Below are 56,848 nucleotides of genomic sequence, written 5' to 3'. Positions count from 1 at the left end.
CAGCCGCCACAACCGCAACCCGGCGATGCTGATCCACCTGCGCGAGGACGACCAATTCCTGCGCCACTGGCAGGCCGGCCGCCAGGAAACCAAGGTCAGCCTGCACTTCAGCGACGACTGGCTGGCCCAGCAGCTCGACGCCGTCGCCACGCCGGGCATCGCCCGCCTGCGCCGCAGCCACGCCCGCAACCAGCGTTGGCAGCCCTCGGCAGCGCTGCTGCAGCGAGCGGCGGGCTTGTTTGAAACCGATTCCTCCAGCCCAGCGTTGCTGCGCCGTTTGCAGCAGGAAAGCTTTGCCCTGGAACTGGCGGCAGGCGTAGTGCAGGGCCTGGCAGCAGAGCAGGGCGAGCGCGCGCTTGGCGCGCACCTGCAGCGCTGCGTGAAACGCCTGCAGCAATGGCTGCACAGCGGCGCGGCCGACAGCCTCAGCATCAACCAGATGGCGCGGCAGCTGGGCACCAATGCGGTGGACCTGCAGCGCGGCTTCCAGCAGCAACACGGCAGCAGCATCGCCGCCTACCTGCGCACGCTGCGATTGGAGCGTGCGCGACAAGCACTGCTAAAACAGCGTGTGCCGGTGGAAGTAGCCGCTGATATCGCCGGCTACGCCCATACCAGCAGCTTCAGCGCCGCGTTCAAGCGCCAATACGGCACATCACCCTCGCAGTTGAAATAGCGCCTCTGCTCGCAGGAGCGGCGTAAGCCGCGAAGCAAGCGACCTCAATCGAAACGACATCGCGGCGGATCAATCGACTGTCCGGTCAACAAAGTCCCGCGTATACGGCAGCACTTCCAGGCTGCGCCGATCCACCTGCGCCAATACCTCGCCAAAGCCGAACGCAGGCTCCCAACCCAAGGCCTGCCGGATAGCGGCGTTGTCGTAAACCCGGTCAATGACAGAAGGCAGCGGCCAACCACGTCGCTCATGTTCGGCAACCAGCGCAGGGCAGCGCTGCCGCAGGACTTCGGCCGCATCGCGCCCCAACTGCTCAAGATCCTCGCGCTGGAACGGCGTAGAGCCGCTGACGACGAATCGATTGAAGGAACCCGCTGGCAGCGCCAACGCGGCCACATGCGCATCAGCAACATCGCGGACATCAATACCGCGATGCAGGCGCAGCACCGACATCTGATCCGCAGGCTGCGGGAAGCAACGCGACATACGGATGACGCTGCGTGTCAGCCCTGCACCGGACCAGTCCGCCAGAATCTGCTCGGCTTCCAGCTTGGTGCGGTGGTACACCGTCTTGGGCTGCGGCGTCACGGATTCGTCGATCCAGGTGCAACCCTGCCCGGCGACAGCATCGCCATACAGTGCGGTGGTACTGGTATAGACCACCTGCTTCACCCCCGCCTGCTGCGCAGCCTCCAGCAACTGCTGCACACCCGCCACATTGACCCGCTCGAACTCGCGATCAGATACAAGACCGACGTGCGGCGCGTGGTATGAAGCGGTGTGGAAGACCACATCGACGCCCTGCAATGCTTGATGCAGCAGCCGGGCATCGGTGAAGTCACCAATGAGCGACGAGCAGGAGAAAGGGGAGCGATCGAGGCCAATGACCTCATGGTTTGCGGCAATCGCGTTGTAGATTGCGCGGCCAATCCGGCCTGAACTACCGGTGATAAGAGCTTTCACGGAAAGGTGCGTCTGGCGCCCGTGAGCTGCCGGGATGGAGATATGGTAAATCGCAGCTGCATCTGCTAGATGGTGGAAAGCACACCTATACGCCGCTGGCCGATAGCGGGCAGCCGGAGGCTTATCGTACCCTGAACCCGGTTTCCGACTCCTGTTTCTTTCGCTTCTCTCACAGAGCGCGATAGGGTACTCATGTCAGCGGATGGTGCAGTTTTTCACTTCAAAGTTCTTTCAAGCCGGACCGCTGTGCGAGTTGGCCAGTTCCAGAGGTTGGTGTCATGAGGAAACTCGTACTGCTCATTTTGATCCTGCTATCCCCGACAGTATACGCATCTAGGCCGATCACGGAGGATGAAGTGCTAGCCTGCGTAAACGGAGGGATGCCCGCCAAGGCGGCGCCCCGGCACGCTTGTGCCAACGACAATTCTCAAATCGTCGGGGACATACAGTCCAACATTAAGGGTGAGTGGTTTGACCATCCAGAAGATCGACTTCAGCTTCAATGATTACCCTGATGCGAACGCCTGCTTCAGCTAAGTCAACTCTAAGGAATACTGGCCAATCAGCAGGATCGCTAGAACATATATTACGCTTACTCGCTCAAGCGCCGTGGCAATTGAAAATGTCGGTGTTCCGTTGCCGCTGCGTCCCGGCCTGATTGGCGGCAGCAGAAAGACGCTTCTGGTTGAGAATAAACCTTTAGCAGCGCAGGGGGGGAGGTCTTTACTGGGGCTAGGGGTCGGTTCCGATCCAAAGCAGACAACCGCATGTCGGCCGATTGAAGTATAGCGAGGTCTCCAATCTTATCTCTTAGTTCGGTGAGACGCCGACTTGTTAGCTGGACATAGCCCCCCTAAGATCGAGCTGTATAAAAAGTAGAGCCTGCCTACTGTGCTCAGCGGGTAAGTTATTTTGCCGGGCCTAGGGGCTGTCAAATAAGCAGTCAAGTACTTACAGGAGAGAATTGTGGCAGCAAAAAAAGCAAAGAAATCTTCCGCCAGAACCACCGAGCCTGCCAAGGCTACCAAAGCTACCAAAGCTACCAAAGCTACCAAAGCTACCAAGGCTACCAAGGCCACTAAAGCCACTAAAGCCACTAAAGCTTCCACTCTCAAACGGGCCTATCTCTCCCCATCTGACGTACCAGGCTGCACCCTTGAAGACGCGCTGCGCGTGCCGCAAGCAATCGCAGAAAACTACGCTGCGAAACCAACCAGCCCTCTCAATACTGCGGCCGCCCTCGATATGCAGCCCAACGCAGGCCGCTTCCGCTTGCTTTGCGGAGCGGCACTTGCATATGGCCTTACGTCCGGGGGGCCTCAAGCCCCCGAGATCGCAATCACACCGCTAGGAATGCGTGTTGTCCGCCCGACAGAAGAAGGGGATGATGTTGTCGCGATGCGCGAAGCACTGCTTCGCCCGCGTGTGATCGGGGAGTTTCTTCAGAAGTACAACAGTGCTCCGCTGCCTCGCTCCGACATTGCAATCAACGTGCTTCTCGAAATGGGTGTTCCTACTGAACGTACCCAAGAGGTCTTGGATTTCATTCTTCAGGGGGCTACCGGAGCGGGACTGCTTCGAGATATTAAGGGCAAGAAATACGTCGACCTCGCGGGTGTTAGTCCTCCGGATAAGACGGCCGAACAACATTTGTTAGACGATGGAACGGATCCTGCAGAGGATCTAGCCGATGGTCGTGCTGAAGAGGATGAAGGGCAAGAGCTTGCGTTGAACCGACAGGCATCCCTTCAGCGCCAGCCACAATCTCAAGCCCAGAATCGGCGTGTATTCATCACCCACGGCAAGAACAAGAGCCTTATTGAGCCGATCAAAAAGCTACTCGGCTTTGGAGAGCTAGAGCCGGTGGTTTCTGTTGAGAAAACGTCTATCTCGCAGCCCGTCCCCGATAAGGTAATGAATGACATGCGCTCTTGCAGTTCCGCGATCATACATGTGGACGCAGAACAAACATTGATTGACCGAGAGGCCAAGGAACAGGTGATTGTCAATCCGAACGTGCTAATAGAGATTGGCGCAGCGATGGCCTTGTACGGTCGTCGCTTTATCCTACTGGTTAGGGATGGGGTTAGGCTCCCATCCAATCTACAGGGACTATTCGAGGTTCGTTACGTTGGGGAGAGCCTTGATGGCGATGCTACGATCAAGCTTCTCGAAGCTATCAACGACATCAAAAATCACCCAATGCCAGAGCGTTACTAGGATGGCGAACAATTCATTTAATCGGGCCCCACTTCGCTTCTAGGCGTGTTCTCGGTGGTACTGGTGCACGTTTATAATGTCAAGCGCCATATGGAGCGCCACATTTAAATCGCACAGCCAGCCCCCGGGGCCTCGTTATTAGGTAATCAGGCGTTTATTGTGGAGAGAAAAATGCAGATATCGTTCAGCGGCAAATATGCACTAGATCCAGCAACGTTCGGAATTAACTTTGAGGCGATTGTGGACGGTTCCATTGTCGTCTGTAAAGTCTCCACTGAAGCCCTGCAAGACATTAATCCAAGTGATGCACTAGGTACTGCGCAGGATCAGTTCACATCAAATCGGTCCGCATTCGAACGAATTGCAGAAGAGAAGATTCGTAACGGGAAACAAGCTCCGATTTTGATAACTAGGGCTGATGTTCTTGCTTGGCAAATTTTTCAGGCCGACGCCGCTCCGCGGCCGGCTGAGTTCAGGCGTTGAACGGTCGGCTTCTAGCTGTTAGCGAGCATTGAGCAGAATCCGTGCGGTTTCGGAATCAGCTCCCAAGTGGTTCAGCTGATCCCAAACCATCGGAAGGTTGGAATACATGCTCAAGATCATAGTCTTCGCAGTGACGCTTCTAGCTGCAAACAGCGCTCTAGCCCGCGACCGTCCCATCCGCTCCTGCGAAAAAGCCCCGCTCCTGGCCGAAATCCAGAAGCTGCTTCCCGATCACGTGATTGGAAAAACCGCGGATGTGGAACCGAAGCCGGTAGAGAAGCTGCCCCAGTTCCCGCGCGGCATCTGGATGCGCTCCGGCAGCAGCCTGACCTGCGTCGTGGTTGTCCTGGACGAAACCGGCAAGCCGCAGGACGCCATGGTTTCCTATCCGTCGCGAATGGGGCTGACCGAACAGGAGAAGCAGGTGATTCTTTCCGTTCAATGGACGCCGGCACAGGTAGGCGGGCAAGCTCGGCCTTCCCTGGTGTCCATGAATTTCGAGATCCACTGACGCCGCTTCAGTCGGTAACGGGCTGAGCTTCAACGTTGGCGCTGAAGCTCAGCCCGCGCAATGCAACCAAAGAGTTGCATTGCGCATAAGCAACCTATCCGTTGCCTGCTCAGCCCGTCTGCACGATATGCAGCGCTTTCGGGTTGCGCCAAGTTGCCAGCAGCGTCGCCTCGCGCGCCTTGGCTTCGTGCAGGTGTGCTTCCTTGACGTGGCCGTAGCCGCGGATGTGCTCTGGGATGCTGGCGATATCCACCGCCAGTGCCAGCCGGCGTGCATCCAGCCCACTGATCAGTTCCTGCAGGGTCTTTTCGTAGTCACTGATCAGCTGGCGCTCGCTGCGGCGTTCCTCGGTGTAGCCGAACACGTCGAAGCGGCCGCCGCGCAGGCCCTTGAGCTTGGCCAGCAGGCCGAAGGCCTTGAACATCCATGGGCCGTATTCCTTCTTCTGCAGCTGGCCCTGCTCGTCGCGCTTGGCGAACAGCGGCGGGGCCAGGTGGAAACGTACCTGGTAGTCGCCCTCGAACTGCTCGCTCACGCGCTTGATGAAGTCGCCGCTGGTGTACAGGCGGGCCACTTCGTATTCGTCCTTGTAGGCCATCAGCTTGAAGAAGTAGCGGGCGGTGGCTTCGCTCAACGCGGTGCTGCCCGGGATGGCCTGCTGCTCGGCGCTGCGCACTGCATCCACTAGGGCGCGGTAGCGCTTGGCGTAGGCGGCGTCCTGGTAGTCGGTGAGGAAGCTGCTGCGGCGGGCGATCAGCTCGTCCAGCGAACGTGACAGGTGGGCGTCATCCAGCGAGGCGTAGGTGGCTTCGCCGCTGGTCTGGCTGGCGGCGGGCAGGCCACGCACGTCCGGTTCGTTGTCCGGGTTGCGCGGTGCCGACGGTGCGCCGGCTTCGCTGCCTTCCCATTCACCTGGCGGCAGTTCGCGCAGCGCGGCCGGCTTGCGCTCGGCATCGGTGGGCGCGTTGTGGATGAGGCCTGCGGCCTGCTGCACGGCCTGCGGATCGATCGCGGCCAGGCGACCCCAAGCGAACGCGGTCTGGTTCATGGCCACGGCGGCGCCGTTGAGCTCCACTGCGCGCATCAGCGATTCCAGCGACAGCGGCACCAGGCCCTGCTGCCAGGCGAAGCCGAGGATGAACAGGTTGGAGGCAATGGCGTCGCCGAGCAGGGCGGTGGCCAGCTGGGTGGCGTCGAGCAGGATCGGGTCGCGTCCGCCCAGTGCCAGCTTCACCCCGGCAATGATGTCGGCGGCCGGGAACTGCATGTCCGGGTGGGTGGTGAAGGTGCCGGGCATCGCTTCGTAGGTGTTCAACACCACCTGCGAGCGCTCGCCGCGCACCTTGGACAGCGCCCAGTAGTCGTTGACCACCACCATGTCGCAGCCCAGCACCAGGTCGGCTTCACCGGCGGCGATGCGCACGGCGTGGATGTCGGCCGGGCTGTTGGCCAGGCGGATATGGGTGGTGACTGCGCCGCCCTTCTGCGCCAGACCGGTCTGGTCGAGCACGCTGGCACCCTTGCCTTCGAGGTGGCCGGCCATGCCGAGCAGTGCGCCGATGGTCACCACGCCGGTGCCGCCGACGCCGGTGATCAGGATGTTCCAGGGCTGCGAGAAGTCAGTGCGGAAGGTCGGCGCCGGCAGGTTGTCGAGCAGGCTGGCGGCCTTGCTCTTGCTGCCCTTGCGCAGCTGGCCGCCGTGCACGGTGACGAAGCTGGGGCAGAAGCCGGTGGTGCAGGAGAAATCCTTGTTGCAGTTGGACTGGTCGATGTCGCGCTTGCGCCCGAACTCGGTTTCCTTCGGCAGCACCGACACGCAGAAGCTCTTCTCGCCGCAGTCACCGCAGCCTTCGCAGACCAGCGAGTTGATCATGGTGCGCTTGGCCGGGTCGACGATCTTGCCGCGCTTGCGGCGGCGGCGCTTCTCGGTGGCGCAGGTCTGTTCGTAGATCAGGATGCTGGTGCCCTTCACCGTGCGCAGCTGATGCTGCACGGCGTCGAGCTCGGCGCGGTCGTGGAACTCCACATCGCTGGGGAACTCGTGGCGGCGCGACTTCCACTTCTGGATGTCGTCGGACAGCAGCACGATGGTGTGCACGCCTTCCGAGCGCATCTGGTGGGCGATCTGCGGCACGGTCAGGGTGCCGTCCACCGGCTGGCCGCCGGTCATCGCCACCGCGTCGTTGTAGAGGATCTTGTAGGTGATGTTGACGCCAGCGGCGATGGCCTGGCGGATCGCCAGCGAGCCGCTGTGGAAGTAGGTGCCGTCGCCGAGGTTCTGGAACACGTGCTCGGTGTCGGTGAACGCGGCTTGCCCAGCCCAGGTGACGCCTTCGCCGCCCATGTGGGTGAAGGTGTCGGTGGCGCGGTCCATCCACGTCACCATGTAATGGCAGCCGATGCCGGCCAGCGCACGCGAGCCTTCCGGCACCTTGGTGGAGGTGTTGTGCGGGCAGCCGGAGCAGTAGTGCGGCACGCGCGGGAACTGTGCGCGCGGCAAGGCCATTTCGGCTTCCTTGACGTCCATCCAGCGCAGGCGTTCTTCGATGGATTCGGTATTGAAGAAACGCTGGATGCGGCGGCCGATCACGCCGGCAATGGTGGCCGGGGTCAGCTCGCCGGTGGACGGCAGGATCCACTCGCCCTGCTCGTCGTACTTGCCGACGATGGACGGGCGCGCGCCCCAGTTGGCCGGCCAGTTGTAGAAGTATTCCTTCATCTGCCGCTCGATGAAGGCCTTCTTTTCCTCCACCACGACGATGTCTTGCAGGCCGCGGGCGAAGGCACCGATGCCCTGCGGCTCCAGCGGCCAGGTCATGCCCACCTTGTAGACGCGGATGCCGATGTCGGCGCAGGCCTTCTCGTCCAGGCCCAGGTATTCCAGCGCCTGCAGTACGTCCAGGTAGCTCTTGCCGGTGGTGACGATGCCCAGCCGCGCCTGCGGCGAATCCATCACCACCTTGTCGATGCCGTTGGCGCGGGCAAACGCCTGCGCCGCCTTCACCGCATAACGGTGCAGGCGCATTTCCTGCTCCAGCGGCGGGTCCGGCCAGCGGATGTTGAGGCCGGCGGCCGGCATGTCGAAATCTTCCGGCAGGATGATCTGGCGGGCGAACGGGTTGACGTCCACCGAGGCCGAGGACTCCACCGTCTCGGCAATGGTCTTGAAGCCGATCCAGCGGCCGGTGTAGCGGCTCATCGCCCAGCCAACCAGGCCCATGTCGAGGATGTCCTGCACGCCGGCCGGGTTCAGCACCGGCATCATCGCGCTGACAAACTCTTCTTCGCTGCCATGGGGCAGGGTGGAGCTGCGGCAGGCATGGTCGTCGGCGGCCAGCGCCAGTACGCCACCATGCTTGGAGGCGCCGGCGGCATTGGCGTGCTTGAACACGTCACCGCAGCGGTCCACGCCCGGGCCCTTGCCGTACCACATGCCGAACACGCCATCGACGTTGGCACCGGGGAACAGGTTGGTCTGCTGCGTACCCCACACCATGGTGGCGCCCAGGTCCTCGTTGAGGCCGGGCACGAACTTCACCTTGGCCGCTTCCAGGTGCTTGCGCGCGCGCCACAGCTCCAGGTCGAAGCCGCCCAGCGGCGAGCCGCGGTAGCCACTGACGAAGCCGCCGGTGTTCAAGCCTGCGGCCAGGTCGCGCTGCTGCTGCATCAGCGGCAGGCGTACCAGGGCCTGCACGCCGCTCAGGTAGATGCGGCCATCGGTGCGCGTGTACTTGTGCTCGAGCGTGTAATCGGTGTCGCGCACGCCGATCAGCGGATCGTTGGCGGAAGCAGGCGAGGTAAGTTCGGCGGTACTGGTCATGGCTGGCCCATTGCGGAAACGGCTGGCGGCAGGTAACCACCAGCAGGGCCGGTGGCAGCCGGCGATTGTAGCAGTGGCCGTTTCATCACCCTGTCATGCAGTCGCGCGTAGGGCCCGGAGCGGTTAGCATCGGGGCCAGGTGGGGGCTAACTGTTTTATGGGGATTGCAGTCATGGGGGTTACAAGGCGCATTGTTGCCAGCGCTGTGGTGCTGGCGGGCCTGATGTTTTCCAACGCGCAGGCGCAAAGCCTGCCGGGCATCAACGAGTTCTATTTTGACGACGACGTGGCGGCCAAGCCGATCCATGCGGTAGCGCCGCAACAGGCCGATGCCGTGGACCAGCTGATGAAGCTGCGCGAGCGCGGCCGCAAGGGCACCGAGGCCACCGCACAGCTGGCCAGCATCGCCTATGCCGATGGCCGTGCTGAATTGGCTGCCAAGCTGTACCAGGAGGCGCTGGCCAGCGTTTCGGAAAACTCGGTGCAGGCGCGCAGCCTGCGCTGGAACCAGGCCTGGGATCTGTACCGCCAGGGCGACGCTGAGGCTGCCCTGGGCCTGTGGCTGAAGGCGGCCGAAGGTACCCGCGGCAATCCGTCGTGGCTGCCGCAGACCCTGGCATTGGCACTGTGGAAGCTTGGCCGCAAGGGCGAGGCCTTGGCCTGGTACGCCGCAGCGGTGCGCACCGAGCCGCAACAATGGAACGATGCGGCCAACTTTGCGCAGTTGTTGCCCGCATGGAACGATGGTGAGCGCGCACAGTTGGCCGAGATCCAGCAGGCCTGGGCTGCCAACCCACCGGCGTGGCCCTGATAAACAAAACTAATGAGGCCCGCCGGGCAAGCCGGGGGGTGTTCGGGACGTTGCGTGGTTTGCAGCCATCGCCATGCAGGGCATGCTGGGCACATGGCCTTTGATGCATTTGCACTGATTCTGGCCATGCTCGCCCTGGGCATGGTGTTCGCGCGCCTGCGGGTATTTCCCGACAACGCCGCCGACGTTCTCAACAGGGTGGTGTTGTACGTCTGCCTGCCGGCAGCGGTGCTGACCTATGTGCCTCGCCTGCAGTTGGACCTGTCGCTGCTGGGCATCATGCTGACACCCTGGCTGCTGATGCTGCTTTCCCTGGCATTGGTCAGCCTGGCCACGCGGCTGTTCAAGTTCGAGCGCCAGGTGCATGCGGTGTTGCTGCTATGCGTGGCGCTGTGCAATTCCAGCTTCATCGGCTACCCGATGGTGCGTGCATTGCTGGGTGACCATGCCTTGCCTTATGCGGTGGTCTACGACCAGTTCGGCACCTTTGTATTGCTGTCCACCTTTGGCCTGTACGTGTTGGCCAGGTACAGCGGTGATACGCCACCCAGCGCCGGCCAGATACTGCGCCGCATCGCGATGTTTCCGCCGTTATGGGCGCTGGTGTTCGCCCTGCTGGTGATGCCCGCCGAGCCACCACGCTGGATTGCATCGGCACTGAAGAACCTGGCCGATGCGATGCTGCCGTTGGTGATGCTGGCCGTCGGCCTTACCATCCAGCTGCGGTTGTCGCGCGCGGAACTGGCGCCGTTGGGGGTGGGGCTGCTGCTCAAATTGCTGGTGTTGCCGGCCGCCGCCCTGCCGCTGTCCTGGGCATTTGGCCTGCAAGGGGAAATGCTGCGGGTCAACGTGCTGGAAACTGCGATGCCGACTATGATCACCGCGGCGGCACTGGCGATTTCACATCGCTTGGCCCCACGGCTTGCGGCAGCGATGGTGGGCTATGGCATCGTGCTGTCATTGGTGACATTGCCCGCCTGGGTATGGGTGCTGGATAGGATGGGGTGAGGACCGGGTGTCGGTCCCCGCGGAAAATCAGGAGGCAGGATGCACAGGTCTTGGATACTGGCAGCAGGTCTGGCGCTGTTGGCGGCAACCGATGCCACGGCAGCACAACAGGTCGCGAAGGATGTCGCGGCGGGGCAACCATCGAACGCGCAATATGAAGCCTGGGCACAGGAAAGGACGCAATTGGGGCGCGCCATCGCTGCCAGCGGTCGTCCCCGCAGCTTGTATGCGGCATGGTTGTTGGCGCCACTGAGCGTGAACCTTGGCTCGGGCAAGTCTGATTATTCGCCCGAAGCAGAGGCCTGGTTTGCGCGCGCGGTGCGGACCGGAGCAGGGGATCCATTGATTGCACAGGCCGCGATCAGTCGTTGTGTGCAGGATGATTACTGTGACGTGGAGCAGGCACGTGCCACGCTGGAAACCACGGATGTGGATGACATCGGCAGCCAACTGCTGTTGATGCAGTTGGCAAACAAGCGCCAGGATCCGCGTGCGGCCGAGCTGGCGTGGCAACGCGCGGCCCGTGCCACGCAGTACCGGGATCCTTTGATGGCGCTGGTCGGGCTGCTTGATGACGCCACCGCCGATCAACCGATGGCTGCCCTGGCCGCCGCAAGCCAGGAGCAGGGGGCCGCAGGCGCCAAGCCGGTCGACGTGCAGCGCTATCGTGTTGAGCAACAGTTTTCCGCTGCGGCAGCCCACGTACCGTTTCCGTTGCGCGAGATCTTGAAGCGCTGCGACGCGCCTGCCGGGGAAACGATGGCGCAATGTCGCCATGTACTGGAGGCCATGGCCAACAGTGGCTCGTTGTTGCTGGCGTCCATCGGCGTCGCGCGATTGGAGCGGTTGGAGACCGACGCCGCATCCAAGGCGCAGTGGCAGGCACGCGGGCGCCAACTGCAGTGGTTGAGCATGGCGGGCAGCACGTTGCTTGGCAGCTCCGAACCGGCGCAGTCAAAACTGTCCCTGTCCGAATACATGCAATTGACGAGGACGCTGGGTGAGCTGCCGGCGATCGAGCGCTTGGTGCAGGCACATGGAATGCCGCTGCAGCCACCGGCAGACTGGCAGCCGATATCTCCAAAGATTGAATAAGGCGCTCCGCCAAGGGGCCAGTCGGGCGATAGGGTGGGGCGGAGGTCCCGTTGGCCGGGAAAGCCCCTGCCGAGCGTGGCTCGGCACTACCGCGCTGTTTGCAATTTTCTGCATCGCGGATGAAGAAGGCCTGATTGCTGCAGCCCCGTAGCCCGGGTAAGCGCAGCGCACCCGGGAAATCGGGTGGCAAGCAGTGCTGCACGCGTGTGGATACCTGCGGGTCTGGTGCTTTGCACGTTTGGCCATCTACGCACGTGTCAGCTTCCCCGGGTGCGCTGCGCTTACCCGGGCCTACCAGGGGTGGGGGACCGTTGGTCTTCTGGGGGCTTCTGGATCGTGGGTGAGGCCCCTGCCGAGCATGGCTCGGCACTACCGTGTTGTTCGCGAACTTCTGCATCGCGGATGAAGAAGACTTGCTTGCTGCAGCCCCGTAGCCCGGGTAAGCGCAGCGCACCCGGGAAATCGGGTGGCAAGCAGCGCTGCACGCGTAGGGATGCCAGCGGTTTTGGTGCTTTGCACGCTTCGCCATCTACGCACGTGTCAGCTTCCCCGGGTGCGCTGCGCTTACCCGGGCTACGAACTGTGTAGGCTATCGATCTTTGGCGGGCGCTCAATCCGCCGGCACGGTGCGCTCGCGCGCCCAATCGCGCAGCGACTGCACCTGCTCGGCCATCAGTACCGACAGCGGTCTTGTGTTGCGGATCTCGGCCATCAGCAGGTCGGTGTCCAGGGGCTTGCCTTCCGCATGTGCGGCGTACAGGCCGGCCACCACCGCCTGCTCGATCTCGGCGCCGGAAAAACCCTCACTGGCTGCGGCCAACGCAGGCAGGGCGAACTGTTCCGGCTGCAGGTGGCGGCGGGTGAGGTGCAACTGCAGCAGTTCGACGCGGGCATCCGGCGCGGGCAGATCGACGAAGAAGATTTCATCGAAGCGGCCCTTGCGCAGCAGTTCGGCCGGCAGTTCCTGCACCTGGTTGGCGGTGGCGACGATGAATACCGGCGCCTTGCGTTCGGCCATCCAGGTCAGCAGGTAGCCCAGGATCCGCCGCGACACACCGCCGTCCTCGCCGCTGCTGGCCAGGCCCTTTTCGATCTCGTCGATCCACAGCACGCAGGGTGCCAGCTGCTCGGCCGAGGCCAGCGCCTCGCGCAGGTTCTTCTCGGTTTCGCCGTGGTACTTGTTGTACAGGCTGCCGAAATCCAGCCGCAGCAACGGCACCGCGAAGCCGGCGGCGGTGGCCTTGGCCAGCATCGACTTGCCGCAGCCCTGCACGCCCAGCAGCAGCATGCCCTTGGGCGGGTCCAGCCCGGGAGGGGCGTTGCCGGACACGAACACCGCCCGCCGCTGTTCGATCCAGCGCTTGAGCCGGCGGGCCCCGGCCACGTCGGCAAAGCGCGCCGAGTCGTATTCGTAATGCAGGTTGCCGCTGCGGTTGAGCAGCTCGAACTTGAGCTTGGCCAGCTGTGGCAGGTCGTCGGCCTTCAGCGCGCCATCGGCATGGATCAGCTGGCGGGCAATGCGGCGGGCATCGGTCAGGCTGAGCCCGCGCAGGTTGCGCAGGATCTGCTGCACGGCCTCCTGGTCCACCTCCACCCGCCGGCCACCATTCTCGCTGGCGTAGGCGCTGGCTTCCTCGCGCAGCATCTTCAGCAGGGCATTGGCATCGGGCAGGCGCGGGTTGAAGCGGGTGGCCAGGGCTTCCAGCTCGGCCGGCAGTTCCACCTTGGTGCCTATCAGCACCAGCACGTGTGGCTGGCTGTGGCGGCGCTGGATGATGTCACGCAGCAGCCGCTGGTGGCTGGCGTAGCCCAGGTAGGGGTGGAAATCCAGCAGCAGGTAGATGCCACGCTGCTCGGCGTCCTGGATCATGCGCAGGGCAGAGCTGGCATCGGGCGGGCCGAAGGCCTCGTCCTCGCGGTCCATGTCGATGCGGCGCAGGCCCTCGGTGATGCTCCACCGGTACAGGGCCCGCCAGACGTGCATCAGCGCCTGCCGGAACAGTTCTACGATACGGCCCTCATCCGGCGTTTCGATGACGATCAGCGGGGTATTGGCGCGGATCAGCGCGGTGAGGTCCTGCAGTTCGCTCATGGTCGTTCCATCGCCGGGGCGCACACGATAGCAAAGCTGGGCTGCCGGTCACGCCCTCACCTGATGACTACCTTTGGCAACACGTCGCGGTGTACGCTGCGGGCAAGACCCGCGTAAACGAGGCGTGCATGAAGACGATCCTGGTAGCCGGCTCCAAAGGTGGTGTCGGCAAGACCACCATCGCCACCCATCTGGCCGCGCACTCGGCCTTGTCCGGCAAGGCAACGGTGATTGCCGATGCCGACCCGCAGGGCTCCAGCACGCGCTGGGCCCAGCGCCGCTCCAGCCTGGAGAGCGCGGTGCTGCCGGTGGATGTGCACCGCAAGAAGAACTGGGAGAAGCTCATCCCCGACGGTGCCGAACAGGTCATCGTCGATGCCCCGGCCGGTGCCTATGGCGAGGACCTGGAGCGTTTCATCGACATCGCCGATGCGCTGGTGGTACCGGTGCTGCCCTCGGCGCTGGACATCGAGGCCATCGTCGGCTTCCTCAACAGCCTGGCCAGGATCAAGCGCGTCCATTCGCGCGCCGTGCCGGTAGGGCTGGTGCTCAACCGCACCAAGCCATGGACGCAGACCTCGCAGCAGGCCCGGCAGATGCTGGCGGAATGGCCGTACGAGGTGGTCGCGCAGCTGCGCGACAGCCAGAGTTATGTGGTGATGGTCGGGCTTGGGCGCAGCCTGTTCGACTATCACTCAGCACAGGTACGCGAGCACCAGCAGGACTGGGAGCCGCTGCTCAAGTGGTTGAACAAGGTCTGACAGGAGTACTACCCGACCATGCGTGAATTGATCCTGCTGCGACATGCCCATGCCGAACCGGCGGCCAATGGCCAGGCCGATATCGACCGGCCCCTCTCACCGCATGGCCTGGCCGAGGCCGAGGCCGCCGGCCGTTGGTTACAGGAACAGAAGCTGGTGCCCGACCGGGTGCTGTGCTCGCCGTCGCGGCGCACCCGCGAGACGCTGGAGGCGGTGCTGGAACGCACCGGCTATGTGGAACAGCGCCTGGAAGAACGCATCTACGAGGCCGCCCCGGGCACCCTGGCTGCCCTGCTGGACGAGCACCGCGAAGTGGAGCGCTTGCTGGTGGTGGGCCACAACCCCGGGTTGGAGCAACTGGTGGCGCTGATGCACAGCGGCCAGTCCGGCGACTACCGCGGCATGCCGCCGGCGTCGGTGGCGGTGCTGTCGCTGCCGATGGAGGCCGGCATCGAACCGGGCATTGCCCGCCTGACGGCGTTCTGGTGGCCCTGAACCCATGCGGTCAGTGCGGTACGGGCTGCTGTTGGCAGGTCTGATATGTTGCGGCTCGGCCCTGGCGGCCGAGCCGTTACCGTTCGATCCGGCGCGTTCACGTTTTGGCTTCGAGATCCGCACCCGCTTCGGGCAACGGGTGGAGGGGGAGTTCCCGCGTTTCGAGGGCTGGATCACCGAGTTGCCCGATGGCCGCCACCAGGTGCGGCTGAGGATGTTTGCCCAATACGTCGAGATCCCTGGCAAGCCGCGCTATACCGGCTGGATGCGTGGGGAGGATTTCTTCGACGCCGCGCGCTATCCGGTGGTGGAGTTCGATTCGGACCCCTACCTGCCGGGCATCACCGCAACTGGCGGGCCGGTGCCAGGGCGGTTGTCCATCCGCGGTATCAGCCGCCGCGAGACCATGTTTCTGGGCAAACCTGAATGCGACAGGCCCGGCTATGATTGCGACCTCGTCAGCCGCGGCACCGTTTCCCGGAGCCTGTACGGCATGGACGCCTGGCAGATGGCCCTGAGTGATCGAGTGATATTCGTACTGCGTACGCGCCTGAAAAGCGCCCCCAAACCGTGAATTTTGTCGTCCGCCTGTCGCTGGTGCTGGCCCTGTTGCTGGCCGGTGGTTGTGCCTCGTTGTCGCAGCAGCAGCGCGACCAGGCGCAAGGCATTGCCGTGGCTGCCCGGTCCACCGAGGTCAACTGCGAGCGCGCCGACCGCTGCGCGCTGGATTCACCCTTGCGCGCGCTGGGTGGGCAGGCCATGGCTGAATCCACCGCGCAGGCCCCGCGCCACTACGCCACCATCCTGGACGAGGGTGAGCTGTCATTGGTGGCACGCTTGAACCTGATCCGCAGCGCCACCCGCAGCGTCGACCTGCAGACCTATATCTTCGATACCGATGACAGTGCGCGCATGGTCATCGACGAGCTGCTGGCCGCCGCCGCACGCGGAGTCAAGGTACGGGTGCTGATCGATCAGTTATCGGCGATCTCGGACGTGCACATGCTCAGCGCCCTGTCCGGCGCCCATGCCAACTTCGAGCTGCGCGTCTACAACCCCACCTTCGGCAAGGCCAAGCTCAACTACCTGGACTATGCCGGCAGCGTGTTGTGCTGCTTCCGGCGCTTCAACCAGCGCATGCACAACAAGTTGCTGGTGATCGACGACGTGCTCGGCGTGGTGGGCGGCCGCAACTACCAGGACGACTATTACGACTGGGATCGGGAATACAACTTCCGTGATCGTGACGTTATCGTGGCCGGCCCGGAAGTGCGGGAGATGGCCGCAAACTTCCAGGCCTTCTGGGTGGCGCGGCGCAGCGTGCCGGCCGAACGCCTGAACGACGTGGGCAAGGCATTGCTGCGTGGCGGGGTGCCGGCGCTGCCGGAGGCGTCCTTCCTGCACCCGGAGCGCATCGAGCGGGTGGACGAGGAGGCGGCCGATCCGGACTTCATCAACCAGGCCTTTGTCGCCACTGCCTTGCCGGTGCAATCGGTGAGCTATGTCGCCGACCTGCCACGCAAGCACCGCCGTGAGCGCGCCGAAGAACCGCTCGCCGGCCAGCACCTGACCGAGCCGCGCCTGGATGCGCTGATCGCCTCGGCGCAGAGCGAAGTGCTGTTGCAGACGCCGTACCTGGTGTTGTCCAAGCCCGCGCAGAAGCTGTTCAAGGACCTGCGCAAGCGTGACCAGCCACCGCGGGTGGTGGTGTCGACCAACAGCCTGGCGGCTACCGACAACCCCATCGTCTACGCGCTGTCCTACAAGTACAAACGCCGCAACCTGCGCGAACTGGGCTTCAACATCTACGAGTACAAGCCCTTTCCGCTGGATGCGCCGATCGACTACCGGCAGCTGCTGCCGCCGGCACTGGATGGCCTGCCGCCAGTACCTGAGCGCAACCGGGTGATCGGTGGCAGCGCGGCAGGCAGCAACGTGCGTGGTAGTGGTTCCGGCCGCAAGCCCTCGGTCAACGGCAGCGAGGTGGAGCGCGATGTGCTGCGTACCGAAACCCGTCCGTCCTTCCTGGGAACGCGTGCGGTCAACCGACCATTGCCGGTGACCCGCAAGGGCGCGCGCATGGGTCTGCACGCCAAATCGATGGTGGTGGACCGCCGCATCGCGGTGATCGGCACCCACAACTTCGATCCGCGCAGTGAGAACTACAACACCGAAGGTGCGGTGATCATCAACGACCCGCGGTTCGCCGAAGCCCTGGCGCAGAGCATCCTGCGCGATGTGCACCCGGACAACTCCTGGGTGGTGGCCCCGCGGCAGAAGCCGCCGGTGTTGTCGGGGCTCAACTACAGCATCGGCAAGGCCTCCGAGGCGCTGCCGGTGCTGGATTTCTGGCCGTGGCGTTATGCCACCGACTACGAATTCAAGCCGGGCCCGGACTGCCCGCAGCCGCTGCGCCGGCAGGACCCGGGCTTCCATGCCTGTTACAGCGCGGTAGGCGACTTCCCGGAAGTGGACGTCGGCCCCAAGTGGCTGCTGGTGCGCATGCTCACCGCCTTTGGTGCAGGCCTGGTACCGATTCTGTAACCCCCGTCCAACGCAGGTGCACGCATGTCACGAGTATTCCGCCAGCCGGTTGATCTGCAGCAGGTCAATGCCCTCAGCCGCGATACATTGATCGATCACCTCGGCATCGTGTTCACCGCCGCCGGTGAGGACTGGTTGCAGGCAACCATGCCGGTGGACGCGCGCACCAAACAGCCGTATGGGTTGCTGCACGGTGGCGCCTCGGTGGTACTGGCTGAAACCCTGGGCAGCAGCGCCGGCAACCTGTGTGTGGACCCGGCGCAGCAGGTCTGCGTGGGGCTGGAAATCAATGCCAACCACCTGCGCGCCGCGCGCAGCGGCGTGGTGACCGGCACCGCGCGCGCGCTGCATGTGGGCCGCACCACCCAGGTGTGGGAGATCCGCATCGAGGACGAGGCCGGCAAGCCGGTGTGCATTTCGCGGCTGACCTTGGCGGTTGTGGCCACGGGCTAGGTGCGGGCGATACAACAGGCGGCGGTGACCGCCTGTGGTAGTGCCGACCCATGGTCGGCAAAGGGCATTGCCGGTGAAGCTTCTGCCGAGCATGGCTCGGCACTACAGTAGGCGTCAGCGTTCGGCTATCGCCCAACGCGTGGCGGTTGCCGTGTGGTAGTGCCGAGCCATGGTCGGCAAAAGGGCATTACCGGTGAAGCCTCATGCCGAGCATGGCTCGGCACTACGGTAGTGCGTCAGCGTTCGGCTATCGCCCAACGCGTGGCGATTGCCGGGTGGTAGTGCCGACCCATGGTCGGCAAAGGGCATTACCGGTGAAGCCTCATGCCGAGCATGGCTCGGCACTACGGTAGTGCGTCAGCGTTCGGCTATCGCCCAACGCGTGGCGATTGCCGTGTGGTAGTGCCGAGCCATGGTCGGCAATGGGCATTGCCGGTGTAGCCCCATGCCGAGCATGGCTCGGCACTACAGTAGTGCGTCAGCGTTCGGCTATCGCCCAAGGTGTGGCGGTCGCCGGGTGTGGTAGTGCCGACCCATGGTCGGCAATGGGCATTACCGGTGAAGCCCCATGCCGAGCATGGCTCGGCACTACGGTGCTTGCCTAAACCATTGCCGCCGTGGGCAGGTGCTCGCGCACCCAGTCCGCCAGTGCCGGTGCCGGCAAGGCCGGGGTGAAGTGGAAGCCCTGTGCGATCTGGTAGCCCTGCGCGCCCAGCAGGCGCAGCTGCTCGGCGCTTTCCACGCCTTCGGCGACCACCTTCAGCTGCAGGCTCTGGCCGATATGGGCGATGGCCTGGGTGAGTGCGCTGGCAACCTCGTCGGCCTCGATGCCATGCACGAAGCTGCGGTCCAGTTTCAATTCGCTGACCGGCAACTGGCGCAGGTAGCTCAGGCTGGAATAACCGGTGCCGAAGTCATCCATCGACAGCCGTACACCCAGTGCATGCACCTGCCGCAGTACCTGAAGGGTAGTGGGGTCGCCATCGAGCAAGACGTCCTCGGTGATCTCCAGGGTCAGGTCCGACGCCTGCAGCGCCTGCTGGCGCAGGATCTGGGCGATGGTGTCGGGCAGCCCGGGGTTGTGGAAATTGGTCGGCGACAGATTGACCGATACCGACGGCACCTCCAGCCCGTCCATGCGCCAGCGGTGCAGCTGCTGGCAGGCCTCCTGCAGGGCCCACCGGCCCAGGTCGCCGATCAACCCGGCTTCTTCAGCCAAGGGGATGAAGCGGATCGGCGGCACGCTGCCCAGCCGCGGGTGATGCCAGCGCGCCAGTGCCTCCACGCTGTGCAGGCGGCCGTTCTGGATGTCGATCTGGGGCTGGTAGTGCAGCTGCAGCTGGCCCTGTTCCAGTGCCTCGCGCAGTGCGGCCTCCAGCGCCATGCGTTCCTGCGCGCACTCGTCCATCTCGCTGCTGTAAAAGCGCACCCGGTTGCGGCCGTTGTGTTTGGCCTGGTACATCGCCACGTCGGCGTGGTGGAGCAGGGCATCCATGTTGGTGCCGTCGTGCGGGAACACGCTGATGCCGATGCTGGCCGAAGGCCGTATCTCCACCTCGCCCAGCTGCAGGGGCTGGCCCAGCATGCGCAGCAGGTGTTCGCTGCGTTCGCTGGCGGTGGCAACGTCGCAGGGGTTGAGCAGCACCACGAACTCGTCGCCGGACTGGCGGCCGACGATATCCATCGGTCCGGTTTCTTCCTGCAACCGGCGCGCCACCGTACGCAGCAGCTCATCGCCACCGGGGTGGCCGAAGGAGTCGTTGACCTGCTTGAAGCGGTCCAGGTCGATGAACAACACCGCCAGCCGCTGCCCGTTGTGGCTGGCGGCGGTGATCGCCTGGTCGGCCTGTGCGTGCAACAGGCTGCGGTTGGGCAGGCCGGTGAGGTCGTCGTAGAAGGCCAACCGGCGAATACGGTTGCGTGCTTCCTCGCGCTCCAGTGCAAGCGCGCACAGGTGCACGATCACTTCGACCAGACGCCGGTGGAAGCTGTCCGGCTCGTGCGGTTGCCGGTAATAGAAGGCAAAGGTGCCAAGCACGCGGCCGTCGTTGGACTTGATCGGGGTCGACCAGCACGCTGCCAGGCCGTGCTGCAGCGCCAGTGCGCTGATGCCCTCCCAGTTGGGATCGGTGGCGATGTCGCGGGCCACCACCATCTGGCCTGTGTAGGCGGCGGTGCCGCAGCTGCCCGTACGCGGGCCGACCGGCACGCCATCGACCAGGCGGTTGTAGCTTTCCGGCAGGCTGGGGGCGGCCAGCGTACGCAGTTTGCCCTCGTCCACACGCAACACCGAGCACAGTACCTGCGGGGCGATCTTCTCCACCTCGGTGCACATCATCTGCATCACTTCGACGGTAGGCACCTCGCGCACCATTGCGTCGAGCATCTTGTGCTGCAGTACCTCGTGCACCTTGGTACGGGTGATGTCCATCAGCACGATGACCAGGTTCACCAGCTTGCCGTAGTCATCGAAAATGGGGTTGGTGCTGACCGAGCACCACAGTGGCTGCCCGTTCTTGCGGAACAGGCGCTCGTCGGCACGAATGGGCTGGCCGGCCTGCAGGCGCGCACGGTAGGCCTTGATCTGCTCCGGCTCATGGCGCCCGGGCGCCAGCAGGTTGGGCACGAACTGCCCGGCGGCTTCGCTGTCAAGGAAGCCGAACAGGCGGCGGAACCCCTTGTTGGCGTGCTCGATGCAACCGGCCGGGTCGGTGATCAACACCGCACTCTGGGTCTCGTCGAAGCCCAGCGAAAGCAGGCGCTCGCGGGCCTGCGCTTCGCGCCGGGCAGTGACATCGGTGATCAGCACCATGCGCAGGTCGCGGCCCTCGCTGGTCACCTGCGACAGGGTGGTGCTGATCCAGCAGGTGCTCCCGTCCTTGCGCACCAGTTGTATGTCGTGCGGGGTGGCGGCCAGTTCCTGCACGCGGTTGCTGGCGCCCGGGTAGTTGCGGGTGTCGTAACGCGCGCGCATGGCTTCGGGGGCCAGCATGCCCAGGTTGCGCCCCAATGCCTGCTCGCGCGGCCAGCCGGAGATCAGCTCCATGGCCCGGTTGAAGTACAGGATGGTGTTCTGGTCGTCGAACAGGATCACCCCGCTGCTGACCTGCTCCAGCGCAGCCGGGAAGAACCGCAGCACGTCCTCGGCTGGCAACAGCGGCTGCCGATCCATTTCTCCGCTCCCCTGAACGTTGGATACCTGTTTTACACATTTCGCGGGCACGAAAGGTGTAAGAGCCAGAACATGTGGGTAGGAAACCCCCGTTCCTGCCCAAGACTGTGGACCAGTACACCTTTTGCCGGAGTATGCCCCCAAACTGGACCCGGATGGGGCGCGCTGGCGGAAGCCTGACCGCATCCGGTATCGTGAGCGGATGACTTCCCCCCGACCCGCCCGCCAGGGCGGTGTGGCTCGCGTGTTCCGCTACCTGTACCGCGTCCCGCTGCTGCTGGTTCACATCGTCCTGTTCCTGCCCCTGACCCTGCTGCTGATGACGCCGCCGATGGGGCGCATGGGGGGTGCCGCCGATCCGCTGGAGCACCGTATCGTGCGCTGGTGGTCGGGCTGGCTGATGTGGATCTTCGGCTTCCGCCTGCAGCGCTATGGTCAACCCTTGCCGGGGGCGGTGCTGTTTGTCGCCAACCACGTGGGCTGGGTCGATATCTGCATGATCCACAGCCAGAAAATGGTGGGGTTCGTGGCCAAGCGCGAGATCGCCGGCTGGCCGCTGGTGGGCTGGCTGGCGACGCGCGGCCATACCATCTACCACCAGCGCGGCAACACCGAGTCGCTGGGCGGGGTGATGGACGAGATGGTCAAGCGTCTGCTCGAGCAGCGGCCGGTGGCGGTATTCCCGGAAGGACGCACCCGTGGCGGGCACGAAGTGGGGCCGTTCCACGCGCGTATTTTCCAGGCCGCGGTCGAGGCCAACGTGCCGGTGCAGCCGGTCGCCCTGCGCTATGGCGTGCGTGGCGATGCGCAGACCATGGTGGCATTCGGGCCAGGCGAAAGCTTCTTCGGCAATTTCCTGCGGCTGCTGGGTGAGCCGGCGCGCCGCGCCGAGGTGCACTTCCTGGAGCCGATCGGCAGCCACGACCTGGAAGGACGCCGGCGCATCGCCGAGACCTCGCGTGCGCGCATCGTGGCGGTGATGGAAGGGCCGTGAGGCGATGCCGTCGCTGCATGCCACCGTTGTTTGGATCCCGTCGACGGCATGGCCATGCTGATTGCCGCCGAGTACCAACCGCCGCGCTGGCTGCGCAGTCCGCACCTGCAATCGATGCTGGCCTCCAGCCGGGTACGCCTGCGCCGCGGTGAACAGCTGCTGGCGCGCAGCGGCGCGTTGACCCGCGAACTGATCCTGGACGGCGGCGACGGTGTGCGTCTGCAGGCCTGGCACAGCCAGGTGCCGGGCAGCACGCCGCAGGGGTTGGCACTGTTGCTGCACGGCTGGGAAGGCAGTGCCGAGTCCAGCTACATGCGCATGACCGCCGCGCGCATGCTGGAGCGCGGGTTCGCGGTGGTGCGGCTGAACTTCCGCGACCATGGCAATACCCACCATCTCAATCCCGGCATCTTCCACTCCTGCCGCATCGGGGAAGTGGTCAACGCTGCCGCCGATGTCGCCCGCCGTTTCCCCGGCCTGCCGATGGTTGCCGCCGGTTACTCGCTGGGGGGCAACTTCGTGCTGCGGCTGGCGTTGCACGCACCGGCGGCCGGGGTGCCGCTGCAGCACGTGGCCTCGGTCTGCCCGGTGCTGGACCCGGCCATCACCATGGACAGCATCGAGCGCGGGCCGGTGATGTACGACTGGTATTTCCGCCGCAAGTGGACCGGCTCGCTGCGCCGCAAGCGTGCACTGTTCCCGGAGCTGGCCGACTGCGACGACAGCGTGCTGAAGCTGGATATCCGCGCGCTCACCGATTGGCTGGTACAGCGGCATACCGATTTCAACACCCTGCAGGATTACTTCGACGGCTATTCGATCGCCGGCACCAAGCTGGCCGCATTGCAGGTGCCGGCCGACATCCTGATGGCAGCCGACGACCCGGTGATCCCGTTCACCACCTTCCACGATTGGCAGCTGCCGGCCCATGCCAGCCTGCAGATCGCGCGCTGGGGGGGGCACTGCGGCTTCATTGAAAACCTGCGCGGTGATGGTTTCTCCGAGCGCTGGGTAGCGCAGCAGCTGGCGGCGGCTGTCGCCGGCTGAACCGTGGCGGCGGCCGCGCCCGCTACAATGCGTTTTTTGCGCTGACGCTGGACCGCCATGCAAGACACCATCATTGAAGCCCTGCGCCGCAACGCGGCCGATGAGGCCGTGACCCTGGCCCGTGATTGGGTCGCCGCCGAGCCGCAGCAGGCCCAAGCCCACCGCTGGCTGGCATTGGCGCTGCAGCAGCAGGGCCAGCTGGAAGCCGCGCAGGCGGCGCTGGCCCAGGCCCTGTCGCTGGCACCGGACGATGCCGCCCTGCACCTGCAGCACGCCGGCCTGCTGCTGGCCCAACGCCAGATCGGCGCGGCCGGGCAGGCGCTGGAGCGTTCCACCACCCTGAACCCCAACGAATTCTCCGCCTACGTCATGCAGTCGCACCTGGCACTTGGCCGCGACGACGTGGATGAAGCCGAGCGCCTGCTGCGCCTTGCCGAGCGCGTGGATCCGGACAGCCCCGAGCTGGGCGCGCTGCAGGGCATGGTGGCATTGCGCCGGGGGGACGCAGATCGCGCCCTGGCCGTTCTGTCGGCTACCGCCGCGCAGCTGCCCAACGACCCGCGCGTGCTGTACGCGCTGGGTTTTGCGTACCTGGGCAAGGAGATGGTGGCGTTCGCCGAGCAGGCGTTCCGCCGCGTGCTGGAGCTGAGCCCGGATAATCATTCCCTGCGCGGCCTGCTGGTGCAGCTGGCCCTGCGCCAAGGCCACCTGGACCGTGCCGCGGAAGTGCTGCGCGAAGTCCTGGCGACGCCGCAGGGCAACACCACCGGCATGCGCAGGCTGGCCGCCGAGCTGGAGCTGGCCGCGGGCCAGCCGCAGCAGGCGCTGGACTACCTGCACCCGCTGCTGGCCGAACTGCCCGGCGAGCGCGCGGTGCTGCAGATGATGCTGGTTGCCTGGCAGCGGTTGGGCCGTGACGAGGAAGCGCGGACCACGCTGGAAGCGGTGCTGCAGGAGCACACCCAGCTGCATGACCTGTGGCTGGCCCGCCTGGCCATTGCCCAGGTGGGCAGCGAGGAAGCGGTGGAAGTGGTGGAACGCTGGCTGGCGGCAATGCCGGAGCACGTTCCTGCGTTGGAAGCGCGCATGAGCCTGCACGACATGAACCAGCAGCACGATGAAGCCGAAGCACTGGCGCGGCGCATCGTAGCGCTGGAGCCGGGTCGGCTCAGCGGCGAGCAGCGCATTGTCGAGGCGCTGCTGGTGCGCGAACCGGCCGCGGCGGTGGCGCACATCCAGGCGCTGCTGGAACAGGCCCCGGAACCGGCACGCATCTCCCTGCGCACCTGGCTGGGTGCCACCCAGGACCGTGCCAATGATCCGGCAGGCGCGGTGGACACCTGGCTGCGCGTGCACAGTGAGCTGGCACCCAGTCGCCTGCCGCTGCCGCAGCAGGCCAAGGCACCGGCGGAGTGGCCGGCAATGGGCGAGGTGGCCGACAGTACCGTCATGCGTCCCATGTTTCTGTGGGGAGCGCCAGGTTCGGGGGTGGAGCGCGTCGCCACGGTGATGGGAGCCGGTAGCCGCGTGCTGCGGGGCGACCGCTTTGGCCCGACCCCGCCCACCGACGCTTTCCAGAATTTCCTGACCCTGCAGCGCCTTGCAACCGACGTGCTCAGCCCCGAGCAGTTGGTACAGCAGTGGCGCGAGCAGCTGCCCAGCCGTGGTATCGAGGATGGCAACATCATCGACTGGCTGCTGTGGTGGGACAACGCGCTGCTGTGGGCGCTGCGCCCGCAGCTGCCCGAAGGTCGCATGGTCGTGGCGGTGCGTGATCCGCGCGACATGCTGATCGAGTGGCTGGCGCTGGGCTCGCCGGCACCGCTGGCACTGACCTCCTCGATGGATGCGGCGCAATGGCTGGCGCGTTCGATGGAGCAGGTGATCGAACTGCACGACAAGGACCTGTACCCGCACCTGATCCTGCGTACCGATGACGCGGTCAACGATCCAGCAGCAATGGGTGCACTGATGGAGCAGGCGTTCGGCCTGCGCTTCCCGCCGGTGCGCAGCCTTGGCCCGCGTACCATCGAAGCGGGGCATTGGCGCAGGTACGCCAAGGTGTTGTCAGCCGAGTTCCTGTATCTCACCCCGGTCGCAGTGCGGCTGGGCTACCCCGAAGTCTGATCCCAGGAGACCCGATGAAACTGGACAGCCAGAGTTTCAGCAACGCCCAGCCCATTCCGGCCGAGTTTGCCGCGGGCCAAGCCGACGGCTTTGCCGGCAACCGTAATCCGCAGCTGGCATGGACGGATGTGCCGGCGGGTACGCGGTCGTTCGCACTGATCTGCGTGGACCCGGATGTGCCGACAGTGGCCGAGCTGGTGGGTCGCGACGACGTCAGCATCCCGCTGGACCAGCCGCGCACCGACTTCGTGCATTGGGTGATGGTGGATGTTCCTGCCGAGCTGCGTGAGATTGCTGCCGGCAGCTGCAGCGACGGCTTCACCGCGCACGGCAAGGCGCAACCGGCCGGCCCGGCCGGTGCACGCCAGGGCATCAACGATTACACCGGCTGGTTTGCCGGCAATGCGCAGATGAGCGGCACGTATTACGGCTATGACGGCCCGTACCCGCCCTTCAACGACGAGCGCGTGCACCGCTATTTCTTCCGCCTCTTCGCGCTGGATGTGGAGCGGTTGCCGGTTGAGGGTGCGTTCACCGCTGCTGATGTGCAACGCGCGATGCAGGGCCATGTGCTGGCCGAAGCAGCGGTGCATGGCACGTACACGTTGAACAAAGCGCTGGCTTGACCATGGAGTGCCGAGCCATGCTCGGCAAGGGGCCTTGCCAGCAATGCCAAGGTAGTGCCGAGCCATGCTCGGCAAGAGGCAGGAGCAACCCCTCCCCAACCCTCCCCTCCGCCTTCGGCGCAAGGGAGGGGGTGTAGTGCCGAGCCATGCTCGGCAGAGGCTTTCCCGGTAATGCCCCAGCCGAGCATGGCTCGGCTCTACAGGTGAAGCGTTCCCCAGCCGAGCATGGCTCGGCTCTATAGATGAAGCTTTCCCAGCCGAGCATGGGGCGGCTCTACAAAACAGAAAGGGCGCCGCAAGGCGCCCTTTCTGTCTGCGAAAGCCCTGCGGGCTTACTTCACCATTTCCGAACCTACCACCATGTCCAGCACATAGGCCTGCGACGGGGCGTCGGCCGGCGGATTCTTGATCTGGAAGCGCTTCAGGCGCAGCACGTTGCGCACGCCCGGCTCGTGCTTGTAGCCCTCGATGTTGCCGTAGAAATTTTCGTAGGCACCGCGCTTGCCCTGTTCCAGGCCCTGTTCGTTGTACTTCACCTCACGCACCTGCAGGCAGGTGGCGTCCTTCATCAGCGGGTGCGGGCAGGGCTTGGTCTGTGCGTCCACTTCCATGAACACGGTCTCGCCTTCGCCGCCATAACGGGTCTCGGCGGTCGGCTCGGCGCGGAAGCTCAGCACGTCGCCATTGGCGGCGACCAGGGTCAGCGCCGAGGCATCCAGCGAACGCACCGTCAGCTTGCTCTGCAGGCGCTCGCCGATCAGCCGCTCCACGTCCATCAAGTTGCCTGCGCAGGCCATGTTGGTGGACATCATGCCGCCCAGGCTCAGGCTGTCGCCTTCCAGGGTGTAGCTGCCGCCCATGCGGTTGCAGGCATTGCTGACCGACAGGCGGCCGTCCTTGAAGTCCAGGGTGACGGGCTTGTCCGGGTTCACCAGCAGGCCGTCGATGCGCTTGCCGGCAGCGTCCACGGCGTTCTCCAGCAGCCAGTGGTTGGCGGTCAGCTGGGCAGCATCGAGGCTGCTGGCCGCAGTGGCGGGAGCAGCGGCCGGGGCCGGGGTGCTGTCGCTGTCCTTGGCGGCCGGCGGGTTGCTGCAGGCGGTCATCAGGGCAAACGGCAGGGCCAGGAGGAGGATGCGCTTCATGTGGAACTCCTTGCGAGAGTGAAAAGGTTCGGGGCGATAAACGGTCCGCAGGCGGAACCGGGGTCAATACCGTCGTGTCGCATTCAGTTTCCAGCAGGCAAGAACAGCAGCAAGCCGATGCCGAGGGCAATGCGGTATAGCGCAAAGCCGGTGAAGGGGCGGCGCTTGATGTAGCCCAGCAGCCACTTCACCACGATGAAACCGGTAACCACCGCTGCGGCAAAGGCTACGCCGACATCGGTCCAGTTCTCACTGCCCAGCTTGCCGTCTTTGGCCAGTTCAAGGAAGGCGTAGCCGCTGGCGGCGAACATGGTGGGGATGCCGACCAGGAAAACGAACTCGGCCGCTGCCGAGCGGCGGGTCAGGCCGAGCAGCATGGCCAGGAAGATGGCCGCCGCCGAGCGCGAGGTACCGGGGAAAACACCGGCGACGACCTGCGCCAGGCCCACCGCGATGGCGACCTTCCAGGTCACTGTCTCGCTGTCGGGCAGGCGGGAGGCAAAGCGCTCGGCCACCAGCATCCAGGCACCGCCGATCACCAGCGCCCAGGCCACGGGCGTCACGGTTTCAGGCAGTTCCCAGCCGGCCAGGCGTACCGGCAGGCCAACCAGGGCGGTGACCAGGAAGGCCACGCCCAGTTTCATCACGTAGTCGCGGTTCTCATGCTGGTTCAGGCCGGTGGCAAGCGACCACAGGCGTTCGCGGAAGGCCAGGGTCACTGCGAGGATGGCGCCGGCCTGGATCACGATGTTGAAGAAATCCGAGCGGGTGCCCAGCCAATGCTGGGCGATCAGCAGATGGCCGGTGCTGGAGATGGGCAGGAATTCGGTGAGGCCTTCAAGAATGCCCAATAGCAGGGCGGAGAGCAGGTCGGACATGGGAACGGCGTGTTGGGAGGCGGGCACAGCATAGAGCATTGCGGGCGGCGCACCCGAACGGTGCGATCGTATGATGTGCGCACCATCATGGTGCATTCATTCTGCGCCACTTGGTGGGTTCACCCAATTAAAACAATGCGTTACGTCGTCGTGAAAGTTGGCACGGGGTTTGCTGTATTACAGGCACATCACCACCCATCCGAGGTTTCACCCGATGTCCCTGGAAAACGTTGAGAAGCTGATCAAGGACAACCAGATCGAGTTCATCGACCTGCGTTTCGTCGACATGCGTGGCATCGAGCAGCACGTGACCTTCCCGGTCTCGATCATCGAGCCGTCGCTGTTCGAGGAAGGCAAGATGTTCGATGGCAGCTCCATCGCCGGTTGGAAGGGCATCGCCGAGTCGGACATGGTGCTGATGCCGGACGCCGACAGCGCCTACCTGGACCCGTTCTACGCCGACCCGACCCTGGTGCTGACCTGTGACGTGCTGGACCCGGCCACCATGCAGGGCTACGGCCGCTGCCCGCGCGGCATCGCCAAGCGCGCCGAGTCGTACCTGAAGTCCTCGGGCATCGCCGACCTGGCCTTCTTCGGCCCGGAGCCGGAATTCTTCATCTTCGATTCGGTCCAGTTCGCCAACGACATGGGCCACACCTTCTTCAAGATCAACTCCGAGGAAGGCGCCTGGAACACCGGCAAGAGCTACGAAGGCACCAACAGCGGCTACCGCCCGACCGTGAAGGGCGGCTACTTCCCGGTGCCGCCGACCGACACGCTGCACGATATCCGCGCCGAGATGTGCAAGGTGCTGGAAAAGGTCGGCATCGAGGTCGAAGTGCACCACCACGAAGTGGCCAATGCCGGCCAGTGCGAGATCGGCGCCAAGTTCAACACCCTGGTCACCAAGGCCGATGAACTGCAGCGCATGAAGCACGTCATCAAGAACGTTGCCCACCGCAACGGCAAGACCGTGACCTTCATGCCCAAGCCGCTGGTCGGCGACAACGGCAGCGGCATGCACGTGCACCAGTCGCTGGCCAAGGGCGGCGCCAACCTGTTCTCCGGTGATGGCTACGGTGGCCTGAGCCAGATGGCGCTGTGGTACATCGGCGGCATCTTCAAGCACGCCCGTGCCATCAACGCCTTCACCAACTCCGGCACCAACAGCTACAAGCGCCTGGTACCGGGCTTTGAGGCACCGGTGATGCTGGCGTATTCGGCCCGCAACCGCTCGGCGTCGTGCCGCATTCCGTGGGTGTCCAACCCGAAGGCCCGCCGCATCGAAATGCGCTTCCCGGATCCGATCCAGTCCGGCTACCTGACCTTCACCGCGCTGATGATGGCCGGCCTGGACGGCATCAAGAACCAGATCGACCCGGGCGCACCGAGCGACAAGGATCTGTACGACCTGCCGCCGGAAGAAGAGAAGCTGATCCCGCAGGTCTGCTCCTCGCTGGACCAGGCGCTGGAAGCACTGGACAAGGACCGCGAGTTCCTCAAGGCCGGTGGCGTGATGAGCGACGACTTCATCGATGCCTACATCGCGTTGAAGATGAAGGAAGTCACCGCGTTCCGCGCGGCGACCCATCCGCTGGAATACCAGCTGTACTACGCAAGCTGATGTAACGGCGGCCAGTACAGCGTGCTGGCCGCCGGCAACACCAGGTGCAGTTACTGGCTGTTATTAGGCGGCGGTGGCGTGGACCCTCCCCCTCCCATCTGCGTCATCGCCGCCGCCTTTGTTGCTGGGGAGCACAAAGGTATGCAGCAGCCGGCAACACACCTGCAGGGGCAAGAGAATCCGAGCGCGCGGCATGGGACAGTCCTCCCTCCCGCGTGGTTGTGGCAGCCGGCAATACGGCCGGTGGCAACAGCCAGGTCCATGATGCGTTCGGCGCAACAGCCAGCGGTCGCACAGCGGCCGGTGGAAGACACGATGCCGGCCCGCAGCCGCAGGCCGGTCTCCTCCACATCGGGACATGCGCATGAAATTAATCTCCGCGATCATCCGTCCATTCAAGCTCGACGAAGTGCGTGAAGCCCTCGGCGCCGCAGGCGTTTCCGGCATCACCGTCACCGAGGTCAAGGGCTTTGGGCGGCAGAAAGGCCACACCGAGCTGTACCGTGGCGCTGAATATGTCGTCGATTTCCTTCCCAAGATCCGCATCGAGACCGCCGTCACCGACGACAACGTCGAGGCGGTGATCGAAGCGCTGCAGGGCGCCGCCGGCACCGGCAAGATCGGTGACGGCAAGATCTTCGTTACCGCGCTTGAGCAGGTGGTGCGTATCCGCACCGGCGAAACAGGCGCAGACGCGCTGTAAGAACCGCACCGCCCCGTCCTCCGGCGGCAGCGACCGCCAGATGACAACGGGTCGCTGGCAGGTTCCACCCCCACAACCGGAGTCGACAATGCGAACGGAATTTTTCACCGGGTTGAACACCCGGTTCGGAGGCCTGTGCCTGTCTTTCATGCTCAGCGTGCTGCTGTTGGGTATGTTTTCCAGTACGGCATGGGCACAGGACACGCAGGCCCCGCCTGCAAGCACGACGGAAGCGGCGGCCCTGCCGGCAGCGGCCGTACCCGCCGCTGCGGCAGAGGCTGCAGCCAGCTTCGACAAGGGCGACGTGGCGTGGATGCTCACCGCCACCTTGCTGGTCTTGATGATGGTGGTACCCGGCCTGGCCCTGTTCTATGGCGGCCTGGTGCGGGCCAAGAACGTGCTGTCGGTGCTCAGCCAGGTGCTGGTGGTGTTCTCGCTGGTGCTGATGCTGTGGGTGGCCTATGGCTATAGCGCGGTGTTCAGTGCGGGCAACCAGTTCTTTGGTTCCTTTACCGAGTTCGCCTTCCTCGAGGGCTTCACCCCGGACTCGGTGGGCAATACGCCGATCGCAGGCCTGCCGGATTTCCTGTTCGTCGCCTTCCAGTCGACCTTCGCCGGCATCACCACCGCACTGATCGTCGGGGCCTTCGCCGAGCGCATCAAGTTCCGCGCGGTGCTGCTGTTCTCCGCGCTGTGGTTCACCCTGAGCTACATCCCGATGGCGCACATCGTCTGGGGTGGCGGCTATCTGGGTGAGATGGGCGCGATCGACTTTGCCGGTGGCACCGTGGTGCACATCAACGCCGGTGTTGCCGGCCTGGTGGCCGCATGGTTCGTCGGAAAGCGCCTGGGCTATGGCCAGACCGCGTTGAAGCCGCACAACCTGCCGCTGACCTGGATCGGCGCGATGCTGCTGTGGGTGGGCTGGTTCGGTTTCAACGCCGGCTCGGCCGCTGCTGCCGACACCGTGGCCTCGCTGGCCTTCATCAACACCGTGCTGGCGACGGCCGCCGCGGTGCTGGGCTGGACGCTGGTGGAAGCGATCACCAAGGGCCATCCCTCGGCGCTGGGCGCGGCCTCGGGTGCGGTTGCCGGCCTGGTTGGTGTAACCCCGGCCTGCGGCACGGTGGGACCGTTGGGCGCCATCGTGATTGGTTTTGTCACCGGCATGGTCTGCGTCTGGGGCGTGACCGGCTTGAAGCGGCTGTTGAAGGCCGACGACACCGCCGACGTGTTCGGCGTGCACGGCGTGGGCGGCATTGTGGGCGCCATCCTCACCGGTGTTTTCAGTGCGCAGTCGCTGGGCGGTACCAAGGCTGATCTGGATATCGGCCATCAGCTGTGGGTGCAGGTGGTCAGCGTGGGCTTCACCGTGTTGTGGTCGGCGGTAGTGACGGCGGTGGTTTTGTTGGTGGTCCGCGCGCTGGTTGGCCTGCGTGTCAGTGAAGAGGCCGAACGCACCGGCCTGGACGTGACCACCCACGGCGAATCGGCCTACGAGGCATAAGCCCTGAAGCCCCTCTCCCGCTTTTCGCTTCAAGCCCCTCTCCCGCTTGCGGGAGAGGGGTTGGGGTGAGGGCAGCTTTTGAGGCGTTACCGGGCAAGCCCCTGCCGAGCATGGCTCGGCACTACCGCTTCAAGCCCCTCTCCCTCCGGGAGAGGGGTTGGGGAGAGGGTAAGCCGAAGCAGCATCCCCGTACGGCCGGAACCAAACTGAAGAAACCCAAGGGGCGTCAGCCCTCAGCCAGCACCAGCGCCTTCACCTTCTCAGCCTTCTCGAAATGATCCAGGCGCTGGATCGAGATCCACCACGTAGCCGCTTCCATCAACAACTCAGGGTCGTCATTGCGGTTGGCGAAGAACGCATAGAACGACACCCCGACCGTCGGCCCCTTCGCCGCGATCTTCGCATCGCAGACCGCAACGATCTTCTGTTTCAGTGAATCACGCATGGTGGCTCCCGCAGACATAACAGCACTTCGTCTGCATAGCCTAGCCACAACGGCCAGTCATCCGCAGCCGAACGCGGTCGCGGCGTCCACTTCCTGAGCAGGGCTTCCAATGCATGCAGTCCACATCGACGCATCCGCCTTGCCATGCCCGGATGCACTTGCAATGCCGCGCCCGGCAACGTGCAATGTCCTCCATGAAGACCAGACTGCTGCTGCCGCTCGCCCTGTTGGCCACGCTGACCGCCTGTACCTCCACACCGGAGCGCAATCCGCTTGCGCACTGGGTGCCGTCGCCGAACTACAACGACCGCCAGCCGGTGTTGATCGTGCTGCACCACACCGAGCAGAACTCGGTGCAGCAGAGCCTGGACACGCTGCGCAGTGCCAACAGCGGTGGCAAGGTCAGCTCGCATTACCTGGTCGGCAGCGATGGTGAGCTCTACCAGCTGGTGGCCGATGGCGAACGCGCCTGGCATGCCGGTGGTGGCCGCTGGGGCGGCTTCACCGATCTCAACTCCACCTCGATCGGCATCGAGATCGACAACGACGGCAGCAGCCCCTTCACCGAACCGCAGATCGCCACCCTGCTGCGCCTGCTCGAAGACCTGTGCACGCGCTTCAACATCCCGCGCAGCCAGATCATTGGTCATGCCGACCTGGCACCCACCCGCAAGGCCGACCCCAGCCGCTATTTCCCCTGGCAGCAGCTGGCCGCTGCCGGCTTTGGCCTGTGGCCGGACCCCAAGCATGGTCCGGCCCCGGTCGGCTTTGACAGCTGGATGGCGATGCAGGCCTTCGGCTATGCGCTGGACGACCGGGCTGCCGCCGCGCGCGCCTTCCACCGCCGCTTCCGCGGCAGCGACACGCTGCTGGCCGAGCTCGATGCCGAGGACGCCCGCATCCTGCATTCCCTGCTGCTGCAGAAGCAGTGATGCGGCCGCTTTGCACTATATTGGTGCAATGACCGACGCCGACTTCTCGCCGACCCCGGAATTGCTGGCCACCCCATTGGTCTGGTGTGGCGCGGACGGCCGTATCCAGGGGGCCAACCCGGCCTTCTGCCGCTGGCTGGGGGTCAGTGTGCGGCGCCTGCTTGGCCAGCCGCTGGTGTCGCTGGAAGCGCAGGGTGAGGTGCTGGCACAGCGCCTGGCCAACCCCGCCACCGACATGAGCCGCCTGCCACGGCTGACCCTGGCCCTGCCGGGCGAGGCACCGCGCTTCGCCGATGGCTGGGTGAGTGCGCTGGAGCAGGGCGGCTGGCTGCTGGAAGCGCACCCGGTGGACGAGTTCCAGGGCACCGATCCGGCACAAGTGCTGCCCGGTGCCTTCAGCGCGGCGCTGAAAGGCCTGGCCCATGAACTGCGCAATCCGCTGGCCGGCCTCAAGGGCGCCGCCCAGCTGCTGGCGCGCCGCGCCAGCGGCCGCGATGCCGACGAGCGCGAGTTGATCGAACTGATCGGCGCCGAGATCGAACGCCTCAATACCTTGCTGGAACAGCTGCTGTCGCCGGCACCGCAGCGCCCGCATGCGCCGCTGAACATCCATGCCGCACTGGAGCGGGTGCTGCGCCTGGTCGAAAACGAGGCCGGCTGGTCGGTGCGCCTGCTGCGCGATTACGACCCCAGCATTCCCGAGTTCCCCGGCGACGCCGACCGCCTCACCCAGGCCTTGTTGAACCTGGTGCGCAACGCCATCCAGGCCGGCGCCACCAGTGTCACCCTGCGCACCCGCGTCGAGCACGGCCTGCGCATTGCCGAGCAGCCGTATGCGCTGGCCCTGCGCCTGGAGGTGGCCGACGACGGTCGTGGCGTGCCGGAAGAACTGGCCGAGCACCTGTTCCTGCCGCTGGTCAGCGGCCGTGCCGAGGGCACCGGCCTGGGCCTGGCGCTGGCGCAACAGGTGGCGCGCGAACACCGCGGCACGCTGAGCTACCGCTCGCGCCCCGGCCATACGGTGTTCACCGTGCTGCTGCCGCTGCCAGCCGCCGAGGAAGCGGCGGAGGGGGCCGATGCATAAGCCCACGCAGGCCGCGACGGTATGGGTGGTGGATGACGACCGCTCGGTGCGCTTCGTACTGACCACCGCCCTGCGCGATGCCGGCTATACGGTCGAGGGTTTCGACAGCGCGGCCGCTGCCTTGACCGCGATGGCCCAGCAACCCGTGCCGGACCTGCTGTTCACCGACGTGCGCATGCCCGGTGATGACGGCCTGGTACTGCTGGACAAGCTCAAGGCCGCGCACCCGCAGCTGCCGGTGATCGTGATGTCGGCCTATACCGATGTCGCCAGCACCGCCGGCGCCTTCCGTGGCGGCGCGCATGAGTTCCTGTCCAAACCCTTCGATCTGGATGATGCGGTGGAGCTGGCGCGGCGCGCGCTGCCCGAGGCCGAGGAGTTGCCGGCGCCGATCGCTGCAGCGCCGCTAGCGGCACACAAGGACGAAGGCCCGCCGCAGCTGATCGGCGACACCCCCGCCATGCGCGCGCTGTTCCGGGCCATTGGCCGTCTCGCGCAGGCGCCGCTGTCGGTACTGATCAATGGCGAGACCGGCACCGGCAAGGAGCTGGTCGCCAATGCGCTGCACCGCGAATCCCCGCGCGCCAAGGGCCCGTTCGTCGCCCTCAACACCGCCGCTATCCCGGCCGAACTGCTGGAAAGCGAATTGTTCGGCCACGAGGCCGGTGCCTTCACCGGCGCCAGCAAGCGCCACATCGGTCGCTTCGAGCAGGCCGATGGCGGCACCTTGTTCCTGGACGAAATCGGCGACATGCCGCTGGCCCTGCAGACCCGGTTGCTGCGTGTGCTGGCCGAGGGCGAGTTTTTCCGTGTCGGCGGCCGCGAGCTGATCCGCGTCGACGTGCGGGTGGTCGCGGCCACCCACCAGGATCTGGAAACCCTGGTTGAACAAGGCCGCTTCCGCGCCGACCTGCTGCATCGCCTGGACATGGTGCGCCTGCTGCTGCCGCCCCTGCGCGAGCGCCTGGGCGATGTGCCGCAGCTGGCCGAGAACTTCCTGGCCAACGCCGCCCGCCGCCTCGACATGCCGCCCAAGCGCCTGTCCGCTGCCGCCGTCAAAGCCCTGCGCGAGCACCAATGGCCGGGCAACGTCCGTGAGCTGGAAAACGTCTGCTGGCGGCTGGCGGCACTGGCCGTGGCCGACACCGTATCGGCCGAGGACGTGCAGGCCGCGCTGAACCGCGGCGGTCGCGCCGCAGCCAGCACGGCGGCGGTCGCGCCGCAGCACTGGGATCGGGCGTTGGCCGCCTGGGCGCGGCAACGGTTGGCCGAAGGCGCCAGCGGCCTGCACGCCGAGGCGCGCGAGCGCCTGGACAGCGTGCTGCTGGAAGTGGCACTGGATTTCACCGATGGCCACCGTGCAGACGCCGCAACGCGTCTGGGACTGGGCCGTAACACTGTTACCCGCAAACTGGGGCCTGGCCGCCGTCGCGGCAGTTGACCGGCACCGGCCCCTCCGTTCCATCGCAAGGAGATATCGATGCGCATCCTGCTCCCCGTCACCGCCCTGGCCGCCAGCTTGCTGCTCAGCGCCTGCGGATCCACCCCGGCCCCGAAGCCGCAGGCGCCGCCTCCGGTGGCGGCAGTCAGCACCGCCAGGATGGCTGAAGCCAATCTGGCCCCGGCCTCGGCCAGTCTGGTCAGCGGACGTCTGGCGCTGGTGCCGGAGGCGGGCGGCGTACACATCACTGGCGTGATCGGCGGTTTGCCGCGTGGCCAGCAAGCTGCTTTCCATGTACATGAGAAGGGGGATTGCAGTGCGGTGGACGCCAGCAGCGCCGGTGGTCACTTCAATCCGGCCATGCAGCCACACGGCCGCGCCGGTGCCGGTGTGCACCACGCCGGTGACATGGACAACCTGCAGGCCAATGCCGAAGGTGTGGCCAACGTGGATGTTCACCTGCGAGGGGTTACCCTCGGGGGTGGCGGCAGCAATGACGTTGCTGGTCGCGCCTTGGTGGTGCATGCCGCCGCCGATGATTACCGCAGCCAGCCCGCCGGCAATGCCGGCGCACGCGTGGCCTGTGCGGTGATCCGTGTGGTGCGCTGAGCGCGCCCGCAGCTACCCTGTCCCTCAAGAACGATCCGCCAAGCAAGGGAGTTACCCATATGCGACTGATCCATACCAGCCTGTTCCTGGCCAGCGCCCTGGCCCTGAGTGCCTGCAAGCAGGGCGCCGAGCCCGACGCCGCACCGGCCCCTGATACCACCGCCCCGCCTGCGGCTGCCGCACCGGCCACCGACCCGGCGGCACCGCCTGCCATGGCCGCTCCGTTGGCCACCGCCCAGCTGCAGCCGACCAAGGACAGCAGCGTGGCCGGCACCATCAGCTTCAGCCTGGTTGACGGCCTGCTGCGCGCCAGCGGCGACATCAGCGGGTTGAAGCCCAACAGCGAACATGGTTTCCACATCCATGAGAAGGGCGATTGCAGTGCGCCGGACGGCACCAGCGCCGGTGGCCATTTCAACCCGGGCAGCAGCGAGCACGGCAGCATCGAGGCGCCCGCGCACCATGGCGGTGACATGCCCAACATCGTTGCCGACGCGCAGGGCAATGCACATATCGATGGGCCGGTGGCGAGCAACGTCAACGTCGGCAAGGGTGATGCGTTCGACATCATCGGCCGCGGCCTGATCGTCCATGCCGACCCGGACGACTACAAGAGCCAGCCGACCGGCAACGCCGGCGCACGACTGGCCTGTGCGGTGATCACCAAGGCGCAGTGACGGTCGTTCGGACCGCGACGCCAAGGCTTGCCCCCCTCCCTTGCGCAGCGCGCAGGGGAGGGTTGGGGAGGGGTGCTTTGGCTTTGGCCTTTGAACGTGCACCTGCTCCCAGCACGAAGCTCTCGTCGTGATTCACTACTGACTTTTGAGGTCAGACGCTCATTTCATGAGCGAGAGGCCAAGGCAACAGCACCCCTCCCCAACCCTCCCCCTTGCCTTCGGCAAAGGGAGGGGGCAGTTCGCGGTGAGCATCAACGTGCTGCATGCACCGCTCCCTCCCTTTCGCGCAGCGAAGGGGAGGGTTGGGAGGGGGGCTCTTGCTTCGGCTTCATCCCGCGCCAAAACAGAAAGGCCGCTTGCGCGGCCTTTCTGCACTCACCCGCGCGCACTCAATGCGCCAGCAGGGCCCTTGCATCCTGACCGGCATGCACGTGCACATACAGCACGTCGATACCATGTGCTTCCAACACCGCGGCCATCTGCCGCTGGCGCATCAGATACTGATCGTAGATGCGCTGCAGGCGGTCACAGGCATTGGGCTCGTGGCCGTAATGGGCGCACCAGCCGGCCGGGTCGAACAAGGCCATGCGTACTTCGCCGCCCACATAGCGCAGCAGCGGTTCCGGCGAGGCTTCCAGCCATTGCTCTTCGTCCGGCGCGAACATCGCCGTCTCCAGCAGCGGCCACAGCTCGGCCAGGCCCTGGTTGTCATACTGCATGGCCATCATGGCGGCCAGGTCATTGACCGTGAAATAGCGTGCGTGCTCGATCTGCGCGCCAAAGCTGTTCTGGGCCAGCAATGCGGTATCCGGCTGCGCCATGCCGTTGGCCAGCAGCACGTCTTCCAGCGCATCGCGCACCAGCTGGCGGGTCTGGGTATCGCCGCCGGCCAGGACGAACGGCAGTACCCGCAACGCGCCGCCGGCCAAGCTGGGGTCGGCCTGCAGCGGCAGCGGTATCTCGCCATTGGCATCGGCACCGAAGGCCAGCAGGCGCGGGCCCTGGTTGCGGCCCGGCGCACGCATCTGCAGCTCTTCCAGGCGGCGATGAATGGGCAACCCGGTGCGCAGCACTTCCGCCGGATCGAAATGCGCGGCGGCAAATACCAGGTCCAGTTCGCTGACCTGCGGAACCAGTTTGGCCAGATCGCGGCCGATCAGGGCGGCCAGCTCGCCGGCCTGCCCGGAGTCCAGTGCCGCCTGCCGCGGCTGCTCGCCGCCGGCCAGTTCCAGTGCTACTACGCCCAGTGCGTTCATGTCGGGGTTGGAATTGCTCATGGTTCGCGGTTGGCCCATCACGGCCTCAAAGCTACACTCAACACCATTATGCCTGCTATCGCATGCAGGCCACGTCGCAGACCCTTTCCCATGTCAGGTACCCGCATGCCCAGCGCTCGTCCCGTCGCCATCCTCGGTGGTGTCCGCATCCCGTTCTGCCGCCAGAACACTGCTTATTCGGACGTCGGCAATCTCGGCATGTCGGTCCGTACGCTTGGCGCCCTTGTTGAACGGTACGGCCTGCATGGCCAGCAGTTGGGCGAAGTGGCGATGGGCGCGGTGATCAAGCATCCCAGCGACTGGAACCTGGGTCGCGAGGCCGCGCTGTCGTCGGGCCTGTCGCCGCTGACCCCGGGCATCACCCTGCAGCGCGCCTGTGGTACCTCGCTGGACAGCATCATCACCGTCGCCAACAAGATTTCCCTGGGCCAGATCGAGTCCGGTATCGGTGGCGGCTCGGACACCACCTCCGATGTGCCCATTGTCTACGGCAAGAAGCTGCGTGCGCGCCTGCTGGCCGCCAACCGCGCCAAGAGCACCGGCGACAAGATCCGCACCCTGCTCAAGGGCTTCAAGTTCTCCGAACTCAAGCCCGAGTTCCCCGGCGTGGCCGAGCCGCGCACCGGCAAGAGCATGGGTGACCACTGCGAGGACATGGCCAAGGAATGGAACATCTCGCGTGATTCGCAGGACGAGTGGGCGGTGTCCTCGCACAAGAAGCTGGCCGCCGCCTATGAGCGCGGTTTCTTCAACGACCTGATCGCGCCGTTCCGTGGCGTGGAGCGCGACAACATCCTGCGCCCGGACACCTCGCTGGAAAAGCTGGCTACGTTGAAGCCGGCCTTTGACAAGAGCTCCGGCCGCGGCACCCTGACCGCCGCCAACTCCACCCCGCTCACCGACGGTGCCGCTGCGGTGCTGCTGGCCAGCGAAGAGTGGGCGCGTGCACATGGCCATGAGCCGCTGGCCTATCTGCGCGATGCGCAGGTGGCTGCGGTGGATTTCGTGCATGGCGAAGGCCTGCTGATGGCGCCGACCGTGGCGGTGCCGGAAATGCTCAAGCGCAACGGCCTGACCCTGCAGGATTTCGACATCTACGAAATCCACGAAGCCTTTGCCGCACAGGTGCTGTGCACGCTGCGCGCCTGGGAGAGCGAGGACTATTGCCGTAACCGGCTGGGCCTGGACGCGGCGCTGGGCCGTATCGACCCGGACAAGATCAACCCGCTGGGTTCGTCGCTGGCCACCGGCCATCCGTTCGCGGCGACCGGCGCGCGCATCATCGGCACCGTTGCCAAGCAGTTGGCCGAACGTGGTGGTGGCCGTGCGCTGGTGTCCATCTGCACCGCCGGCGGCATGGGCGTGGTGGCTATCGTCGAGCGCTGATGGAGTTCTGTAGTGCCGAGCCATGCTCGGCAGGGGCGTTTCCGGTAATCCCCTTTGCCGAGCATGGCTCGGCACTACGGTGTGGTCGCCATTGTTGAGCGCTGCCGTAGCTGTTGTAGTGCCGAGCCATGCTCGGCAGCGGCATTCCCGGTGATGCACCTTGCCGACCATGGGTCGGCACTACAATGTCTGCCTACCAACGGATGGGGCAGGGCATGAAACGCATCGCGATCGGTTTGGCTGTGCTGTTGGCAGGCTGGGCAGCACCTGCCGCGGCCATGACCTTCATGAAGGTGGACCACGTCTGCCCTGTGGGTGGCGAGCGTTTCAGCGCGCAGGAAATGGGTTCGGGCACGGCCTTCGGCCACTTCCTCGACGGGCGCCTGCATGGCGCCATCCAGTCGCCGTGGCCACTGGTGTCCTGCCCGGGCAATGGCTTTGTCATCTACAAGCGCGATTACAGCGCCGACGAGATCAAGCGCCTCACCGCCGTGGTCGAGAGCGACGACTACCAGCGCATGCGCGGCCGTGAAACCAGCTACTGGCTGCTGGCGCGCCTGCTCGAAGCAGCCGATGCACCGCCCCAGGAGCGCGCGGGCGCGCTGCAGCGCGCTACCTGGCAGGCCTCGCCCGCTCAGTACCCGGCCTACGTGCAGGCAGCGGCCACCGCATTTGCACGGCAATGCCCGGACGCCGCCGACCCTGCCGCACGGGACGAAGCCTGGCTGTATTGCCAGATGCTGCTGGGGGAATGGGAACGCCGGTTGTCGCGCTTCGATTCGGCCCGCACACGCTTCCAGCGCCTGCAAACGCTACCGCAGCAGTTGGTACTTGGGGAGGATCGTGCGCGCGCCCAGCGCCAGTACGTTGCAGAGATCGAGCAACAGTTGCAGCTGATCGCCGATGGCAACGCAATGAGTGTGATGGCGGTGGATGCCGATGCACCGATGGGCAGGGAGGGCGCTGATGGTGTTTCGCGCACCGGGCAACACGGTGACGCCGCCGCAGCTGCAGCGGCAGCACAGGCGGCCGCGGACACCGCCGCTTCGGCCGCCGATGCCGCTGCCAGTGCCGCCGCAGCGGCCGCGGATGCGACCATTGATGCGGCGGCGCAAGCGGCCGATGCCAGCGAACAGGCGCTCCGCGAGCAGGGACGCTGAGCATGGCTGCCGACACCTAAACGTCAGCCTTCGTTGTGCCGTCCCCTTTGACCTGCAGCGGCCAGATGCTGCTGCAGGTCTATGCGCGTTCGCCAGGCTGCGAATGGTCCAGCAGGAACTGGCTGATGGCCTTGCGTAGTGGCAGGTCGTCGGTGCGTTGTGCCAGGGCATCGGCCAGCAAGGCGTAGTCCTGTGCTGTGGCCAGGTCGCCCAGGTTGGAATGGCGTTCGGCCAGCGCCAGGCAGATGGAGGCCTCGTAGGTGGTCGCCTTGGCCGCCGTGGCGAGCATCAATGCGCGGGTGTAGTGGTCGATGGCGGCATGGTCATCACTGGTGAAATCGGCCAGGGTTTCCCAAAGGAAAGGGTGGTCGCGACCGGCCAGGGCGACTGCGTCGCAGTAGGCATGCAGTTCCGCGTACAGCGCGGCGCTGGCATCGTCGTCACCTTCTTCGCAGGCGTTGAGGATGGCGTCGGTCAGCGCAACCACGCGCTCGTGGATGTCCAGGGGGATCTGCATGTTGGTTCTTCCGGGAAAACAATAATTGCGCTGCGCGGCATCAGTCCGTCGAACCCGGTAAACGGGGGAACCCATGCGCGTCGCGCTCTTCGGCGACGGCCTGGTCCTGGATCTGCTGGCGCAGATCGCGGCGCTGGATCGGCAGCGGGGTCTGCCCGCGCCGTTGGCGCAACGCATTGAGCAGGCATTGGCTGGCCAGTGCGGAATCGTCTTGGGCGGCGAATGCTTCGCCCAGAGCCTCCCAGGCCTCGGCGCCAGCGCCCTGGGCGATGGCACGGTGCAGGAATTCCTCGGCCTGCGACCACTGCCCCTGGCCACCGGCCAGGCGCGCAAGCGCCAGCAACAGGGCCGGGCTGGACGGGTGCGACTGCAGCCAGCGCTGGGCGCTGGCGCGGCGTGAATCCAGCTTTTCCACTGGCAGCTGCGCGTACAGGCTGACCAGGTCTTCGTCCCACTGGCTGTCCAGGGTCTGTTCGATGCTGCGCAGGGCCACATCGTTCCAGTTCAACGCGACCGCACGGCTGGCATAGCGGGCCACGGCCTGCGGCGACACGCGCAGTGTCTTGGGCAGTACCTCCCAACGCGCGGCCAGGGTGTTCACGTCCTGCGCCTCGTCCAGCATCTGCAGTGCCAGCCGGGTCTCCAATGTCGCCAGTGCTGCAGGTGGCATGGCCTGCTGCTGGCGCAGTGCACCGAGCTGGCCGTAGGCCTCTTCGGCGCGACCGGCACGTTCCAGTGCCTGACTGCGCAGCCACAGGCCGCGCGGCGGCAGGGGTTGTGCGGCGGGCACATCCAGCGCAGCGATGGCCTCCAGCGGTTTGTCCTGCTGCAGCCAACGTTCGGCGCTGTGCAGTGCGTGCAAGACCGGATCGACCGCGGCCAACTGCTGCAGATGGGTGCCGGCACTGGCATTGTCCTCGCGCGCCTCGGCAGCACGCATCGCTGCCACCAGGGCGATGGGGCGGACTTCCTTTTCGTTGGCGGCGCTTTCCAGCATTTTCTCCGCGCGCTGCCATTGGCCGCCGTCTAGTGCACGCAGGCCGTCGATCAGGCGGGCACGGCCCTGCTTGCGGCGGTGCCGGGCCCAGGCCCGGAACGGCATGCTGACCAAGGTCCAAATCAGCCACAGCAACAACAGTGCGATCACCACCGCCAGCAGGGCCTGCGGCACGGTGGCGATGTAGTCGTGGCTACCCGCGCGGACGGTGACCTCACCCAGCGCACGCGCCGAGTCCTGGCTCACCCACTGCGCGCCGAAGATGCCGAGCGCGGCAACCAGCAGAACCAGCAGCAGGGATCGAAATGCCTTCATTGCGCCTCCTTGGCAGCGCGCATGCTGCGCAGTTGTTGCAGGGTGCTGCCCAGTTCGGGCAGGGCGGGACGCAGTTCCACCGCACGCAGGGCCCGCAGCTGCTGGCGCTGTTGCTGGCGCTGCTGCGATTCCGGCCACAGCCGCTGCACCCAGCCATCGACGCGGTCCAGTGCCCGCTGCCAGCCCTGGGTGTCGCCGCGTTCCAGTGCGGCGCGGGCCAGGCTCAATTCGATCTCCAGCGAATCACTGGCGGCAATGCGCTCGGAGCGGGCGACCAGCACGTTGCCATCGGCGGGGCGTACCTGCACCAGCGGCGAAAGCAATTGCTGCCACCACGGCTGTTGGTGTTCCGGGGCGCTGGGGCTCTGCTCGGGCAGCAGCGCCAGTTGGGTGTTCCACTGCGCCAACTGCGCGGCGGTCTGCGCACGCACGCCCTGGCCCAGTGCGTCCAGCGCGTTGCGCTCCTGGATCAAGGCCTGGCGCAGGTTGAGGTAGTCAGGGCTGTCGATGCTTTCCAGCACCCCGGCAGCCAAGGCATACAGGCGCCGCGCGCCGTCCAGGTCACCGGCAAAGCTCAGCCGCTGCGCTGCCTGGCTGAGCAGCAGCTCGGCCTCTTCGCGGCGCACGGCCTGCGCGCCCTGGCGCGAGCTGTCGGCCAGGCGTGCCAGGTTTTCTTCCAGCAGGGCATTGCGTTGGCCCAGGCCCAGTACTTCATCGCGCAGCACGCGGTTGGTGGCCGCGGCATCCTGGATGCTGCGCGCATTGGCGCGCTGGTCGCGGCGCAACGCCTCCAGGCTCTGCTGCAGGGCGGTGAGCTGTTGGGTTTCAGCGTCGCGTGCCTGTGACACCTGCTGCTGCCAGGCCTGCCAGCGGTCCCAGCCGAACCAGGCGGCCGCGCCGACGGCGACAAGCACGATCAGCGGCAGTATCCAGCGCAGCGGGCGAGGCGAAGCAACGGGGGAAACATCATTCATGGGGCACAACATCCTTGGCAGACGTTGCACTACCGGTGACACGGCAGTGCGGTTGATGCCTGCAAAGCATCGCCCGCGCGGTGAATGCCTGCAAGCCGCGGCCGCTCAGCCAGCGCTGGCCGGCAAGGCGTGGACGGCTGCCGCCGCTGCATTGGCCAGTTGTGCGGGCATCGGCCCGGCAGCGATATGGCGATTGGCAAACCCCAAGCTGCCTGCCAGTTCGGCAAGCCGCGCGCTGGCGGCGACGATGGGGGCCTGCTGCCAGCGCGCCAGCAGCTCGGCTGGCAGCTGCGGCAGCACGCTGTGCAGGGCTTCGCCGCTGCTGACGACAAGCACGGCAGGGCCTTGCAATGCCTGCAGGCGGTTCACGGTGGCCGCGCCCAAGGCCAGCGGTACGCGGTCGTACACATCCACCCGCAGCAACTGGGCGCCGCGCTCAACGACCTGGCCGGCAATCATTCCACGGCCGCCCGGCGCGGTGACCAGCGCGACCCGCAGGCCCTGCAGCTGCTGCATGGCCGGCAGCGCCAGCAGGCCCTCACTGTCCATCCGCGACGGTGCCTGCACTTGGCGCGCGCCGTGCTGGCGTAGTACCCGCGCGGTTCCTTCACCCACCGCCACCACGTTGCCGGGCAGCAGTTGCGACAGCGGCAGCAGGCGTGCGGCGGCCTGCGCCGCGCTGGGGCTGGTGAACACCAGCCGGTCGCAGCCAGCGGCCTCGGCCAGCTGGGCACGGGTGGTTTCATCGGCGCGCAGCACCAGTCGCCATGGCGACAGGGCCACGGTGCGCGCGCCCAGGCGGGTGGCGGCGCTGCGCAAGGTGTCGTGCTGTCCCTGTGGACGCAACGAGATCAGGTGCCAGGGCATGTCAGTCGGCACATAGGCGTGGCGGTTCATTCCATGCATTATGCGGGCGCTCTCCGTTTCCTGTTTGCTTCCATGCCCGATACCCCCGATCACACCGCGCTGCTGGCGCAGCTGCAGACCACCTTGAACGCGATGCCGCCGGTACAGGCGATGGATATCCGCATCACCGGCTACGACAACGGCGTGCTGAGCATGCAGGCGCCGCTGGCGGCCAACGTCAATGACAAGGGCAATGCGTTTGGCGGCAGCCTGGCCTCGGTGATGACCCTGGCCGGCTGGGCGTTGGTCAGCCTGCGCCTGTCGCTGGCCGGCAAGCAGGCCGAGGTGTATGTGGCCGACAGCAGCATCCGCTACCGCGCGCCCGTGTATGGGGACCTGCAGGCTGCCGCCAGGGCGGCCCCGGAGCAGGATTGGGATGACTTTCTTAACTTGTTCAGTAAGCGTGGGCGTGCACGCATGACCGTGCGTGCCGAGATCGCCGGTGGTGCCGCTGAACTGGAAGGGCGCTTCGTTGCCCTCAGCAAGGGCTAGGATTGGCAACCACCAAGGGGGATACCCATGTTCCGACGCCTGTTTCCGTCCGCGGCGTTCTGCCTGTTGCTGCTGGCCAGCACCGCTGCGCTGGCTGACGGCCCCAGCCGCAGCCAGCGCAACAAGCTGGTGCCGACCCAGGAAGCCTATGTGGCGGCCGTGCGCTGGAACGATTTCGATACCGCCGAAGGCTTCATCGACCCGGAGTACCTCCGGCAGCAGCCGATCACCGACCTGCAGCGTGAACGCTACCGGCAGGTGCAGGTTTCCACCTACCGTGAGCGTTCCAACAGCGTGACGGCCGACGGCGACATCGAACGCCGGGTGGAAGTGAGCGTCATCAACCGCAATACCCAGGCCGAGCGCACGGTGGTGGTCAAGGAGCGTTGGCGCTGGGACCCGGAGGCCAAGCGCTGGTGGCAGGCCACTGGCCTGCCTGACCTGTGGCAGGGCCAATGAGTCATTGGCTGGGCTTTCCTTGCCTGTGCGACAATCCCTGCCCGCTTATCGACCCGTGACCTGAGTGAATTACGAAGAGTTGCTGGCCTTCGCCGGCCGAAATCCGATGCTGTCGCTGGCCCTGGTCGGCCTTACCGTGGCCATCATCGCCACCGAAGTGGCGCGCCTGTTCCGTGGCTACAAGGGCCTGAAGCCGTCCGAACTGACCCACATGATCAATGCGGGCGGGGTGACGGTGATCGACCTGTCGAGCAGCAGCGACTTCGAAAAGGGCCACATCGCGGGTAGCCGCAATGTGCAGCCGGCCCAGCTGAACCCGTCGCACAAGCTGCTGGCCAACGCCAGGCAGACCCCGGTGGTGCTGCTGTGCCGTACCGGCAATGCCTCGGCAACGGCGGCAAAGATGTTGAAGAAGGCTGGCTACGAGCAGGTTTACGTGCTCGAAGGCGGCCTGCCGGCCTGGCAGGCGGCAGACCTGCTGCTGGTCAAAGGCCGCGGCTGAGCAAACTATTTGTGTTCAGGCCTTGTATAGGCGGGCGGCAGCCCCCATCGCTGGTCTGGTAACAATCCCAATCATTGAACAATCTGTTCTGGAGTCCTGAGAAATGTCCGAAGAGAACACCAACGGCGTAGCCCCGGCCGAAAACGCCACCGGCCCGGCTTTCACCATCGAGAAGATCTACGTCAAGGACGTTTCTTTCGAATCCCCGAACTCGCCGACCATCTTCAATGAGAACGTGCAGCCGGACCTGCAGCTGAACCTGAACCAGAAGGTGCAGCGCCTGTCCGAGACCGCTTTTGAAGTGGTGCTGGGCGTCACCCTGACCTGCAAGGCCGGTGAGAAGACCGCCTACGTGGCCGAAGTAGAGCAGGCTGGCGTGTTCGGCCTGATCGGCCTGGACCCGCAGGCAATCGACGTGCTGCTCGGCACCCAGTGCCCGAACATCCTGTTCCCGTACGTGCGTTCGATGGTGTCGGACCTGATCCAGGCCGGCGGCTTCCCGCCGTTCTACCTGCAGCCGATCAACTTCGAAGGCCTGTACGCCGAAACCCTGCGTCAGCGTCAGGCCCAGGGCGAGAACGCCTCGCTGGCCGACTCCGAGCCGGCTGGCAACGCCTGATCGGCGTCTGCGTTTCAGCATGAGTACGAACGACGCGGAAAAGATCGCCGTTCTCGGCGCAGGCTCCTGGGGCACCGCGCTGGCCACCTTGTTGGCCAGGCACGGTTCGCGGACCGTGCTGTGGGGACGTGATGCCGCAGTAATCGAGGCGATTGACCAGCGTCATGAGAATCCCCGGTATCTGCCGGGGATTCCCTTGCCAGAATCCCTGCGCGCCAGCACCGACCTGGCTGCCACCGTTGAAGGTGCGGCCTGGATCCTGGTGGTGGTGCCTTCGCATGCCTTTGCCGAAACCGTGCGCGCGCTGGCGCCGCTGCGGCCGGCCGGGGCAGGCGTGGCTTGGGCGACCAAGGGCTTCGAGCCCGGCTCGGGCCGTTTCCTGCATGAAGTAGCGCGTGAAGTGCTGGGCCCGGACGTGCCGTTGGCCGTCGTCACCGGCCCGTCCTTCGCCAAGGAAGTCACTCTGGGCCTGCCCACCGCCATTACCGTGCACGGTGATGACGAGGCGTTCGCCCAGCAGGTGGCCGATGCCATGCACGGCCCGGCATTCCGCGCCTATACCGGCGACGACATGGTCGGTGCCGAACTGGGCGGGGCGATGAAGAACGTGCTGGCGGTGGCCACCGGCGTGGCTGATGGCATGCAGCTGGGCCTGAACGCCCGTGCCGGCCTGATCACCCGTGGTCTCAACGAGATGCTGCGCCTGGCCGCCGCCATTGGTGGCAAGCCGGAAACCCTGATGGGCCTGGCCGGTCTGGGCGATCTGGTGCTGACCAGCACCGGCGACCTGTCGCGCAACCGCCGTCTGGGCCTGGCCCTGGGCCGCGGCCAGAGCCTGCCGGATGCAGTGAAGGAAATCGGCCAGGTGGTGGAATCGGTGCAGACCGCCGATGAAGTCATGCGTCAGGCCGATCGCCACGGCATCGACCTGCCGATCTCCAAGGCGGTGCAGTCGGTACTGCACGGCGAACTGAGCCCCTCCGAAGGCCTGCAGCAGTTGCTGGCCCGTGAGCAGAAGCCGGAATACCCGGACACGCTGTTCAAGTAAGGATGCGCGACGATCAAAGAAGAAGCCCGGCAATGCCGGGCTTTTTTTGTAGTGCCGAGCCATGCTCGGCAGTGGCTTTACCGATACCCCTTGCCGAGCATGGCTCGGCACTACGCTCCCTCCCTTTGGCGCAGCCTAGGGGAGGGTTGGGGAGGGGTAGCTTTTGACTTTGGCCGGGAAAGCCCCGTGCCGAGTGTGGTTCGGCACCACGCCCCTCCCTTTGGCGCAGCCAAGGGGAGGGCCGGGGAGGGGTGGCGTTGGGCTTTGGCCGGGAAAGCCCCTTGCCGAGCATGGCTCGGCACTACCCGGACTACCACGCAAAAAAAAGAAGCCCGGTCGGGGAGGACCGGGCTTCCAGCGGCGCGGGGGAGAGAGAGCACGCGCCTTGCAACACCACTAACTGTTATCTGTCGTTTGTCGCTTACCAGGTGAAGCGCGGGCCGACGAACCATTCCTTGTCGCCGGCCTTGGCCAGCTTCACTTCGCCGGTCAGGCCCCAGTTGGCGTTGAACTTGCCGGTGGCACCGACGCGGCCGTAGAACTCGCCGTCCGGGTTGTAGCCACGCTTCTTGCTGAAATCCTCGTAGCCGGCCAGGGCATAGCCTTCGAAGTTCGGGGTGAAGGCGGTACGCACGCCGACTTCAGCGCTGTAGCCGTTGAACTTCGGGCCGTACTCCAGGTCCAGCCTCTGGTAGGCGGCACGGGCCAGCAGGTCGGTGTTCGGGGCGACGGTGTAGTTGTAGCCAACACCCAGGCGCCACTGGTCGACATCAGCCTTGAACGTGTCGGTTTCCTGTGCGTTGTATTCACCGAAGACATGGAAGTTCGGGTGCACCGCAACCGAGCCCTTCACGGCCCAACCGTCGGCGTCGCCACCCTTGGCGTCGGTGTTCACGTAACCGCCTTCCACATAGTTGTAGGACAGACCATCAGCGGCCGAGGCAGCGAACGGCAGAGCGGCCAGCAGGCCCAGGGCGATCAGGGAAGTCTTCATTTCGGCTATTACCTTTTTTTATTGGTTTGATCGTTGCGGGGGGTGGAAACGTTTCCCGCTTCGACAGTTGTGAATTATCCGTTAGCCGATGGAATCCACCCTGAATATCAAACTGACCAGTACATAAATTAGGTATGCCTACCGGGAACTTTTGTAGCTGTATCCATGGCCGTGCAGCCAACGGCATGGTGGCCGGTGGCCGAGCTGTTCTGACCAACCCTGATAGCGCAAAGCGCTACCGAGGCGCGCTCCGGAGCCGGGAAACGGAACTGGACGTTTGCGCCGATGACGCATAGCCCCGGTCCCGCCTCGGCGGCCTTGCCAACCCATTGCTGCCGGGTCTGCACCGCGATTTCGTGGCCGCTGCGAGCGCTGTCCGATCAGCTGGCGCTGGCGTGCAGTTGCCGTACCCAGCGTTGCAACGCCTCCAGCACGGCACGCAGGCGCTTCTGGGTCGCGGCGTCGTAATGACCGCTGTCGGCGTCGTAGACATGTGCCGCGTCGCGTACGAACAGCATGGGCGCCGGCAGCACCAGCGATCCGGTGGCGGTCAGTGCATGGCGCAGCTGTGCCTGTGCCAGCCGCGTACCCCAGGCGCCGGGGGTGGCACCGACGATGGCTACCGGCTTGCCTGCGAGCACGTCCTTGCCCTCCGCGGCCGGGCGCGAGAGCCAGTCGATGGTGTTCTTGAGCACGCCGGGCAGGGACTGGTTGTACTCGGGGGTGGCGATCAGCAGGGCGTCGGCCGTGGCAACCGCCGCCCGCAGGCGATGCACGCCGGGGGTGCCGCCGCCGCTTTCGGCCTCCAGGTCTTCGTTGAACAGCGGAACGTCGGCGATGCTGTCGTAGACGGTCAACTGCATGCCCTCCGGCGCGGCCAGCGCGGCGGTCTGTAGCAGGCGGTGGTTGTAGCTGTTGCGACGCAGGCTGCCGGCGAAGGCGAGGATCTGCAGGGGGCGGCTATCGTTGGACATCGGGTTTCCTGTGGTGGTTGTTCAAAGCAGGAGCAGGCCGGCACTGGCCAGCAGGGCCAGCCCCATGATGCGGTCGATACGGCGACGCAGGCCAGGCTTGTGCAGGTACGCGCTCAATTGTTGGCCGAGCACCGCCCACAGCAGCAGGCTGGCGGTGGGAATCAACACGAACAGCGGTGCCAGCCAGGCCAGTGTCCGCACCATGCCCAGCGGTGGAAAGGCGGCCACCAGCGACAGCGCCATCACCCAGCTCTTGGGGTTGAGGAACTGGAAGCAGAACAGGCCGGCTATCCCGGCTGGCAGCGCTGCGTCGGCGCTTGCCCCCGGGCGCGCCTGCAGCAGGCACACGCCCAGCCATCCCAGATAGGCGGCACCGGCTATCGCAATGGCGCTCCGCGCCTGCGGCCAGGCCGATACATGGGTGCCGAAGGCGGCCGCCACCAGCAGCAGGCCGATGCCACCACAGACGATACCGAGGATGGCTGGCCAGGCTGCGACGATGCCGCCATGGGCGGCGGTGCGCAGCACCACCAGATTGTTGGGGCCGGGGCTGAGGGTGGCGACCAGCAGCAATGTGCTGGCGGCGGCGAGTGAACTGAGCAACAGGGTGTCCGCGTCGGTGTGAGCTACGCACGGATTGTCACGGCGCTGGTTGGTGCGTGAGTGATCCAGTCCGGTCTACCATTGAGACCATGAAGTCGCTGCCATTGAATGCCTTGCGGGCCTTCGCGCTGGTCCATGCGCACGCTGGCGTGCGTGCTGCCGCGCGTGAACTCGGCATTTCCCATTCCTCCGTCAGCCGCCAGCTGGCCGAGCTGGAGGCCTGGATGGGGGTGCCGCTGTTCGAACGCGGCACGCGCACATGGACGCCTACACCACAGGGGGCGGCGTTGGCCGAGCGGCTGATTCTGCAGTTGCAGGACATGGCCGATGCCATCGCGACGGTACGTGAGGCGCCGTCGGTGTTTTCGGTCACGCTGAGCGTGGCGCCGTCCTTTGCCGCGCGCTGGTTGCTGCCGCGGCTGCCAGCACTGGAGCGCGCGCATCCGCGCATTGCCCTGTCGGTGTTGGTCAATCAGCGCCTGGACGTATTGTCCGAGGGTGTCGACCTGGCGGTGCGGATGGGGACGGGGCCGTGGCCAGGCCTGGAATGTGAGCCGCTGATGGACGAAGTGCTGTATCCGGTTGCCAGTCCCCGCTTCTGGCAGGGCAGGGAGATGGATGCAGACCCTGCCGGCCTGTCGTCATTGCGCCTGCTGCACGATCGCGACCCGGCGGCCAGCTGGCGACGCTGGTCGCAGGTGCACGGACCGGCGGCATTGCCTGTAGCGGACGAACCACGCCTGGCGTCGTCCGATCTGGTGCTGAGCGGCGCCGAGCTGGGGCAGGGCGTGGCATTGGCACGCGGACGATTGGCGGAAGAGGCGATTGCGAGCGGTGCCTTGATCCGCCCGTTCGGCGAACGCGAGGTAAGGCTGGCTGATGCCTATTGGATCGTGCGCCCGCCGCGCAGCGCCGCCAACGCATCGCGCCGGCATGCGGTGGCCACCGTGGTTGCATGGTTGAAGGCGCAAGCTGGTTGAGCAGCGGCAGCAGTGCACAGTGCTGCAACACAGTGATGACAGGGATACCCCCGGGTTTGATCCGCCGGCACTGAATCGTGTGCGATCGCCACGTTATGATGTGCGGGTTAGCCAGCCTTCCGTGCCAGCCAACGGTTGATTACACGGAGAACGTGTCTGGTCATGCACGGACGTAGTTTTTTCATTGCGGTGCGCGCGCGTCGCGTGGCGCCTGTCCCGCCCAAGTGGAGGCGCTGGTGAGCCGCCAGGCCTCGCGTCTGGTCGAGCGCTTCCTTGCCCTCTATGACGAACTTGCGCGCCATCTGCAGCGGCGCACGGGCAATCGTGAGCGGGCCGAGGATGTCATGCAGGACACCTATATACGCCTGCTCGACGCCGATGCCCGCAACGAAGACGCACGCATCCAGGACGGCCGCGCTTTCATCTATCGCGTTGCCAGCAACCTGGCCATCGACGCGGTGCGGCGCGAGCAGCGGACCCAGGGCCACGGTGAGCCGGAAGCGTCGTTGCCTGACCCGGGGCCGGGACCGCAGCAGCACGCGGTGGGGAACGAACAGTTGCGGCGGCTGGATCACGCGCTGCGGCAGTTGCCGCCCAACAGCCGCCTGGCACTGCTGATGTTCCGCGTGGATGGTCTGTCGCACGCGCAGATCGCACGCAGGCTGGGGGTTTCCGAAAGCATGGTGGCCAAGTACATCGGTCAGGCGCTGCGCCATTGCCGGAGCCAGTTGCAGAAAGAATGATCGATACCACGCCGGCCGCTGCAATTCCGGCGTTGTCCATTCGTCTACAGGGTGTGGGGTGTGATTCCCACTTCACACACCTTCGCGCAGCCCTTGATGCCACGCCTTCATGCCTGACAGATTCCGTTCCCGAAACAGCGCCATCGACGACGAGGCCATCGATTGGCTGGTGCGCCTGGGTGGCAGGCCCAGTGCCGACGAGCGCCAGGCATTCAGCCAGTGGTGCGCGCGCTCGCCCGCCCATCGCCAGGCATGGCAGCAGGCGCAGGGCCTGCTGCAGGCGGTCGCGGATACCCGGCTCGCGCGCGAGCACCAGCAGATGGTGCAGGTGCTGGCCACATCGCCAGCCCGTGGCATCAGCCGCCGTGGCCTGTTGCTGGGCGGCGCGTCGGCCGCTGCGTTGGCCGGGGTGGGCGTACTGGGGCTCGGCGGTGCCGCGCTTGCGGACCAGCGCACGGCGCCCGGTCAACGCCTGCAACTGGCCTTGCCCGATGGCTCCCGGGCCTGGCTCAACACCGCCAGTGCGGTGTCGATGCAGTTCGGTGCACAGCAGCGTCAAGTGGCGCTGGATACCGGTGAACTGTTCGTGGAGGTGGCGGCGGGCGGCGTGTTGCCGTTCACCGTCAATGCGCGTGATGGGCAGCTGCGCAGCCGCGACGCGCGCTTTTCGTTGCATCAACACGGTGGGCACAGCGTGTTGACGGTAGTTGCCGGTGTGGTCGAGCTCAGTGCGATCGCCGGCACGATGGCCCTGGCCGCCAATCAGCGGCTGCTGTTCAACAAGGGCATGCTTGGTCTGCGGGAGAACCTGGACGCGGACGCCGCCACGGCGTGGACGCGCGGCAAGTTGATCTTCAACCAGCAGCCGCTGCAGGACATCGCGTTGGAACTGGAGCGTTACCTGCGTGGTCGCGTGGTGATTGTCGGGGACCGCCTGCAGCAGTTGCGGCTCAGCGGAGTGTTTGCACTGGACGATCTGCCGGCGCTGCTGCGTGCAGTGGCGGCACTGGCCGGGGCCGAGCTGGTAAACCTGCCATTGCTGCATGTGATCCGCTGAACATGTTGCCGGCTCGCGCGCTCGGTCGCTGTACCTGGCGATAGTCCTACAAGGAAAAAGTGGTTTGGCGCTGCAAGTTCTGCCGCGCCGGTTCGTCTATAGGAATGAGAGTCGTTCTCATCAATACCTCGGTCCATGACCGTGGAACTCCTTCCAGACCGACAGGAACCATGCGCTCCCTTCCCCTCCCTGGCCGCAGGCCCCTTCTGCTGTCCTCCCTGGCCGCCAGCATCCTGCTGGCCGTTACCCCGCCGGTATTGGCGCAATCTTCCGGCGCCTCCGCGCCGGCGGCGGTGAACCTGCAGCTGCCCGCGCAGCCGTTGGATGTTGCCCTGACCCGGCTTGCCGACCAGGCAGGCATCCGCATCCTGTTTGCCTCCGATGATGTGGGCGGCCTGCAGGCCGATGCCTTGTCCGGCCGTTACAGCGTGGACCAGGCACTGGCTACCGTGCTGGCCCGCAGCGGCTTGAGCTGGCAGTGGCGTGAGCCGGGCACGGTGGTGGTCAGTCGCGCAGCCCCGGCAGTGTCCACAGCCGATGGCGTGGTCACAGGCACCTTGAATGTCGCGGGCCACCGCGCCGGGGCAGCGCAGGGTGCAGAGCGCGACCGTCAGGGCGGTGATGCGGTGTATGACCTGGATCTTTCCTCGGTCTATGCCGGCAAGCAGCAGATAGAGCGTTACAAGGGGGCCGCGCCTGCGGATGTGTTCAAGGGCATGGTCAACGTTTACAGCGGCGATGCCCGCAACAGCGGTGCGCTGGACCCCAACATCCGTGGCATCCAGGGCCCCGGGCGCATCCCGGTGCGCATCGACGGCACCGAGCAGGCATTGACGGTGTGGCGCGGCTACATGGGGGCCAACAACCGCAACTACATCGATCCCAACCTGATCGGCGGCATCCAGGTCATCAAGGGGCCGCAGCTGCAGCGCAACGTCAGCACCTCGGTCGGTGGTGCGGTGGTGATCAACACCCTCGACGTCGGCGACATCCTTGGCGAGGGCGAAGGTTTTGGCGGCGAGGTCAAGCTGGAAGGCAGCAACAACGCGATATCACCGCGCATCCCCACGCTGCTGACTGGGCAGAACTGGCGCCAGATGGAAGGCTGGCCAACCGCGACCTGGAACTACTACGACCCCAGCCTGTACGTGAAGCCACGCGGCGAGGGCAGCAACCATCTGCTGTCCGGTGACGACCAGGCCTACCGGGTTGCACTGGGCTGGCGCAGCGAGCATCTGGACGTGCTGGCTGCATATGCCTATCGGGAAAAGGGTAACCACTTTGCCGGTAAGAAAGATGCGGGCTACTACTCCAAGCCGGCGACCGATGGCTGGGACTACATTCCTTTCCTGGCCAACATCTACCGACCCGGTGATGAAGTGCCCAATACCTCCAGCCAGATGGAATCCTGGCTGGGCAAACTCACCTACCGCATCAGCGACGACCAGGTGCTGCAGCTGGGCCTGCGCGATACCTTGTCGCACTACGGCGACATCATGCCCTCGCGTATCGCCTGGGTGGATACCTCCACCAATGGTGTGCCGCAGTGGCCGCTGAGCCGGGTCGATGCGAAGGCCTACAACCTCGAATACCGTTGGCAGCCGCAGGGCAGCCGCTGGATCGATCTGTACGCCAGCCTGTGGCAGACCGACACCGTCAGCGATACCTACAGCAGTGGCGGGCGGCCCAACGACCCCAGTGGCTACATCGAGCCCAACACCAGTGGAACCGGCGGCCGCAACGTCAACAGTGACTACCTGCGCAACACCGCCGTTGCCAATGCCGACAACACCCGCAAGGGCGTCACAGTCAGCAATGTCATCGCACTGGCGGACGATATCCAATTGACCTTGGCCGGCAGCTACCAGCATGAATCGCTGCGCTCGGACGACAGCTATTGGGACACGGCCATCAATGCCACCTCGCGCATGCTGCCGCGCGCCGGACGCCGGGCGGAAAAAGAGTTCAGCATGAAGCTCGAATGGCAGCCGACCGATCGCCTCAACGTCGCTGCTGGCCTGCGCTATCAATCGTTCTGGGCGGTGGATGACTTCGTGCGTGGGATGGATGCGGCGGGCTACACCAACTTCAGCCAGCGCAGCGAATACACCTACTACGGCATGAGCTACTACACCGCCGATCCGGCGCTCAGTGCCGCCCAGATCCAGGCGTTGCGCGACCAGTTCATCGCCGATGGCTACAGCGGCGACGCGCTTGAGCACGCGATGGACTTCACCGTGTTCAACCAGCGCCATGACAGCCTCTGGCTGGCGGACGAGAACGGCCGCTATTCGCGCGCGGACAACATCTTCCTCAACGGGACGCTGGATGGCGTCACCTACAAGATGGCCAGCGCGTCGCGGGGTTCCACCCAACTGCAGAACGCGCCGCCGATGCGGCAGTTGAATGCGGCCCAGCACAGCAAGGGCGGCGACTGGGCGCCGTCGCTGTCAGCGGCGTTCCACCTCAGCGACGACGCGCGCATCTACCTGCTGCACAACCAGACGCGCCGCTACCCGAGCATGTTCGAGGCCACGCTCGGGTTCTCGGCAGCCATCCCCTCGTCGCAGCTCAAGCCGGAGCACGTCTACAGCTACGAGCTGGGCTATGTGCATGACCTGTCGGGCCTGCTGCGCACGGGTGAGGACGGCCATGCCGACGTCAAGCTGGCGTACTACCACCACCGCACCCGCGACGTGATCGAGCGCAGCCCCAACCTGATGTTCAGCAACATCGACAAGCAGACCATCCGCGGCATCGAGATGCAGAGCCGTTACGACAATGGCCGCTTGTTTGTGGACCTCAGCGCAGCGCATACGTTCGAGAACAGCGTCTGTGATGAAAGCACGGCCGTGCAGCTCTCACCGCTGCTTGGCGCGGTCAGGAACTGCGTCGATGGCGGCTTTGTCGGCGGCTACCTGGTGACCCAGGCCATTCCGGATTGGACGGTGAACACCGCCCTGGGCATACGCCTGCTGGACAAGCGCCTGGAGCTGGGCGCGCGCGGCGTCTACTACAGCGCCTTCGACAATCCCTACAAGGACAACTACGGCACCCAGACCATGGTGCCGTACTACGCCAATACGCCGATGCAATGGGGCCGCATCCTCACCTATGACGCCTATGTGTCGTACCGGCCCACCGCGGCGATGAGCATCGAGCTGATCGGCACCAACCTGAGCAACCTCTACTACATCGACCCATTGACGCGGTCGGCCCTGGCCGCACCGGGCCGCACCTTGAAGCTGAGCCTGGGTTACAGGTTCTGAGCGCCGCACAACGGAGCAGAAACAGCGGGGAAGGGATTCCCCACCCCTTGCAGCACCAACCCAACTGTGGAGTTTGATGATGAAGATTATCGGTTTGTCGATGCTTGTATTGTCGCTGGGCGCCGTCGCCGGTGCAGCCAACGCCGACGTGCGCTCTGGCAGCACCAATGAGAGCTATATCGTGCTGGGTGGCAGCGGTGGTCCTTCGGATGATCACGGTGGCCAGAAGGGTGACCCGGCCATTGGTGTGAAGGCGTTCTACGGCGGCACCCTGGTGAGCTTTGCCGGGTTGCAGGGCATGGGTGCGACCAGTGGTGCCGGTACGGCAGCCGACCCGAAGATCACCCGCATCACCACCGCGATGATGCCCCCCAGCCACGCCAGCCTGGGCTACTTCAACTTCGCCCAGGTCGGCTCCCAGGCAGTGTACTTCGGTGAGTGGTCCAACACCGGCAGCACCTCCAGCCCGCAGCACACCGCGTATTACGCCGGCGAAGCGGGCAATGTCGCCACCACCCTGCCCACCGGTACGGCCACCTACAGCGTCAAGTCGATCAACAACGCCTACGCCGGCACCGGCGCCAGCCTGCCGGGCAGCACCTTGACTGCCAACTTCGGCGCGTACACGGCCAGCTC

General features: G+C 65.5%; 51 protein-coding genes (2 of these 51 only partly in view). 36 read left to right on the top strand and 15 right to left on the bottom strand.

What is annotated here, in order from left to right; all coding sequences use genetic code 11:
• Positions 1-676, top strand: the 3' portion of a protein-coding gene (locus B2527_RS13265; RefSeq protein WP_293714230.1) for a helix-turn-helix transcriptional regulator. Its footprint begins 272 nt before the window's first position; 676 of the gene's 948 nt are visible here — the last part of the coding sequence; its start codon lies off the left edge, out of view; it ends in the stop codon at positions 674-676.
• A gap of 69 nt (positions 677-745) precedes the next feature.
• Here B2527_RS13265 and B2527_RS13260 read toward each other — a convergent pair whose 3' ends face one another.
• The gene (locus B2527_RS13260) at positions 746-1,639 is read right to left on the bottom strand and encodes an NAD-dependent epimerase/dehydratase family protein (RefSeq protein WP_293714228.1); all 894 of its coding nucleotides are present in this window, start codon (positions 1,637-1,639) and stop codon (positions 746-748) included.
• A 966-nt stretch (positions 1,640-2,605) separates the two neighbouring features.
• Between B2527_RS13260 and B2527_RS13255 the strand changes: the two genes are divergently transcribed.
• The 3 genes from B2527_RS13255 to B2527_RS13245 all read left to right on the top strand — a co-directional run bounded on the left by B2527_RS13255 (position 2,606) and on the right by B2527_RS13245 (position 4,853).
• Entirely contained in the window at positions 2,606-3,859 is a 1,254-nt protein-coding gene (locus B2527_RS13255) for a TIR domain-containing protein (RefSeq protein ID WP_293714226.1), read from the top strand.
• Between the two features lie 171 nt (positions 3,860-4,030).
• The gene (locus B2527_RS13250; RefSeq protein ID WP_293714224.1) at positions 4,031-4,342 is read left to right on the top strand and encodes a DUF1488 family protein; all 312 of its coding nucleotides are present in this window, start codon (positions 4,031-4,033) and stop codon (positions 4,340-4,342) included.
• A 106-nt stretch (positions 4,343-4,448) separates the two neighbouring features.
• Positions 4,449-4,853, top strand: a complete 405-nt coding sequence (locus B2527_RS13245; protein WP_293714222.1) for a hypothetical protein — start codon at positions 4,449-4,451, stop codon at positions 4,851-4,853.
• A gap of 109 nt (positions 4,854-4,962) precedes the next feature.
• On the opposite strand, the gene B2527_RS13240 is transcribed toward B2527_RS13245, so the two are convergent.
• Positions 4,963-8,673: an indolepyruvate ferredoxin oxidoreductase family protein gene (locus tag B2527_RS13240; RefSeq protein WP_293714220.1), complete on the bottom strand. Its 3,711-nt coding sequence runs from the start codon at positions 8,671-8,673 to the stop codon at positions 4,963-4,965.
• Positions 8,674-8,845: 172 nt separating this feature from the next.
• On the opposite strand from B2527_RS13240, the gene B2527_RS13235 reads away from it, so the two are divergent.
• The 3 genes from B2527_RS13235 to B2527_RS13225 all read left to right on the top strand — a co-directional run bounded on the left by B2527_RS13235 (position 8,846) and on the right by B2527_RS13225 (position 11,587).
• Positions 8,846-9,484, top strand: a complete 639-nt coding sequence (locus B2527_RS13235) for a tetratricopeptide repeat protein (RefSeq protein WP_293714218.1) — start codon at positions 8,846-8,848, stop codon at positions 9,482-9,484.
• A 93-nt stretch (positions 9,485-9,577) separates the two neighbouring features.
• Positions 9,578-10,492, top strand: coding sequence for an AEC family transporter (locus tag B2527_RS13230; RefSeq protein ID WP_293714216.1), 915 nt, complete (start codon positions 9,578-9,580; stop codon positions 10,490-10,492).
• Positions 10,493-10,531: 39 nt separating this feature from the next.
• Positions 10,532-11,587 (top strand): hypothetical protein, encoded by a 1,056-nt coding sequence (locus tag B2527_RS13225; protein ID WP_293714214.1) that lies wholly within the window; start codon positions 10,532-10,534, stop codon positions 11,585-11,587.
• A gap of 610 nt (positions 11,588-12,197) precedes the next feature.
• On the opposite strand, the gene B2527_RS13220 is transcribed toward B2527_RS13225, so the two are convergent.
• Positions 12,198-13,679 carry an AAA family ATPase gene (locus tag B2527_RS13220; protein WP_293714212.1) on the bottom strand — a complete coding sequence of 494 codons (1,482 nt, stop codon included), beginning with the start codon at positions 13,677-13,679 and terminating at the stop codon, positions 12,198-12,200.
• Between the two features lie 128 nt (positions 13,680-13,807).
• On the opposite strand from B2527_RS13220, the gene B2527_RS13215 reads away from it, so the two are divergent.
• The 5 genes from B2527_RS13215 to B2527_RS13195 are packed head-to-tail and all read left to right on the top strand — an operon-like array spanning position 13,808 to position 17,932.
• Positions 13,808-14,440, top strand: a complete 633-nt coding sequence (locus B2527_RS13215) for a ParA family protein (protein WP_293714210.1) — start codon at positions 13,808-13,810, stop codon at positions 14,438-14,440.
• A gap of 18 nt (positions 14,441-14,458) precedes the next feature.
• Positions 14,459-14,935, top strand: coding sequence for a SixA phosphatase family protein (locus B2527_RS13210; RefSeq protein ID WP_293714208.1), 477 nt, complete (start codon positions 14,459-14,461; stop codon positions 14,933-14,935).
• 4 nt (positions 14,936-14,939) lie between these two features.
• Positions 14,940-15,509, top strand: coding sequence for a YceI family protein (locus B2527_RS13205; RefSeq protein ID WP_293714206.1), 570 nt, complete (start codon positions 14,940-14,942; stop codon positions 15,507-15,509).
• Positions 15,506-17,479 (top strand): phospholipase D family protein, encoded by a 1,974-nt coding sequence (locus B2527_RS13200; protein ID WP_293714204.1) that lies wholly within the window; start codon positions 15,506-15,508, stop codon positions 17,477-17,479. The genes B2527_RS13205 and B2527_RS13200 overlap by 4 nt, the downstream gene beginning before the upstream one ends.
• Before the next feature lie 24 nt (positions 17,480-17,503).
• On the top strand, positions 17,504-17,932 hold the full coding sequence (locus tag B2527_RS13195) for a hotdog fold thioesterase (protein ID WP_293714202.1): 429 nt from the start codon (positions 17,504-17,506) through the stop codon (positions 17,930-17,932).
• A gap of 601 nt (positions 17,933-18,533) precedes the next feature.
• Here the strand turns inward: B2527_RS13195 and B2527_RS13190 are convergent.
• The gene (locus tag B2527_RS13190; RefSeq protein WP_293714200.1) at positions 18,534-21,104 is read right to left on the bottom strand and encodes an EAL domain-containing protein; all 2,571 of its coding nucleotides are present in this window, start codon (positions 21,102-21,104) and stop codon (positions 18,534-18,536) included.
• 202 nt (positions 21,105-21,306) lie between these two features.
• Between B2527_RS13190 and B2527_RS13185 the strand changes: the two genes are divergently transcribed.
• The 4 genes from B2527_RS13185 to B2527_RS13170 are packed head-to-tail and all read left to right on the top strand — an operon-like array spanning position 21,307 to position 25,898.
• The gene (locus tag B2527_RS13185) at positions 21,307-22,098 is read left to right on the top strand and encodes a lysophospholipid acyltransferase family protein (protein WP_293714198.1); all 792 of its coding nucleotides are present in this window, start codon (positions 21,307-21,309) and stop codon (positions 22,096-22,098) included.
• Positions 22,099-22,155: 57 nt separating this feature from the next.
• Positions 22,156-23,145: a YheT family hydrolase gene (locus B2527_RS13180; RefSeq protein ID WP_293714251.1), complete on the top strand. Its 990-nt coding sequence runs from the start codon at positions 22,156-22,158 to the stop codon at positions 23,143-23,145.
• Positions 23,146-23,202: 57 nt separating this feature from the next.
• On the top strand, positions 23,203-25,272 hold the full coding sequence (locus B2527_RS13175) for a tetratricopeptide repeat protein (RefSeq protein WP_293714196.1): 2,070 nt from the start codon (positions 23,203-23,205) through the stop codon (positions 25,270-25,272).
• A 14-nt stretch (positions 25,273-25,286) separates the two neighbouring features.
• Positions 25,287-25,898: a YbhB/YbcL family Raf kinase inhibitor-like protein gene (locus tag B2527_RS13170; RefSeq protein ID WP_293714194.1), complete on the top strand. Its 612-nt coding sequence runs from the start codon at positions 25,287-25,289 to the stop codon at positions 25,896-25,898.
• Positions 25,899-26,230: 332 nt separating this feature from the next.
• Here B2527_RS13170 and B2527_RS13165 read toward each other — a convergent pair whose 3' ends face one another.
• Positions 26,231-27,040 (bottom strand): META and DUF4377 domain-containing protein, encoded by an 810-nt coding sequence (locus tag B2527_RS13165; protein ID WP_293714192.1) that lies wholly within the window; start codon positions 27,038-27,040, stop codon positions 26,231-26,233.
• Between the two features lie 83 nt (positions 27,041-27,123).
• Positions 27,124-27,918: an undecaprenyl-diphosphate phosphatase gene (locus B2527_RS13160; protein WP_293714190.1), complete on the bottom strand. Its 795-nt coding sequence runs from the start codon at positions 27,916-27,918 to the stop codon at positions 27,124-27,126.
• Positions 27,919-28,132: 214 nt separating this feature from the next.
• On the opposite strand from B2527_RS13160, the gene glnA reads away from it, so the two are divergent.
• The 3 genes from glnA to amt all read left to right on the top strand — a co-directional run bounded on the left by glnA (position 28,133) and on the right by amt (position 31,752).
• On the top strand, positions 28,133-29,542 hold the full coding sequence (gene glnA / locus B2527_RS13155) for a type I glutamate--ammonia ligase (RefSeq protein ID WP_293714188.1): 1,410 nt from the start codon (positions 28,133-28,135) through the stop codon (positions 29,540-29,542).
• Positions 29,543-29,906: 364 nt separating this feature from the next.
• A complete protein-coding gene (locus B2527_RS13150) occupies positions 29,907-30,245 on the top strand; it encodes a P-II family nitrogen regulator (protein ID WP_057627937.1) in 339 nt (112 codons plus the stop codon).
• An 88-nt stretch (positions 30,246-30,333) separates the two neighbouring features.
• The gene (gene amt / locus B2527_RS13145) at positions 30,334-31,752 is read left to right on the top strand and encodes an ammonium transporter (protein WP_293714184.1); all 1,419 of its coding nucleotides are present in this window, start codon (positions 30,334-30,336) and stop codon (positions 31,750-31,752) included.
• A 226-nt stretch (positions 31,753-31,978) separates the two neighbouring features.
• Here amt and B2527_RS13140 read toward each other — a convergent pair whose 3' ends face one another.
• Complete coding sequence (locus tag B2527_RS13140; protein WP_293714182.1) at positions 31,979-32,197, bottom strand: DUF6500 family protein; 219 nt, start codon at positions 32,195-32,197, stop codon at positions 31,979-31,981.
• Between the two features lie 194 nt (positions 32,198-32,391).
• Here B2527_RS13140 and B2527_RS13135 point away from each other — a divergent pair, with 194 nt between their 5' ends.
• The 5 genes from B2527_RS13135 to B2527_RS13115 are packed head-to-tail and all read left to right on the top strand — an operon-like array spanning position 32,392 to position 36,940.
• Positions 32,392-33,129 (top strand): N-acetylmuramoyl-L-alanine amidase, encoded by a 738-nt coding sequence (locus B2527_RS13135; protein ID WP_414717089.1) that lies wholly within the window; start codon positions 32,392-32,394, stop codon positions 33,127-33,129.
• 28 nt (positions 33,130-33,157) lie between these two features.
• On the top strand, positions 33,158-34,213 hold the full coding sequence (locus B2527_RS13130) for a two-component system sensor histidine kinase NtrB (protein ID WP_293714179.1): 1,056 nt from the start codon (positions 33,158-33,160) through the stop codon (positions 34,211-34,213).
• Positions 34,206-35,654 carry a nitrogen regulation protein NR(I) gene (gene ntrC / locus B2527_RS13125; RefSeq protein WP_293714177.1) on the top strand — a complete coding sequence of 483 codons (1,449 nt, stop codon included), beginning with the start codon at positions 34,206-34,208 and terminating at the stop codon, positions 35,652-35,654. The genes B2527_RS13130 and ntrC overlap by 8 nt, the downstream gene beginning before the upstream one ends.
• 39 nt (positions 35,655-35,693) lie before the next feature.
• A complete protein-coding gene (locus B2527_RS13120; RefSeq protein WP_293714175.1) occupies positions 35,694-36,263 on the top strand; it encodes a superoxide dismutase family protein in 570 nt (189 codons plus the stop codon).
• A 59-nt stretch (positions 36,264-36,322) separates the two neighbouring features.
• Complete coding sequence (locus tag B2527_RS13115; RefSeq protein ID WP_293714173.1) at positions 36,323-36,940, top strand: superoxide dismutase family protein; 618 nt, start codon at positions 36,323-36,325, stop codon at positions 36,938-36,940.
• Positions 36,941-37,329: 389 nt separating this feature from the next.
• Here the strand turns inward: B2527_RS13115 and B2527_RS13110 are convergent, their stop codons facing one another.
• A complete protein-coding gene (locus B2527_RS13110; protein ID WP_293714171.1) occupies positions 37,330-38,217 on the bottom strand; it encodes a hypothetical protein in 888 nt (295 codons plus the stop codon).
• 90 nt (positions 38,218-38,307) lie between these two features.
• Here B2527_RS13110 and B2527_RS13105 point away from each other — a divergent pair, with 90 nt between their 5' ends.
• Both B2527_RS13105 and B2527_RS13100 read left to right on the top strand, forming a co-directional pair.
• Positions 38,308-39,603: an acetyl-CoA C-acetyltransferase gene (locus tag B2527_RS13105; RefSeq protein WP_293714169.1), complete on the top strand. Its 1,296-nt coding sequence runs from the start codon at positions 38,308-38,310 to the stop codon at positions 39,601-39,603.
• Positions 39,604-39,818: 215 nt separating this feature from the next.
• Positions 39,819-40,763: a hypothetical protein gene (locus tag B2527_RS13100; RefSeq protein ID WP_293714168.1), complete on the top strand. Its 945-nt coding sequence runs from the start codon at positions 39,819-39,821 to the stop codon at positions 40,761-40,763.
• 79 nt (positions 40,764-40,842) lie between these two features.
• Here the strand turns inward: B2527_RS13100 and B2527_RS13095 are convergent, their stop codons facing one another.
• The 4 genes from B2527_RS13095 to B2527_RS13080 all read right to left on the bottom strand — a co-directional run bounded on the left by B2527_RS13095 (position 40,843) and on the right by B2527_RS13080 (position 44,463).
• Positions 40,843-41,280, bottom strand: coding sequence for a hypothetical protein (locus B2527_RS13095; RefSeq protein WP_293714166.1), 438 nt, complete (start codon positions 41,278-41,280; stop codon positions 40,843-40,845).
• A 40-nt stretch (positions 41,281-41,320) separates the two neighbouring features.
• Positions 41,321-42,592, bottom strand: coding sequence for a heme biosynthesis protein HemY (locus B2527_RS13090; protein ID WP_343124760.1), 1,272 nt, complete (start codon positions 42,590-42,592; stop codon positions 41,321-41,323).
• Complete coding sequence (locus B2527_RS13085) at positions 42,589-43,566, bottom strand: uroporphyrinogen-III C-methyltransferase (protein WP_293714164.1); 978 nt, start codon at positions 43,564-43,566, stop codon at positions 42,589-42,591. Before B2527_RS13085 ends, B2527_RS13090 begins: the two co-directional genes overlap by 4 nt.
• Before the next feature lie 105 nt (positions 43,567-43,671).
• A complete protein-coding gene (locus B2527_RS13080; protein ID WP_293714162.1) occupies positions 43,672-44,463 on the bottom strand; it encodes a uroporphyrinogen-III synthase in 792 nt (263 codons plus the stop codon).
• Between the two features lie 42 nt (positions 44,464-44,505).
• Here B2527_RS13080 and B2527_RS13075 point away from each other — a divergent pair, with 42 nt between their 5' ends.
• The 5 genes from B2527_RS13075 (at position 44,506) to B2527_RS13055 (ending at position 47,592) form a co-directional block, all read left to right on the top strand.
• Positions 44,506-44,964, top strand: coding sequence for a YiiD C-terminal domain-containing protein (locus tag B2527_RS13075; RefSeq protein WP_293714160.1), 459 nt, complete (start codon positions 44,506-44,508; stop codon positions 44,962-44,964).
• Positions 44,965-44,991: 27 nt separating this feature from the next.
• Positions 44,992-45,423, top strand: coding sequence for a hypothetical protein (locus B2527_RS13070; protein ID WP_293714158.1), 432 nt, complete (start codon positions 44,992-44,994; stop codon positions 45,421-45,423).
• Between the two features lie 64 nt (positions 45,424-45,487).
• The gene (locus B2527_RS13065; protein WP_293714156.1) at positions 45,488-45,925 is read left to right on the top strand and encodes a rhodanese-like domain-containing protein; all 438 of its coding nucleotides are present in this window, start codon (positions 45,488-45,490) and stop codon (positions 45,923-45,925) included.
• A gap of 103 nt (positions 45,926-46,028) precedes the next feature.
• Positions 46,029-46,544, top strand: coding sequence for a protein-export chaperone SecB (secB, locus tag B2527_RS13060; RefSeq protein WP_293714154.1), 516 nt, complete (start codon positions 46,029-46,031; stop codon positions 46,542-46,544).
• Positions 46,545-46,563: 19 nt separating this feature from the next.
• Positions 46,564-47,592, top strand: coding sequence for an NAD(P)H-dependent glycerol-3-phosphate dehydrogenase (locus tag B2527_RS13055; RefSeq protein ID WP_293714152.1), 1,029 nt, complete (start codon positions 46,564-46,566; stop codon positions 47,590-47,592).
• A gap of 421 nt (positions 47,593-48,013) precedes the next feature.
• On the opposite strand, the gene B2527_RS13050 is transcribed toward B2527_RS13055, so the two are convergent.
• The 3 genes from B2527_RS13050 to B2527_RS13040 form a co-directional block, all read right to left on the bottom strand.
• Positions 48,014-48,586 carry an Ax21 family protein gene (locus B2527_RS13050; protein WP_293714150.1) on the bottom strand — a complete coding sequence of 191 codons (573 nt, stop codon included), beginning with the start codon at positions 48,584-48,586 and terminating at the stop codon, positions 48,014-48,016.
• A 380-nt stretch (positions 48,587-48,966) separates the two neighbouring features.
• Positions 48,967-49,560 (bottom strand): NADPH-dependent FMN reductase, encoded by a 594-nt coding sequence (locus B2527_RS13045; RefSeq protein ID WP_293714148.1) that lies wholly within the window; start codon positions 49,558-49,560, stop codon positions 48,967-48,969.
• 21 nt (positions 49,561-49,581) lie between these two features.
• On the bottom strand, positions 49,582-50,163 hold the full coding sequence (locus tag B2527_RS13040) for a LysE family translocator (protein WP_293714146.1): 582 nt from the start codon (positions 50,161-50,163) through the stop codon (positions 49,582-49,584).
• 89 nt (positions 50,164-50,252) lie between these two features.
• On the opposite strand from B2527_RS13040, the gene B2527_RS13035 reads away from it, so the two are divergent.
• The 5 genes from B2527_RS13035 to B2527_RS13015 form a co-directional block, all read left to right on the top strand.
• Positions 50,253-51,143 carry a LysR substrate-binding domain-containing protein gene (locus B2527_RS13035; protein ID WP_293714144.1) on the top strand — a complete coding sequence of 297 codons (891 nt, stop codon included), beginning with the start codon at positions 50,253-50,255 and terminating at the stop codon, positions 51,141-51,143.
• A gap of 236 nt (positions 51,144-51,379) precedes the next feature.
• The gene (locus tag B2527_RS13030; RefSeq protein ID WP_293714142.1) at positions 51,380-51,886 is read left to right on the top strand and encodes an RNA polymerase sigma factor; all 507 of its coding nucleotides are present in this window, start codon (positions 51,380-51,382) and stop codon (positions 51,884-51,886) included.
• Between the two features lie 109 nt (positions 51,887-51,995).
• A complete protein-coding gene (locus B2527_RS13025; protein WP_293714141.1) occupies positions 51,996-52,943 on the top strand; it encodes a FecR family protein in 948 nt (315 codons plus the stop codon).
• A gap of 170 nt (positions 52,944-53,113) precedes the next feature.
• Positions 53,114-56,212 (top strand): TonB-dependent receptor, encoded by a 3,099-nt coding sequence (locus tag B2527_RS13020; RefSeq protein WP_293714140.1) that lies wholly within the window; start codon positions 53,114-53,116, stop codon positions 56,210-56,212.
• Positions 56,213-56,291: 79 nt separating this feature from the next.
• On the top strand, positions 56,292-56,848 hold the 5' portion of the coding sequence (locus tag B2527_RS13015) for a Slam-dependent surface lipoprotein (RefSeq protein ID WP_293714139.1). The gene runs 211 nt beyond the window's last position; only the first 557 of its 768 coding nucleotides appear in the window; its start codon is at positions 56,292-56,294; its stop codon lies off the right edge, out of view.

Source organism: Stenotrophomonas sp. UBA7606, assembly GCF_002477705.1.
Lineage (GTDB): Bacteria > Pseudomonadota > Gammaproteobacteria > Xanthomonadales > Xanthomonadaceae > Stenotrophomonas.
The sequence above is the reverse complement of the archived record's forward strand: the minus strand, read 5'-3'. Positions and strand labels throughout refer to the sequence as shown.

Bases quoted from the DNA above. Each gene is read 5' to 3' on its own strand.
- B2527_RS13250 (WP_293714224.1), top strand. From the start codon at position 4,031: ATGCAGATATCGTTCAGCGGCAAATATGCACTAGATCCAGCAACGTTC.
- B2527_RS13245 (WP_293714222.1), top strand. From the start codon at position 4,449: ATGCTCAAGATCATAGTCTTCGCAGTGACGCTTCTAGCTGCAAACAGC.
- B2527_RS13240 (WP_293714220.1), bottom strand. From the start codon at position 8,673: ATGACCAGTACCGCCGAACTTACCTCGCCTGCTTCCGCCAACGATCCG.
- B2527_RS13235 (WP_293714218.1), top strand. From the start codon at position 8,846: ATGGGGGTTACAAGGCGCATTGTTGCCAGCGCTGTGGTGCTGGCGGGC.
- B2527_RS13230 (WP_293714216.1), top strand. From the start codon at position 9,578: ATGGCCTTTGATGCATTTGCACTGATTCTGGCCATGCTCGCCCTGGGC.
- B2527_RS13225 (WP_293714214.1), top strand. From the start codon at position 10,532: ATGCACAGGTCTTGGATACTGGCAGCAGGTCTGGCGCTGTTGGCGGCA.
- B2527_RS13220 (WP_293714212.1), bottom strand. From the start codon at position 13,679: ATGAGCGAACTGCAGGACCTCACCGCGCTGATCCGCGCCAATACCCCG.
- B2527_RS13215 (WP_293714210.1), top strand. From the start codon at position 13,808: ATGAAGACGATCCTGGTAGCCGGCTCCAAAGGTGGTGTCGGCAAGACC.
- B2527_RS13210 (WP_293714208.1), top strand. From the start codon at position 14,459: ATGCGTGAATTGATCCTGCTGCGACATGCCCATGCCGAACCGGCGGCC.
- B2527_RS13205 (WP_293714206.1), top strand. From the start codon at position 14,940: ATGCGGTCAGTGCGGTACGGGCTGCTGTTGGCAGGTCTGATATGTTGC.
- B2527_RS13195 (WP_293714202.1), top strand. From the start codon at position 17,504: ATGTCACGAGTATTCCGCCAGCCGGTTGATCTGCAGCAGGTCAATGCC.
- B2527_RS13190 (WP_293714200.1), bottom strand. From the start codon at position 21,104: ATGGATCGGCAGCCGCTGTTGCCAGCCGAGGACGTGCTGCGGTTCTTC.
- B2527_RS13185 (WP_293714198.1), top strand. From the start codon at position 21,307: ATGACTTCCCCCCGACCCGCCCGCCAGGGCGGTGTGGCTCGCGTGTTC.
- B2527_RS13175 (WP_293714196.1), top strand. From the start codon at position 23,203: ATGCAAGACACCATCATTGAAGCCCTGCGCCGCAACGCGGCCGATGAG.
- B2527_RS13170 (WP_293714194.1), top strand. From the start codon at position 25,287: ATGAAACTGGACAGCCAGAGTTTCAGCAACGCCCAGCCCATTCCGGCC.
- B2527_RS13165 (WP_293714192.1), bottom strand. From the start codon at position 27,040: ATGAAGCGCATCCTCCTCCTGGCCCTGCCGTTTGCCCTGATGACCGCC.
- B2527_RS13160 (WP_293714190.1), bottom strand. From the start codon at position 27,918: ATGTCCGACCTGCTCTCCGCCCTGCTATTGGGCATTCTTGAAGGCCTC.
- glnA (WP_293714188.1), top strand. From the start codon at position 28,133: ATGTCCCTGGAAAACGTTGAGAAGCTGATCAAGGACAACCAGATCGAG.
- B2527_RS13150 (WP_057627937.1), top strand. From the start codon at position 29,907: ATGAAATTAATCTCCGCGATCATCCGTCCATTCAAGCTCGACGAAGTG.
- amt (WP_293714184.1), top strand. From the start codon at position 30,334: ATGCGAACGGAATTTTTCACCGGGTTGAACACCCGGTTCGGAGGCCTG.
- B2527_RS13140 (WP_293714182.1), bottom strand. From the start codon at position 32,197: ATGCGTGATTCACTGAAACAGAAGATCGTTGCGGTCTGCGATGCGAAG.
- B2527_RS13135 (WP_414717089.1), top strand. From the start codon at position 32,392: ATGAAGACCAGACTGCTGCTGCCGCTCGCCCTGTTGGCCACGCTGACC.
- B2527_RS13130 (WP_293714179.1), top strand. From the start codon at position 33,158: ATGACCGACGCCGACTTCTCGCCGACCCCGGAATTGCTGGCCACCCCA.
- ntrC (WP_293714177.1), top strand. From the start codon at position 34,206: ATGCATAAGCCCACGCAGGCCGCGACGGTATGGGTGGTGGATGACGAC.
- B2527_RS13120 (WP_293714175.1), top strand. From the start codon at position 35,694: ATGCGCATCCTGCTCCCCGTCACCGCCCTGGCCGCCAGCTTGCTGCTC.
- B2527_RS13115 (WP_293714173.1), top strand. From the start codon at position 36,323: ATGCGACTGATCCATACCAGCCTGTTCCTGGCCAGCGCCCTGGCCCTG.
- B2527_RS13110 (WP_293714171.1), bottom strand. From the start codon at position 38,217: ATGAGCAATTCCAACCCCGACATGAACGCACTGGGCGTAGTAGCACTG.
- B2527_RS13105 (WP_293714169.1), top strand. From the start codon at position 38,308: ATGTCAGGTACCCGCATGCCCAGCGCTCGTCCCGTCGCCATCCTCGGT.
- B2527_RS13100 (WP_293714168.1), top strand. From the start codon at position 39,819: ATGAAACGCATCGCGATCGGTTTGGCTGTGCTGTTGGCAGGCTGGGCA.
- B2527_RS13095 (WP_293714166.1), bottom strand. From the start codon at position 41,280: ATGCAGATCCCCCTGGACATCCACGAGCGCGTGGTTGCGCTGACCGAC.
- B2527_RS13090 (WP_343124760.1), bottom strand. From the start codon at position 42,592: ATGAAGGCATTTCGATCCCTGCTGCTGGTTCTGCTGGTTGCCGCGCTC.
- B2527_RS13085 (WP_293714164.1), bottom strand. From the start codon at position 43,566: ATGAATGATGTTTCCCCCGTTGCTTCGCCTCGCCCGCTGCGCTGGATA.
- B2527_RS13080 (WP_293714162.1), bottom strand. From the start codon at position 44,463: ATGAACCGCCACGCCTATGTGCCGACTGACATGCCCTGGCACCTGATC.
- B2527_RS13075 (WP_293714160.1), top strand. From the start codon at position 44,506: ATGCCCGATACCCCCGATCACACCGCGCTGCTGGCGCAGCTGCAGACC.
- B2527_RS13070 (WP_293714158.1), top strand. From the start codon at position 44,992: ATGTTCCGACGCCTGTTTCCGTCCGCGGCGTTCTGCCTGTTGCTGCTG.
- secB (WP_293714154.1), top strand. From the start codon at position 46,029: ATGTCCGAAGAGAACACCAACGGCGTAGCCCCGGCCGAAAACGCCACC.
- B2527_RS13055 (WP_293714152.1), top strand. From the start codon at position 46,564: ATGAGTACGAACGACGCGGAAAAGATCGCCGTTCTCGGCGCAGGCTCC.
- B2527_RS13050 (WP_293714150.1), bottom strand. From the start codon at position 48,586: ATGAAGACTTCCCTGATCGCCCTGGGCCTGCTGGCCGCTCTGCCGTTC.
- B2527_RS13045 (WP_293714148.1), bottom strand. From the start codon at position 49,560: ATGTCCAACGATAGCCGCCCCCTGCAGATCCTCGCCTTCGCCGGCAGC.
- B2527_RS13035 (WP_293714144.1), top strand. From the start codon at position 50,253: ATGAAGTCGCTGCCATTGAATGCCTTGCGGGCCTTCGCGCTGGTCCAT.
- B2527_RS13025 (WP_293714141.1), top strand. From the start codon at position 51,996: ATGCCTGACAGATTCCGTTCCCGAAACAGCGCCATCGACGACGAGGCC.
- B2527_RS13020 (WP_293714140.1), top strand. From the start codon at position 53,114: ATGCGCTCCCTTCCCCTCCCTGGCCGCAGGCCCCTTCTGCTGTCCTCC.